Annotated in this window: 53 protein-coding genes and 1 tRNA gene (1 of these 54 cut by a window edge); 39 read left to right on the top strand and 15 right to left on the bottom strand. The window is 36.5% G+C overall.

What is annotated here, in order from left to right:
- The 5 genes from LB465_RS06550 to LB465_RS06570 all read left to right on the top strand — a co-directional run.
- Positions 1–421, top strand: partial view of a histone H3/H4 domain-containing protein gene (locus LB465_RS06550; protein ID WP_224468418.1) — the 3' end only. 461 nt of this gene lie to the left of the window's left edge; 421 of the gene's 882 nt are visible here — the last part of the coding sequence; the start codon falls outside the window, past its left edge; it ends in the stop codon at positions 419–421.
- Positions 411–833: a hypothetical protein gene (locus LB465_RS06555; protein ID WP_224468420.1), complete on the top strand. Its 423-nt coding sequence runs from the start codon at positions 411–413 to the stop codon at positions 831–833. Before LB465_RS06550 ends, LB465_RS06555 begins: the two co-directional genes overlap by 11 nt.
- Positions 799–1143: a hypothetical protein gene (locus tag LB465_RS06560; protein ID WP_224468422.1), complete on the top strand. Its 345-nt coding sequence runs from the start codon at positions 799–801 to the stop codon at positions 1141–1143. The genes LB465_RS06555 and LB465_RS06560 overlap by 35 nt, the downstream gene beginning before the upstream one ends.
- A gap of 750 nt (positions 1144–1893) precedes the next feature.
- Positions 1894–2766 (top strand): AraC family transcriptional regulator, encoded by an 873-nt coding sequence (locus LB465_RS06565; protein ID WP_224468424.1) that lies wholly within the window; start codon positions 1894–1896, stop codon positions 2764–2766.
- Positions 2767–2829: 63 nt separating this feature from the next.
- The gene (locus LB465_RS06570) at positions 2830–3375 is read left to right on the top strand and encodes a cysteine hydrolase family protein (protein ID WP_224468426.1); all 546 of its coding nucleotides are present in this window, start codon (positions 2830–2832) and stop codon (positions 3373–3375) included.
- Between the two features lie 104 nt (positions 3376–3479).
- Here LB465_RS06570 and LB465_RS06575 read toward each other — a convergent pair whose 3' ends face one another.
- Positions 3480–4850: an MATE family efflux transporter gene (locus LB465_RS06575; RefSeq protein WP_224468429.1), complete on the bottom strand. Its 1371-nt coding sequence runs from the start codon at positions 4848–4850 to the stop codon at positions 3480–3482.
- Positions 4851–5763: 913 nt separating this feature from the next.
- Here LB465_RS06575 and LB465_RS06580 point away from each other — a divergent pair.
- The 14 genes from LB465_RS06580 to LB465_RS06645 all read left to right on the top strand — a co-directional run bounded on the left by LB465_RS06580 (position 5764) and on the right by LB465_RS06645 (position 15280).
- Entirely contained in the window at positions 5764–5997 is a 234-nt protein-coding gene (locus LB465_RS06580) for a thioredoxin domain-containing protein (RefSeq protein WP_224468431.1), read from the top strand.
- Positions 5998–6069: 72 nt separating this feature from the next.
- Positions 6070–6777 carry a hypothetical protein gene (locus LB465_RS06585; RefSeq protein WP_224468433.1) on the top strand — a complete coding sequence of 236 codons (708 nt, stop codon included), beginning with the start codon at positions 6070–6072 and terminating at the stop codon, positions 6775–6777.
- A gap of 101 nt (positions 6778–6878) precedes the next feature.
- Positions 6879–7478, top strand: coding sequence for a MarR family winged helix-turn-helix transcriptional regulator (locus LB465_RS06590; protein ID WP_224468435.1), 600 nt, complete (start codon positions 6879–6881; stop codon positions 7476–7478).
- Complete coding sequence (locus LB465_RS06595; RefSeq protein ID WP_224468437.1) at positions 7475–8191, top strand: YggS family pyridoxal phosphate-dependent enzyme; 717 nt, start codon at positions 7475–7477, stop codon at positions 8189–8191. Before LB465_RS06590 ends, LB465_RS06595 begins: the two co-directional genes overlap by 4 nt.
- A 4-nt stretch (positions 8192–8195) precedes the next feature.
- On the top strand, positions 8196–8900 hold the full coding sequence (locus LB465_RS06600) for a type 1 glutamine amidotransferase (protein WP_224468439.1): 705 nt from the start codon (positions 8196–8198) through the stop codon (positions 8898–8900).
- A 118-nt stretch (positions 8901–9018) separates the two neighbouring features.
- A complete protein-coding gene (locus LB465_RS06605; RefSeq protein ID WP_224468442.1) occupies positions 9019–9876 on the top strand; it encodes a bifunctional helix-turn-helix domain-containing protein/methylated-DNA--[protein]-cysteine S-methyltransferase in 858 nt (285 codons plus the stop codon).
- A 2-nt stretch (positions 9877–9878) separates the two neighbouring features.
- The gene (locus LB465_RS06610) at positions 9879–10592 is read left to right on the top strand and encodes a 2OG-Fe(II) oxygenase (RefSeq protein WP_224468444.1); all 714 of its coding nucleotides are present in this window, start codon (positions 9879–9881) and stop codon (positions 10590–10592) included.
- A gap of 4 nt (positions 10593–10596) precedes the next feature.
- A complete protein-coding gene (locus tag LB465_RS06615; protein WP_224468447.1) occupies positions 10597–10842 on the top strand; it encodes an Ada metal-binding domain-containing protein in 246 nt (81 codons plus the stop codon).
- Positions 10829–11431, top strand: a complete 603-nt coding sequence (locus LB465_RS06620; RefSeq protein ID WP_224468450.1) for an alpha-ketoglutarate-dependent dioxygenase AlkB family protein — start codon at positions 10829–10831, stop codon at positions 11429–11431. Before LB465_RS06615 ends, LB465_RS06620 begins: the two co-directional genes overlap by 14 nt.
- A gap of 72 nt (positions 11432–11503) precedes the next feature.
- Positions 11504–12235 carry an SDR family NAD(P)-dependent oxidoreductase gene (locus tag LB465_RS06625; RefSeq protein WP_224468453.1) on the top strand — a complete coding sequence of 244 codons (732 nt, stop codon included), beginning with the start codon at positions 11504–11506 and terminating at the stop codon, positions 12233–12235.
- Positions 12236–12411: 176 nt separating this feature from the next.
- Positions 12412–12993 (top strand): Crp/Fnr family transcriptional regulator, encoded by a 582-nt coding sequence (locus LB465_RS06630; protein WP_224468455.1) that lies wholly within the window; start codon positions 12412–12414, stop codon positions 12991–12993.
- A 64-nt stretch (positions 12994–13057) separates the two neighbouring features.
- Positions 13058–13684, top strand: a complete 627-nt coding sequence (locus LB465_RS06635; RefSeq protein WP_224468457.1) for an FMN-dependent NADH-azoreductase — start codon at positions 13058–13060, stop codon at positions 13682–13684.
- Between the two features lie 175 nt (positions 13685–13859).
- A complete protein-coding gene (locus tag LB465_RS06640; RefSeq protein ID WP_224468460.1) occupies positions 13860–14708 on the top strand; it encodes an AraC family transcriptional regulator in 849 nt (282 codons plus the stop codon).
- Between the two features lie 80 nt (positions 14709–14788).
- Positions 14789–15280 carry a DUF2938 domain-containing protein gene (locus LB465_RS06645; protein ID WP_224468462.1) on the top strand — a complete coding sequence of 164 codons (492 nt, stop codon included), beginning with the start codon at positions 14789–14791 and terminating at the stop codon, positions 15278–15280.
- A 381-nt stretch (positions 15281–15661) separates the two neighbouring features.
- On the opposite strand, the gene LB465_RS18480 is transcribed toward LB465_RS06645, so the two are convergent.
- The 3 genes from LB465_RS18480 to LB465_RS06660 form a co-directional block, all read right to left on the bottom strand.
- Positions 15662–15871, bottom strand: coding sequence for a hypothetical protein (locus LB465_RS18480; protein ID WP_449619097.1), 210 nt, complete (start codon positions 15869–15871; stop codon positions 15662–15664).
- 285 nt (positions 15872–16156) lie between these two features.
- On the bottom strand, positions 16157–17428 hold the full coding sequence (locus tag LB465_RS06655) for a site-specific integrase (RefSeq protein WP_224468465.1): 1272 nt from the start codon (positions 17426–17428) through the stop codon (positions 16157–16159).
- Positions 17429–17643: 215 nt separating this feature from the next.
- Positions 17644–17718, bottom strand: a tRNA-Pro gene (locus tag LB465_RS06660).
- A 182-nt stretch (positions 17719–17900) separates the two neighbouring features.
- Between LB465_RS06660 and LB465_RS06665 the strand changes: the two genes are divergently transcribed.
- From LB465_RS06665 to LB465_RS06720, 12 genes are all read left to right on the top strand, one after another.
- Positions 17901–19100: a PQQ-dependent sugar dehydrogenase gene (locus LB465_RS06665; protein WP_224468467.1), complete on the top strand. Its 1200-nt coding sequence runs from the start codon at positions 17901–17903 to the stop codon at positions 19098–19100.
- Positions 19101–19192: 92 nt separating this feature from the next.
- A complete protein-coding gene (gene udk, locus LB465_RS06670; protein ID WP_224468469.1) occupies positions 19193–19801 on the top strand; it encodes a uridine kinase in 609 nt (202 codons plus the stop codon).
- A gap of 89 nt (positions 19802–19890) precedes the next feature.
- Positions 19891–20208 carry an FtsB family cell division protein gene (locus LB465_RS06675; protein ID WP_224468471.1) on the top strand — a complete coding sequence of 106 codons (318 nt, stop codon included), beginning with the start codon at positions 19891–19893 and terminating at the stop codon, positions 20206–20208.
- Between the two features lie 24 nt (positions 20209–20232).
- The gene (locus LB465_RS06680; RefSeq protein WP_224468473.1) at positions 20233–21615 is read left to right on the top strand and encodes a methylmalonyl-CoA mutase subunit beta; all 1383 of its coding nucleotides are present in this window, start codon (positions 20233–20235) and stop codon (positions 21613–21615) included.
- Between the two features lie 14 nt (positions 21616–21629).
- Positions 21630–23765 carry a methylmalonyl-CoA mutase gene (gene scpA, locus LB465_RS06685; RefSeq protein WP_224468476.1) on the top strand — a complete coding sequence of 712 codons (2136 nt, stop codon included), beginning with the start codon at positions 21630–21632 and terminating at the stop codon, positions 23763–23765.
- 88 nt (positions 23766–23853) lie between these two features.
- Positions 23854–24735 carry an SDR family oxidoreductase gene (locus LB465_RS06690; RefSeq protein ID WP_224468478.1) on the top strand — a complete coding sequence of 294 codons (882 nt, stop codon included), beginning with the start codon at positions 23854–23856 and terminating at the stop codon, positions 24733–24735.
- A 164-nt stretch (positions 24736–24899) separates the two neighbouring features.
- A complete protein-coding gene (locus LB465_RS06695; RefSeq protein WP_224468480.1) occupies positions 24900–25664 on the top strand; it encodes a ParA family protein in 765 nt (254 codons plus the stop codon).
- Between the two features lie 3 nt (positions 25665–25667).
- The gene (locus LB465_RS06700) at positions 25668–26573 is read left to right on the top strand and encodes a ParB/RepB/Spo0J family partition protein (protein ID WP_224468483.1); all 906 of its coding nucleotides are present in this window, start codon (positions 25668–25670) and stop codon (positions 26571–26573) included.
- Entirely contained in the window at positions 26563–27159 is a 597-nt protein-coding gene (locus tag LB465_RS06705) for a DUF5683 domain-containing protein (RefSeq protein WP_224468485.1), read from the top strand. Before LB465_RS06700 ends, LB465_RS06705 begins: the two co-directional genes overlap by 11 nt.
- Before the next feature lie 78 nt (positions 27160–27237).
- On the top strand, positions 27238–27951 hold the full coding sequence (gene dapB / locus LB465_RS06710; protein WP_224468487.1) for a 4-hydroxy-tetrahydrodipicolinate reductase: 714 nt from the start codon (positions 27238–27240) through the stop codon (positions 27949–27951).
- 55 nt (positions 27952–28006) lie between these two features.
- Positions 28007–29581, top strand: a complete 1575-nt coding sequence (lepB, locus tag LB465_RS06715) for a signal peptidase I (RefSeq protein ID WP_224468489.1) — start codon at positions 28007–28009, stop codon at positions 29579–29581.
- Positions 29582–30232 (top strand): WbqC family protein, encoded by a 651-nt coding sequence (locus LB465_RS06720; protein ID WP_224468492.1) that lies wholly within the window; start codon positions 29582–29584, stop codon positions 30230–30232.
- Here the strand turns inward: LB465_RS06720 and LB465_RS06725 are convergent.
- From LB465_RS06725 to LB465_RS06755, 7 genes are all read right to left on the bottom strand, one after another.
- The gene (locus LB465_RS06725) at positions 30222–31247 is read right to left on the bottom strand and encodes an endonuclease/exonuclease/phosphatase family protein (RefSeq protein WP_224468494.1); all 1026 of its coding nucleotides are present in this window, start codon (positions 31245–31247) and stop codon (positions 30222–30224) included. The two genes, LB465_RS06720 and LB465_RS06725, sit on opposite strands and share 11 nt — an antisense overlap.
- On the bottom strand, positions 31248–32162 hold the full coding sequence (locus LB465_RS06730; protein WP_224468496.1) for a rhomboid family intramembrane serine protease: 915 nt from the start codon (positions 32160–32162) through the stop codon (positions 31248–31250).
- A complete protein-coding gene (locus LB465_RS06735) occupies positions 32162–32905 on the bottom strand; it encodes a rhomboid family intramembrane serine protease (RefSeq protein WP_224468498.1) in 744 nt (247 codons plus the stop codon). The genes LB465_RS06730 and LB465_RS06735 overlap by 1 nt, the downstream gene beginning before the upstream one ends.
- Positions 32906–34774 (bottom strand): DNA mismatch repair endonuclease MutL, encoded by a 1869-nt coding sequence (gene mutL, locus LB465_RS06740; RefSeq protein WP_224468500.1) that lies wholly within the window; start codon positions 34772–34774, stop codon positions 32906–32908.
- Positions 34775–35068 carry a hypothetical protein gene (locus LB465_RS06745; protein ID WP_224468503.1) on the bottom strand — a complete coding sequence of 98 codons (294 nt, stop codon included), beginning with the start codon at positions 35066–35068 and terminating at the stop codon, positions 34775–34777.
- A gap of 110 nt (positions 35069–35178) precedes the next feature.
- A complete protein-coding gene (gene ribH / locus LB465_RS06750) occupies positions 35179–35676 on the bottom strand; it encodes a 6,7-dimethyl-8-ribityllumazine synthase (protein ID WP_224468505.1) in 498 nt (165 codons plus the stop codon).
- Positions 35677–35678: 2 nt separating this feature from the next.
- Positions 35679–36452 (bottom strand): tetratricopeptide repeat protein, encoded by a 774-nt coding sequence (locus LB465_RS06755; RefSeq protein WP_224468507.1) that lies wholly within the window; start codon positions 36450–36452, stop codon positions 35679–35681.
- A gap of 146 nt (positions 36453–36598) precedes the next feature.
- Here LB465_RS06755 and recF point away from each other — a divergent pair, with 146 nt between their 5' ends.
- The 6 genes from recF to LB465_RS06785 all read left to right on the top strand — a co-directional run bounded on the left by recF (position 36599) and on the right by LB465_RS06785 (position 40272).
- The gene (gene recF / locus LB465_RS06760) at positions 36599–37678 is read left to right on the top strand and encodes a DNA replication/repair protein RecF (protein ID WP_224468509.1); all 1080 of its coding nucleotides are present in this window, start codon (positions 36599–36601) and stop codon (positions 37676–37678) included.
- Entirely contained in the window at positions 37675–38109 is a 435-nt protein-coding gene (locus LB465_RS06765; RefSeq protein WP_224468511.1) for a lipocalin family protein, read from the top strand. Before recF ends, LB465_RS06765 begins: the two co-directional genes overlap by 4 nt.
- On the top strand, positions 38093–38389 hold the full coding sequence (locus LB465_RS06770; RefSeq protein ID WP_075327954.1) for a DUF721 domain-containing protein: 297 nt from the start codon (positions 38093–38095) through the stop codon (positions 38387–38389). Before LB465_RS06765 ends, LB465_RS06770 begins: the two co-directional genes overlap by 17 nt.
- Positions 38390–38399: 10 nt before the next feature.
- The gene (locus tag LB465_RS06775) at positions 38400–38972 is read left to right on the top strand and encodes a pseudouridine synthase (RefSeq protein ID WP_224468514.1); all 573 of its coding nucleotides are present in this window, start codon (positions 38400–38402) and stop codon (positions 38970–38972) included.
- Between the two features lie 147 nt (positions 38973–39119).
- On the top strand, positions 39120–39911 hold the full coding sequence (locus tag LB465_RS06780) for a HipA family kinase (RefSeq protein WP_224468517.1): 792 nt from the start codon (positions 39120–39122) through the stop codon (positions 39909–39911).
- Complete coding sequence (locus LB465_RS06785; RefSeq protein ID WP_224468519.1) at positions 39889–40272, top strand: DUF3037 domain-containing protein; 384 nt, start codon at positions 39889–39891, stop codon at positions 40270–40272. The genes LB465_RS06780 and LB465_RS06785 overlap by 23 nt, the downstream gene beginning before the upstream one ends.
- A 145-nt stretch (positions 40273–40417) precedes the next feature.
- On the opposite strand, the gene wrbA is transcribed toward LB465_RS06785, so the two are convergent.
- The 4 genes from wrbA to LB465_RS06805 form a co-directional block, all read right to left on the bottom strand.
- On the bottom strand, positions 40418–41020 hold the full coding sequence (wrbA, locus tag LB465_RS06790; RefSeq protein WP_224468521.1) for an NAD(P)H:quinone oxidoreductase: 603 nt from the start codon (positions 41018–41020) through the stop codon (positions 40418–40420).
- A gap of 85 nt (positions 41021–41105) precedes the next feature.
- A complete protein-coding gene (gene ggt / locus LB465_RS06795) occupies positions 41106–42824 on the bottom strand; it encodes a gamma-glutamyltransferase (RefSeq protein ID WP_224468524.1) in 1719 nt (572 codons plus the stop codon).
- A 145-nt stretch (positions 42825–42969) separates the two neighbouring features.
- Positions 42970–43536, bottom strand: coding sequence for a biliverdin-producing heme oxygenase (locus tag LB465_RS06800; protein ID WP_224468526.1), 567 nt, complete (start codon positions 43534–43536; stop codon positions 42970–42972).
- 143 nt (positions 43537–43679) lie between these two features.
- The gene (locus tag LB465_RS06805) at positions 43680–47321 is read right to left on the bottom strand and encodes a chemotaxis protein CheB (RefSeq protein WP_224468529.1); all 3642 of its coding nucleotides are present in this window, start codon (positions 47319–47321) and stop codon (positions 43680–43682) included.
- Positions 47322–47713: 392 nt separating this feature from the next.
- Here LB465_RS06805 and LB465_RS06810 point away from each other — a divergent pair, with 392 nt between their 5' ends.
- Positions 47714–48493, top strand: coding sequence for an MlaE family ABC transporter permease (locus tag LB465_RS06810; RefSeq protein ID WP_224468531.1), 780 nt, complete (start codon positions 47714–47716; stop codon positions 48491–48493).
- A gap of 2 nt (positions 48494–48495) precedes the next feature.
- Positions 48496–49227 (top strand): ABC transporter ATP-binding protein, encoded by a 732-nt coding sequence (locus tag LB465_RS06815; RefSeq protein WP_224468534.1) that lies wholly within the window; start codon positions 48496–48498, stop codon positions 49225–49227.
- The last annotated feature ends 220 nt before the right edge of the window (positions 49228–49447 follow it).

Raw genomic sequence — 49447 nt, forward strand, 5'->3', positions numbered from 1 at the left:
CACTTACTCCGAAAACCGCCTTAACATTGCCGGGAGTTTATTAAAACAAATGCCTTTATTTTTCGATCAGCCGCTTGTGGCTGCTTATATGCTCCGTTCGGTTGTAGAGCAATTGTGTTTAGGAATATTATATGCATTTATTCATTACCACCCGAAGCAATTTCATATTCAATACCTGTTGAAGTTGTGCAAGAGTTGTGGCGGACTTGAAGATAAAATTCCAGTCAGTTTATTTGAGCGGGAGCGATTTAAAAAACTACTAAAAACCAATGCCAGCGATCTGCGCTTTCGAAGTATGAATATTTTTACCTCCCAAGAAATCAAAGCTGCTTACGCTTATTGTGCAGAATTTTTAGATCAACTCACTCCGGATATTCATAATCAATTACAAACTTTAAAATTAAAGGAGGATGAAAAGTAATGATCTAAATAGAATAAAACTTGAGACACTACAGGATATTGGAGCATCCAAAGATGGTCTTCAAAAAGAAAAAAATAATCGTCATACGCTAAGGCTTGCTAATATTCCTTTCGATGACCATACTAGCTACCTTCTGAAGGTAACAGCTTTGCTTGAAGTCTGTGTTTTAGCCTTAGACGGGCAGGGAGATTTTCATTCTAAAATGCTCAGTCATCACGATCTGGATACCAGTGTCAAAATGGTATTGGAGGTGGTCATTGAAATGATGCCTCACGATGATATGTTCAAATTGAAGAAATTACTGACTGTATTAGAAGAAGATATAGACAACCGCTATTATCCAGAAAAACTGAAAGAACTAATTATAAATTCTAACCATGAAAAAGAAAAAGATATTGAAAAAGCTAAATGAATTTAGAGAAAAAAACCTGGTTCACTTAACTCCAAAAACCGGGAGAAATGGTAAATATTACGAAGGTACATATAGGGTAGAAAGTCATATGGAACTTATGTTTCTGGTTATTAACTTGATTAAAGTTTCTGCTGTGGCACTGGAAGAGAATGAACGTCTATCAGATCAAGAAATCCCAAACCCGAAATACAATGTAATGGAAGTGCTCCGACACGTTTTACAACTCATTCCCTTAGAAGAAATTGAAATGATAGATAAGCTTAGTGAGCTTATGGAAGAGGTAAACGTGGAAGAAAACACACTGGTTTGAAAAATTAGAAACTCCAAATATGCTATTAGTTTTAAAAAGATACTTTTTTATAAAGAATAGTAATGCAATGCAAGATGTGTGCCTGTGGGCACAATCTTGATTGCTCCCGATGGTCGCAATAAAAAAAGAGATGTTTAAGAGGTAAGTCCAGAAGAAAAAACCATCTACTTTTTTCATCTTGAGCATTTTCCTTTTGGCGACGAAAAGAAAAAATATTATAGATCAGGATGAACTGGTTTATTCCGCTATTTCTTTCTACTTCTTCCAGTGCCATCGCATTACCTTTTGATGCTTCTACATCATCTTCAAGCTATAAAATTATAGAGGAGCTATAAATAGCAAAGCGGTTTATGGGCTCCGGTTAATTTTAAAGCTTGTTTTTTTTGCATCGAAAGGTAAGGTGATGTAAGAAGTATTTAAAAGAAACTCTGAAATCCTGATCGGTAAATTTTAGTCACCGCCTAGCGGACTTGAGTCAAAAAGCTTTTTCGATATTATTCTTTCAGCCTTTAATATTCTAAGCTTTTTGGCTCGTGTCCAGGACAATTAGTAATGAGCCTTTTTTGCTGAAAATGGAGCCTTTGCAAAGTGGAAGTAAAAGTGGTGAGTGACATTTGAACTAATTAATTTGTTGTTGGAGTATAAGCGCCACCTAATTTTTGAAAAGAGATGGTGACAATTTAAGTATCTTTACAGGTGGATTTGATTAAATTTTGTGCCGGTTTATTTACTCTAAAGAAACAAAACATATTGAAAACAATAAAATTCCATAAAACTGAATGCGGCGTTGATTTTCTGTTAAATGTACTCTCGTTTGAAGAAATCGGAGAAGATTACTTCACCGATGAAACATTCAACACGGATTTTTTTGAAATTATGTTTTTCAAATCCGGAAGTGGTTCTATCATATTAAATCAGCAAAAAATCCCCATTAAAAAAAATACCCTGGTTTTTATTTCCCCGTTTCAAAAAAGGAAATGGAATTTGGATAAAAATGATCTGGATTGCACGATGCTCGCATTTCAGGAAGATTTTCTCAACGACTTTTTTGCAGATAAACTTTTTACATTTAAGTTGTTATATTTCTATCAATTGGAATTTCCGTTGATTATGGAAATTGATAATAATCAATTTGAAAAGTACTGTGAGCAACTCAATGAAATTAAATTAGAATTACTAGCCACTAGAGCAGATAGCGTTCATATTATTCGCTCATTATTGTACTATTTGTTGCAAAAAATAAATCGCCAATATGCTGATAAAAACAATTTGTCCATTGAAAATTCAGCCAATAATTATGCTTTCGATTTTAAGAGACTGCTTGAAATTCATATCAAAGAAAAGCAACGCATAAATGATTATACAGATATTCTTCAAATAAGTAGAATTACGCTAAATAAAGCGGTAAAAGAAAAATTTAATGTAACGGCTACCGAATTATTAAAGCAACGTTTGCTGTTTGAAATTAAAAATTTGCTCATACATTCCAATAAAAGCATTCAGGGAATTGCCTACGAACTGAACTTTTCAGAACCAAACCATTTGATGCGTTTCTTTAAACAACAAACACAAAAAACCACGACCGAATTCTTATCTAATTATCAAAATGGTATCATTTCATAAAGGGTTGGTAGGCCAATGCCTTTTGTTTTTCGTGACTTTTGTATCAAATAAAAATTTAATATTATGAGCAAAGCATTAATTATTATCGATATTCAAAATGATTATTTTGACGGTGGAGCAATGGAACTTCATAATCCGGTTGAAGCTAGTGAAAATGCAAAACAGGTACTGAATAAATTCAGAAATGAGAATGAACCGGTTATCCACGTTCAGCATATTGCAGCAGCTCCGGAAATGGGATTTTTTTTACCCAATACAAAAGGAGTTGAAATTCATAACAATGTGAAACCCCAAGATTACGAAAAGTTAATTACAAAGCATACTCCCAATTCATTTATAGGAACGGATCTTTTAGACTATTTGAAGTCAAAAGGCATTACAGAATTGGTATTTACAGGAATGATGACCAATATGTGTATAGATGCAACTGTTCGAGCCGCTAAAGATTGCGGTTTTAACTGTACTGTCATTGGAGACGCTTGTGCCTCAAAAGACCTTGAAATAAATGGAAGCAAAGTAAAAGCAAGTGATGTTCAAAATGCATTCTTAGCTGGATTGAATTTTTATTATGCGGAGGTTGTAAACACAAAAGAATATCTATCGGCATAAAAAAGTCAGTAGTTAAAAAATAGTAAAATAGCGGTTTAAGTTTAGGCTTGAACCGCTATTTTTTTATCTATCCATTAATTTTTTCTTGGGACCAACTAACTGATTTATAATTTATTAAACAGCTGATTTTCGTTTTTCGAGACGGTAAACCAAATAAATATCATACAGAATGTTAGAAATTCCGATACTGGAATGGCAAACCAGAGCCCATTGTCCCCGAAAAATAAAGGAAGAATTAGAAAAGCTGGTATCACAAAAATATAGCTTCGTAAAAAAGTAAAAACCGTTGCAGGTTTAAAGCATTCTAAACTCTGTAAATATCCGATTAACGTAAGGTTTACCAAAAGAAAGAAAAAACTGAAAGAATAATAAGAAAATCCACTGGCTGCAATAGCAAACGCCTTATCACCATGTTTAATAAAAATACTAATCACTTCCACTTTAGCAAATATTCCGATTAAAGTAGCCGCAACTCCAATTGCAACTGCAATTTTTATTGAAATATGAAATGTTTGTTTAATCCGGTTTACACTTCCAAGCCCATGATTGTAGCTTATTATAGGTAAAGACGATTGAGCAATGGCATTACCAAACATAAAAATTAGGGGCAATAAATAGCAGGCAACGCTAAACGCCGCTACGCCATCTTCCTGCAGACGACTCATAAACATAATATTCCCTACAATCATTGTACATGCCATCGCTGTTTCTCCAATAAATGCGGAGCCACCTAATTTTATCATATAACTAGTATTTCTAATAGTAAGTCGTAAACTAGTTTTAGAAAATTTCAGTTTATAAATATGTAATGTCTTTGAAAACCAAAACATATAAATGATAATCATAAAACCTCCAATCCATTGAGAAATTGACGTGGCTATGGCCGCACCTTTTACACCCATGTCTAAATGGAAAATAAAGATGTAACTGATTATAATATTAAGAATAGAAGGGATGACATTAGCAGCCATTGCAAATTTGGGAGCACCATCAATTCGAATAATAAACATTCCCAATACAATAATCATACTCCCCATAAATGCCGGGGACACATAAACTAAATATTCAATAACATAAGGCATCAGTTTATCCGAGCTACCAAACCAAGAAGCAATGATCTCTGGAAAAAGAACCACGGGAATAGTAATAAGCACCATTAAAATAATGGAAATAACGGACGCCTGTGTAATGTTGATATTGGCCGCCTTATAATTACCACGCGATAGATGAATTGCCACAACGATTGAAACACCACTTCCGAACATTAATGCCAGACCGGTAGTAATCAAAAAAAGTGGGGAAGCTATGTTTACAGCTGCAAGTGCATCACTACCAACACCGTGCCCTAGAAATATTCCGTCTGCCAGATAAATTAATGCTCCAGACAGCAATCCTAATAAGGTTGGAATAAATATTTTAGGAAACAGTTTTGATATGTCCGTTTTTCCAAAATCTATAGCATCTCTCTGTTTCAATGAGTACTAAATTTGCGGCAAAAGCCGATGTTATTAATAAATAGTGGCAAAATTAGCTTTAACCGGAATCAATAAAATACCAACTGAATATAGTATCCTACCATTTTGATAAGAATGGAAACTCTCTCTTTAGTAGAAAACAAACTTGTATCTAAAAAGTCATAATCTGAAATTCCTCCAAGGGGTGAATACCACTTGATAAAAATGGGGGTAAAGACTCTGCCAATTGGGGATAAATTAGCTCAATTTGGATGGGAAAAGTTGTAATAAGCCCTACCGACAACTAATATATAAAAACAAAGATGCTCAAACCTGTCTTGAATCGTAAGTCCGTGTGTAAGCTTTCCCTGATTAGAACTGCTTGATTGTATAATTTGTCGCAAATTCGCGCCTGTTTATGCGGCTTTCCAAGCCATTTGACGCAAATTCGTACAAAACCCAAACTTTAAAAAATTATAACTAACTAAAAATGAGTGTTTTATAAAAATGTAACGTGGCTTTGCCCGTTACCCTCTTGCTACTCAATTTTAATTCGTTTCACTTCATAAAATGGTAGCCTTTTATTACATCCAACCAAATAATTGGTTATTAGAATCGGAAAATTGGTGTGTCAACAAACTACCTAAAGTAGCGGTTCAATGGTTAAATCAGGCTTTGTGCTGGGCTGATATTGAAATGCTTTCTTGCCACCGGGTAGTAGCAAATAGTTGTAAGTAAGCCAAATAACGACCGTCAATTAATTAAAGATATCCGATAAACTGAAGTAAACCTACTCTTTCAGAATACTTTTTCTGACTGATTTACCAATGCTTTTCCTTAAATCAGGAAAAAAATCATCAATATATTTTTTTAGTTAGGACTCCTTACTATATTTGTAATGGCGATATTGCCAACCAATTAAAATCATTTAAACATGTCTAAATCAGTATTCTATCACGCAGGTTGTCCCGTTTGTCAAAGTGCAGAGCAGGACATAATCGCACTCATCGGTAAAGAAAAAGTAGAAATTATTCACTTAGGCGAAGAGAAAAACAAAATCCAGGAAGCAGAAAAACACGGAGTAAAATCTGTCCCTGCATTGTTAACTCCGAACGGAAATGTGCTGCATCTTAATTTTGGCGCATCTATGGCTGACGTAAAGGGCTAAAAAATTTCATGCAATTAGTTAGAAATCTAATAAAATGGATTTCTAACTAATTAACCTTAAAACCTTTAAGAAATGAAAAAAATAAATTTATTATTAAGTGTATTGCTATTTAGTTTCTACACCCACGCACAAAACTATAGCAATGAAGACTTCAAAATTAAAAAGGTGAGCGTAAAACACGAAGCAGCAATTGCAGTCTCAATTTGGGAAATTACTGTAAAAGGTACAGCAGGAAAAACTACACCAACCCCAGCAGGACAACTCAATGGCGCACCTGTGTTAGGTTATGTATTTCCTACTTCGTTAGAGCCAACAGACGTAGGTTTTGGCAAAACAGAAGGAATAGTTGCTCTTGCACTAACATCTCATCCGGATTTTGATGATACGCCTCTTTGGGATGAAAATGCAGACAGAAACTATGAAAATGATGGCATTATATGGCATCCGCATTGGGTTATACTAACAGAAGATAAACGAGTTGAAGGTGGACTCTCAGTCAAAGAATTTGATCAAGGAGACGCCAGCATCGTTTTGCCTCCGACCAACCCAGGAATGCCTATGTACATGGACTCCCCGGGATTTCAGGTCATCGCAAAGGGAAATTCAATAAAAGTTGTTGTTCCCGATTATAGAATGAATAACCAAACTAATTTTTCCTATGATGGTGTGACAGCCTACATGCAGGTTAATACCGAAAATAAGAAAAAACCCATGCTTGGCGTTTACAAGGTATATTCCGTAGCAAGTGGCGATTTGTCTTTGCCTTACAAAGCAAAATAATATATTTTGCCTCACAAAGATAGGATTCCTTTCTTTGTGAGGCTTTATAATAAGAAAAGCGCTATTTAGAATTAGTAATATACCTAGAAAATTGTAATAAAATGAATTCACCCTTTGATTTAAACAAACAAAATCAAAAAGTAGAAAGCAAAATCGTAGTGGCGTTGGAGCGTATTTCTGAAGCCTTCCGGGTGTTGCTATGGAATGAGAGTAGAGAAAATGCTTTAAGTCCTATTCAGATTCAAATCCTGATTTTCTTGCTGTTTCATTCCCAAGAAAAATGTAAGGTGAGCTATTTAGCGCAAGAATTTAACATGACCAAAGCTACCGTAAGTGACAGTGTAAGAATTCTTCTGAAAAAAGGTTTAATTGAAAAGTTTGATGACCCTGCAGATACACGCAGTTACATAATTGGCTTAACCTACACTGGCAAAGAAATAGCTGAAAAATCCTCAAACTTTGCTTTTGCTATTGAAAAACCTTTAAGTTCATTATCAAAGGAACAAAAAGCAGCTATGCTTTCTGGATTACTCAAGCTTATTCACGAACTCAATCGTGCAGGTGTTATTACTATTCAAAGAATGTGTTTTTCGTGCATACACTATCAAAATAATAATGAAGAGCATTACTGTAAACTACTTCAGTCAAAGTTAGCAACAAAAGAGCTAAGAGTGGATTGTCCTGAACACGAGATATTATGAAAGACATTCTTTCGAACCTATCAACTGTAAAACGAAGAATTACGAATACCTGTGAAAAAACAGGTAGAAACTCATCTGATGTAAAACTTTTATTGGCAACTAAAACTGTTGCAGCAGATAAAATAGAAATTGCGCTAGCACAAGGTGAAACACTAATTGGTGAAAATAAAGTACAAGAACTCAAAGAAAAGTTTGAAACACTTCAAACTATACCTCATCAAACACACTTCATCGGTCACTTGCAATCCAATAAAATTAAAGAAGTATTGAAATACGTGGACTGTATTCAATCAGTAGATAGAATTTCTTTAGTGAATAAACTGCAAAAGCGGTTGGATTTTGAAGATAAAACGATTGATGTTTTTATTCAAGTCAATACTTCTTATGAAAACAGCAAATTCGGAATCGAACCTAAAAAAGCATTGGACTTTGCCTTAAAATTAAAAGCCTATGAAAGGATTAATATAAAAGGCTTAATGACGATTGGTTTGTTTTCAGCAGATAATGAGAAAGTTCGCAATTGTTTTCGTATGCTGAAAAATATTCAATATCAAATGTTAGACAAAGGTATTCCATCTCAGGAGCTTTCTATGGGTATGAGTGGTGATCTGGAAACAGCCATAGAAGAAGGCTCTACCATGATAAGAGTTGGCACAGCTATTTTCGGAAAAAGGCATTACCCAGATAGTTATTATTGGAATGAAACTAAATAAAAAAATGAAACCTCTACGAATACAATATTTTCAACATGTCCCATTTGAAGGTTTGGGTTACATTGAAAAATGGGCTAATAAGAATAATCACCAATTATTTGCTACTAAATTCTACGAAGATTTCACCCTACCAAAAATTACAAGTTTTGATTGGCTGATTGTAATGGGTGGCCCTATGGGCGTTTATGACTATGAGAAATTTCCCTGGCTTAATGCTGAAATTGAATTCATTCAACAAGCTATTCAAGCCGATAAAACTGTGATAGGTATTTGTTTAGGTTCACAACTTGTTGCAGCAGCATTAGGCGCAAAGGTATATTCCAACACTATAAAGGAAATCGGTTGGTTTCCGTTGACTAAAACAAAAGCAGGAAAACAGCATAGATTACTGAGTGAATTGCCAGACAGCTTTACCTCCTTCCACTGGCATGGTGATACTTTTGACTTACCAAACGGCTCAGCACGTTTATTACATACGAAGGCCTGTTCCAATCAAGCATTTCTTTACAATGACAAAATACTTGGACTGCAATTTCATTTTGAAGTTACTCCAGAGACTTTAAAAGAAATAACAACAAATTGTCGCCATGAACTTATTCCACAATATTACATCCAATCCGAGCAGGAAATATTAACTAAAACTGATTTCTGCAAAAAATCAAACGATTATTTAGATAGTATTTTGACTAAATTAACCTTGGGGAAATAAAAGACGAGCTTATACTGACTGTTGTTCGTCATACAAAAAACAACTGTACATTCAGCAAGTTTCGGGTTTTATAGGAGTAAAGTCAATTCTATTTTTGCTATTATAAATTTTGAATTAAATGAACGAGCAAGAATACATCAATTATACTCGAATAGCAGAAGCTATTGAATATATACAACAAAACTACACGAAGCAGCCGAAGCTTGATGAAATTGCGGAGAAAGTGCATTTAAGTCCTTTTCATTTCCAAAGACTTTTTACCGATTGGGCAGGTGTTAGCCCTAAAAAATTCCTGCAATTCATAAGCGTTCAACACGCAAAAAAAATTCTGACAAGTTCACAGTCGTCCTTATTTGAAACCGCTTATAAAACAGGACTTTCGGGAACAGGTAGGTTACACGATTTATTTGTGAAAATAGAAGGAATGACACCAGGAGAATATAAAAACAAAGGAGAAAACCTTACCATAAACTATAGCTTTTCAGAAAGCAAATTTGGGGACATTTTAGTTGCTTCTACACACAAAGGTATATGTTATATGGGTTTTTCGGATGACAAAGGAAATGCTTTTTCAGAATTAAAAATACGTTTTCCAAGAGCCAGTTTCATTCAACAAACGGATGAGATTCAAAAAAACGCCTTACAAATTTATACCCAAGATTGGAGCAAAATCAATAAAATAAAACTGCATCTAAAAGGAACAGAGTTTCAATTAAAAGTTTGGGAGGCACTTTTAAAAATTCCAACAGGAAATTTAGCCACCTATGGAAATATTGCCAACGCAATTCAAAAACCAAACGCATCAAGACCAGTGGGAACTGCAATCGGAAACAATCCCGTTGCCTTTTTAATTCCTTGTCACAGGGTAATTCAATCCACAGGAGTATTTGGTGGTTATAAGTGGGGAAAAACTCGAAAAACCGCAATTATTGGCTGGGAGGTATCGAAAACTGACGTTTCAAAAATTACTGTTTAGCAATGGAAAACCTTAAAACAAGAATCACTACAACCGATTGGCAAAGTGTAGCTGAATCAATGAACGAAAAAGGCTACGCCTATATTCCTGAAATATTGACAGACGACCAATGTGAAAAACTAATTCAAGCATACGATAACGAATACGCATATCGAAAAACCGTTATAATGGAACGCTATCGCTTTGGTTTGGGCGAATATAAATATTTTGATTATCCACTTCCTAAAATTATTCAAACATTAAGAGAATCTATTTACCCTAAACTTTCACCTATTGCAAATCTTTGGATGAAAGTGCTGAAAATTGAAAAATCGTTTCCCGATACTTTAGAAGAATTGCAATTGCTTTGCCATCAAAGTAACCAGTTGAAACCGACCCCTTTGATTTTAAAATATGGGAAAGGCGGTTTCAATACTTTGCATCAGGATTTATATGGTGAGGTATATTTTCCAATGCAAGCCGTACTATTTTTAAATGACCCTGAAAGAGATTTTACAGGTGGGGAATTCGTTTTAACACAACAAGTCCCACGAGCACAATCCAAAGCCATCGTTCTAAAACCAAAAAAAGGCGATGTGCTCATTTTTACAACCAATTTTCGACCAGTTAAAGGAACAAGAGGATATTACAGAGCAAATATGAGGCACGGAGTTAGTGAAGTAACCAAAGGGGATCGCCATACTTTAGGAATCATTTTTCACGATGCAACAAGTTGACATAATGATAAAACATATTAAAATAGACGATAGTAAGCTGCATCAAAAAATAAAGCAAAAAGAAATCGCTTATGGCGGAAATCACAACCTGAAAATTTACGGGACATTGAATTGCAAATCGGGAAAAAGAATGAAAAAGAAAAACCGAGTATTTTTTACTTCAATCGAACAAGCAAAAAAGCTAGGTTATAGACCTTGCGGACAATGTATGAAAGCAGAATATAAATTATGGAAAAATGGATTTATTTAATGACAATCCTATATCGAATATATTACCAAATGATGGAGAAGTAAATTATTATGGAAAAATCCTTAACAATGAAGACGCTCAACATTATTTCGACCATTTATTAAGAAATATTCAATGGGACAATGACAAAGCCATCATTTTCGGAAAATTAATTGTAACAAAAAGAAAAGCAGCCTGGTATGGCGACAAACCATTTGACTACACCTATTCAAAAACCACCAAATCCGCCTTACCTTGGACAAGGGAACTTTTAGAAATAAAAGAAATAATTGAAAAAAAGACAGGAGAAACTTTTAATTCCTGTTTACTCAACCTTTATCATAGTGGGGAAGAAGGTATGGCTTGGCATAGTGATGGCGAAAAGGACTTAAAAAAGAATGGTGCAATTGGTTCGTTAAGTCTTGGGGCTGACCGCAAATTTTCCTTCAAACACAAAGTAACAAAACATACCGTTTCGGTGATTTTGGAAAAAGGTAGTTTGTTGGTAATGCAAGGAAGGACACAAACAAATTGGTTACATCGTTTGCCACCGACCAAAAAAGTTAAAAGCCCAAGAATTAATTTAACATTTAGAACAATCGAAGTTTAAAATAGCAAGTATTGGGTTTTACAAGCTTAATCACCAAGGTAGTTTTGCATTATAATTTTAAAACAAATAAAAATGCAAACACTAAAAAACAAGGTTATTTTGATCACAGGAGCGAATAGAGGAATCGGAAAATCGCTCCTTAAAGCATCGTTGGAGAAAGGTGCAAAAAAGATTTATGCGACTTGCAGAAATGTTAGTAAAATGCCTGATTTTGGAGATGAAAGAGTTGTGTCTTTAGAGTTGGACATTACCGATAACCTTCAAATTTCAAAAGTTGCTGAAAAGGCAACGGACGTTGAAGTACTTATTAATAACGCAGGTATTTTAAGCCAAGGTAACATATTGGAAGGAGAAATTAGTGCCGTTGAAAAAGATATGAAAGTCAATTATTATGGCACAGTAAATATGATGAGAGCATTTGCCCCAATTTTAGGGAAAAATGCACCAGCCAAAATCGTTAATCTCGTTTCCATAGTAGCTTATTCTCCACTTCCATCAATTGCCGCATACGCAGTTTCAAAAGCTGCATTATATTCAGCAACGCTATCGGCAAGAATTGAATTAGCCAAAAAGCAGATAGCTGTACACGTTATAAACCCGGGTGCAATTGATACAGATATGAATAAAGGAAGCGATTGGGATATGCCAGCACCAGACGGAGTTGCCAAAATAATATTAGATAAAGTTGAAGCAGGAGAATTGGATATTGTTCCTGATGAAATGGGACTTGGAATGTACAATGCCTGGAAAGAAGAACCTTCGAAGTTAGCCGAAATGTATTCTAATATGTACCACGGGGAATAGAAAAGGACATTAAATGTGTGAAAAAAATACTAACGCACAAAAATGTATAAAAGCAAAAGCGGTTCAGGTGCAAGCTCGAACTGCTTTTGCCTTTAATTAAGTATATTGTCAGTTGAAAAGTAAGGGCGTTTTAATCGGCTACTGCTCTAATACTATAAAGTTAGTAAAATGAAGTAATGTACCCACAATTATTAATAAACATATCAAAGCATATTACCCTATCCTCAGAAGAAAATAAGCTGTTTGAATCTTTTTGGACAGAAAAAACTTTGAGCAAGGGTGATTATCTGTTGAGAAATGGAAATATCTGTCGATCCGATAATTTTGTTGTGCAAGGTGCATTGAAAGCCTTCTACATAAACTCTGAAAATGGTAAAGAGGAAATAATATATTTTGCTATTGATGAATGGTGGGCAACTGACATTGAAAGTTTTCGAGAACAAAAACCCTCTATATATAGCATAAAAGCCTTAAAAGACACTAAATTGCTACAAATCAGCTATGATTCATTTCAAAAAATGTTAAATGAAATTCCCAAACTTGAACGGTTTTTCAGAATTATCCTTGAAAATTATTTGGGAAGCCTACAAAGAAGAATCATTTTGAATAACATACTGGATGCAGAACAGCGGTATTCCGATTTTCTGAAAAAATATCCTGAAATTGCCGAAAAAGTGCCACAATATTCAATTGCTTCGTATCTAGGTGTTTCTGCAGAATTTTTAAGTAGAATTCGCAAAAAGAATAAATTAAATTGAACTAGGTCAATTTTCTGCATTTTCTTTTTGATAAGCTTTGCCTCATAATTTAAAATTTAAAGAAATGAACAAAGTACTAATCATTAATGCAAGTGTAAGAAATGAAAAATCTTACAGCAGAAAACTAACACAACTATTTGTTGAGAACTGGAAAAATAAAAACCCGATAGACTCTTTTACCTTTAGGGAAATTGGATTAGTTCAAATTCCTTCTATTGATGAAAATTGGATTGCTAGTGCATTTATTAAACCCCAGGATAGAACCCAAGAAAATCAATCAGGTGTTAGCTACAGCAATTTGTTGGTCAAGGAGTTAAAGGAACATAACATTTATGTTATAGGAACACCCATGTACAATTGGTCCATTCCTAGCAATTTAAAATCATATATCGACCAAATAATGCGAATTAATGAAACTTGGAAGTTTCGCTCAGGTGAACCTGACGGAGTTTATGTAGGACTGCTTAAAAATAAAAAATTATTTATCTTATCAAGTAGGGGTGATACTGGTTATGGAGAGAATCAAAAAAATGAACATATGAATTTCCAAACTACTTACTTAAAATTTGTATTTGAGATTATGGGCATAGAGGACATTACGGTTATTTCATTGGACAATGAAGAATTTGGGGGTGAAGTCTTTGAAAAATCTAAACAAATCATTTATTCAAAAATTGAAATGATTGAATAAAAACCTTTTACTAAAATTATATAAGTAAGAAAGAGCAGCAGCTTCTGGAGTAGCTTAAGCGACTGCTCTTTTCTGTAAATGCGGTGGTTTTGGTATATACTTAACTGACATTAAATCCATTGTACTTACCGTTAATTATACTTTAAACATACTAAAGACTACCGAAATACTCAAAGTGAAAAATATCCAAATAAGAAACATACGAGAACCCAGTTTATCAGGAAGTTTTACGATAAGTAATCTAAATTCTTTACTCGCTGAAAATGATATGGTCGAAAAAATTCACCGTCATAATTTCTTTTATATACTTACTATTAAGAAAGGAAATGGTGAGCATCAAATTGATTTCACAAACTATCCGGTCAATAATTGCTCAGTTTTTATCCTACGTCCAGGTCAAGTGCACCAACTTTTATTAAAAAAAGGAAGCAAAGGCTACTTAATGGGTTTTGACGCAAGTTTTTATTCTCCCAAAGAGCAACAAAAAAGAAAAGCATTTCGGGAAGCAAGCTTTAATAACTTCTATAGCTTCGAAACTCAATATTTTAGTAGTTTAATTTCTGTTTTAGAATGCATTTTTCAAGAGTATTCCAATAGAGAGATAATGTACAAGGAATATATTAAAGCTAATCTGGATATTTTTTTTATAGAATTATTTAGGCAAAGCAACAAAAGCAACATTTTAACTCATAACAATCTTCACTTCCAAGAACTCTTTGATGAGTTGATGGAAATGCTTGAAATACATGTCCATGACCATAAACAAGTGACTTATTATGCAGAAAAACTAAACCTCACTTCCTATCAACTCAATGCAATTACTAAAAATAATTCAGGAAAAAACTGTTCTCAGTTAATCAATGAGCGAATTATACTTGAAGCTAAGAGACATTTACTGGCAACTTCAAACCAAGTAAAAGAAATTGCATACCATTTAGGCTACGATGACCCATCTTATTTCATTAGGTTTTTTAAAAAACACACTGAATTTACACCTGAAGATTTTAGACAAAACTTTAAATAATTTCTATTGCTTTTGATTTTTGTCCTATCTCTGTACCTCTTTTCCCATCTATCTTTGTTGGAAATTAAAAGGCATAAATTATGAGTTCAATAACGCAAACAATTCTAATTGGTATAGGAGCTACGCTATCTATGGATATGTATGCTTTAATACTAAAATTATTTGGTATAAAATCTCTTGACTATAGATTTGTAGGTCGGTGGATAGGAAACTTTCCCAAAGGTAAGTTTTTTCATAATAAAATAATGGATTCACCTCCTATTGCCTATGAACAGGCTTTGGGTTGGATTGCTCATTTTTTCATTGGTATCGCTTTTGCATTTTTGTTGGTGTTGATTTTTGGTAAGGAATGGCTAGAGACCCCAACTATTTTTCCAGCATTAATTATCGGCATAATCACCATTCTAGCCCCTTTTTTTCTTATGCAACCTGCTTTTGGTTTTGGAATTGCAGGTTCAAATTTACCTGACCCGAACAAAGCCAGACTTATGAGTCTTATAACTCACTGTGTTTTTGGAATCGGTTTGTATCTAAGTGCCATAATAATAAGCCAAATATTAAAGAATGTTTAGAAACAACCGTTGACAATAAAAACTACCGCCAACATTGGTAACCGTTGCACAAGTCCCTAATTTTTCAAAATTGATCCAAAATAAGCCGCTTTGAGCGGTTTTATTTTTTAGGTCGATTAGGAAATGTTCAACGCTTGGAAAGAGGAACCATCGAAGTTAGCCAAAATGTATTCAAATATGTATCACGGGGAATAGAAAAGGAGTGCGAACGCACAACAAAGAGCTGAGTTAAAAAACAAGTTCGCTAAGCTAATTTCGAAATAAAATTTTCCTCATAGGGCAATTCTGATTTAGCGATAGGGGTCGGTAAATTAGACTCTGTCTGATCTTTCAATTCCCCCTGGGGCTAGCCCCCAGAGGAATTTGCGTATATGACCAGCGCTATCCTGCCCCCATATTTAATATAAAATTGCTGGATCGTAAGGCTTCAATTATGTAGTGGGGCAGTCGATTTCCTCGATGTTTCTTGTAGCCAGTAGACAGATTGAGTAGTGACATATCATTAGTGAAAGCACCTTTGGTTTTGGTAACTTTCTGGATTTGACGATGGAAGCCTTCTGCGGCATTGGTGGTATAAATAATCTTTCTAATGGTTTCTGTATACTCAAAATACTGGGAGAGCTGTTCCCATTACGCTTATTCCCTTTAGAGTGTTCAACACTATTCAGGTGGTAGTCCATCTCTGTATCAAGGGTTCTCTCAATATCGTTCTTTAACAGCACCATTTGCACCAAAAGGCTCTTGCTAGACATGACACCTTCTTCTCGAATTCTTGGTGTTCTTTTTTATCATATAATTCTATCTAAATGAAATTAATAAATAATCCTATGCAGACAGAGTTTATTTTACACCCTTGCGAAGCTCCGTGGTCGTTTGCTACGGCTGATTATTTCCTACTTTTAGAACTTCGGCATTTTTTCTATCCTTCTTCGCCATCCTTTTTTCCAAGGCGGTTATATCATTGCTGACTTTATGCTCCATAACTCTTGCATAAATCTGGGTAGTAGATAATTTTGAATGCCCTAAAAGTTTGGACACCGTCTCAATAGGCACCCCATTAGAAAGAGTAACTGTGGTAGCAAAGGTATGCCTCGCGGAATGAAAGGTTATATGTTTTCTCACTTTTGAAGCTTTCATTACTTTTTTTACATATTCATTCATCTTTTGATTGGATCTCACAGGAAATAAATACTCACTAACTAGGTCAATCCGTTTATCCTGATATTTTTTTAAAATAATATCCGCTTTATGGAGTAGTGGAGCTTTTACCGGTTCATTAGTTTTTTCGCGTTTGGTAGATATCCAGTTTTTACCGTCCATTCCTTTAACGATATGATCTTTGGTGAGTACTTTAAGCTCACCATAAGTAAGCCCGGTATAACAGGAGAAAAGGAACATATCTTTCACTCGTTCCAGTGATCCATTTTTAAAATAGGTTTCTTCGACCATTTTTAATTCCCGCTCCGATAAGAATTGACGCTCGTTCTTTTCAAACTTCATTTTATAATTCTGAAAAGGGTTCTTATCTAACCATTCTAACTTAATGGCGAGGTTAATCATTTTTTTAAAGCGTTCCAAGTGTTTCATAGTCCCGTTGGTGCCACAGGTCTTTCTTGCTTTTTTAGCACGGTAATTCCTGAGGAACATTTCAAATTCGGTAATGAATTGGTAATCAATCTGCTTTAGGTACACATCTCTGGTTTTCTTTTTCTTTTTTAGAAATTCGTCTAGGTATTTGGCTGTGGTATTATAGTTCTTAAGCGTGCCCCGCTTAAGGACGTCTTGCATTGTGCTATTATGGTAATCTATAATCTCCAGGAGGGTTTTGTGCTCTTCATCCAATCCCAGGTAGGAAGATTTCACTTTTTCAGCAGTGACTAAGGAATCTTTATCTAAAATTTTCTTCTGGGTGTCCAGCAATTTGGAATAGACCTGGTCTAAATAACTGTTCAGTATTTTGATCCTGGGAGAAGTTCCTTTAAGTCGTCCTTTAGAACTATCCCATTCATTCACTAAAGTTTTCCTTTTCAAGCTCATTTCAGAGCATTTTCCATTGACCGTTATACGGGCGTAAATGGATAATTCTTTTTTGTTCCGGTTGAGCTTCCTTGTAAAGAAAAGCACGGAGAATGTAGTAAAATCAGGCATTTCGAATGTCTTTAAGTTAAACAATAGGTGTTAAAGACGAAAGTCAAATCAATCTAATGATCATTCTAAGATAGTGAAATGCTGGAAAGAAAGTATTCACCGAATCATTCACTGAATAGGGTGATATTAATCCATATCAAATGATATCGTAAAAACAAAAAACACTGAAAATCAATAGATTAACAGTGTTTTTATATTCTTTTAAAGAAGGTTCGTCGGGGTGGCAGGATTCGAACCTGCGGCCTCCTGCTCCCAAAGCAGGCGCGATAACCGGGCTACGCTACACCCCGTAGCTTACAATAGCTCACGCTATCTTTATAATTTCAAAATTTCAACTTGTGAGAACTAATATCCTCCAAAGCGGGTGCAAATATAAGAAAACTTATCAGTCTACAAGAAAAACTTTAGATTTTTTATATCTTAGTTGAATCTTGCTTATAATGCAGGGTAAGCTAATCACAAAAAAATAATTATGAAACGAATTTTATTATTACTGGGCTTAATTTTTACATTCTCGGCCTGTGGAGAAAACCAGAAATCCGAAGAAAAAGCTGAAGCTGAGGAACAAACAGCAACCAACGAACAAGACAACGAAAATCCATTACCCGAAGAACAGCCTGAAGCCGTTTCACCAGATAGGGAGTATGAGCACGAAGTAGTCGTAGAGAATATGTCAATCCCGTGGGGATTTGACTTCCTTCCTGATGGCAGTATACTCGTTACCGAAAAAGGCGGAGATATTTACCATTTTAAAGATGGAAACAAAGTAGCTGTATCTGGTGGGCCTGAGATTTACAATCAGGGACAGGGAGGCTTATTAGATATCGCTCTTCACCCAGATTTTGAAAATAACAATTGGGTTTATATAACCTATTCCTCTGATGAAGGTGAGGGCGAAGGTGGAAATACTGCCTTAATGCGAGCTAAATTGGAAAATAACCAATTAACAAACCGTGAAGATCTTTACAAAGGAGAACCAAATTCTACCAGAGGTCAGCATTTTGGTTCCAGAATTGTATTTGATGGTGAAGGCCATTTATTTTTCAGCATTGGAGATCGCGGAAACAGAGATGTTAACCCACAGGATATCACAAGAGACGGTGGTAAGATCTACCGACTTAACTTAGACGGAAGTATTCCTTCAGACAATCCTTTTGTAGGAGAAGAAAACGCTAAGGAAGCAATTTATTCTTACGGACATAGAAATCCGCAGGGAATGATCTATAATGAAGAAACCGGCGAAGTTTGGGTTAACGAACACGGCCCAAAAGGTGGCGATGAAATAAATGTTATTAAAGCCGGAAAAAACTACGGTTGGCCTGTGGTAACTTATGGTGAAAACTATGACGGTACTACAATTACGGAAGATAGAACCGGACCAGAATTTTATAACCCACTAACTTACTGGGTACCTTCCATAGCTCCCAGTGGATTTGAAAAGGTAACCTCAGATAAATATCCTGAACTAGAAGGAAATCTATTAGTTGGTTCTCTTAAATTCCAATATTTAGAACATTTAGCTATGGAAAATGGTGAAGTAATCAAAAGAGAAAAATTATTAGAAGGTCTGGGAAGAATGAGAGATGTTCAACAGGGACCAGACGGGTTTATTTACGCCGCTGTAGAAGGAACAGGAATAGTAAAACTATTACCACTTGATGAAACTGAATAATTGACTATTCAAAACTCACTTAGTGAGTAATAAAACATCATATTTATTTCTAATTTGGGGCAAATGTTTAAATTTGCCCCAAATTTTTTTAGATGCTCATTATAGGAATTACAGGTGGAACCGGAAGTGGAAAGACTACGGTAGTAAGACAAATTATAGACGAATTAAAAAATGAAGAGGTAGATGTTATTTCCCAGGATTCCTACTACAAAGATCTAAGTCATTTATCTAAAGAAGAGCGGGTTAAAACCAATTTTGACCATCCAAAATCCATAGATTTCGACCTACTGGTAGAACATCTAAAAGAACTTAAAGCAGGTAATACTATTCAGCAGCCTGTCTACTCTTTCACAGAACATAACCGCACCAAACAAACCCTGGAAACCCAACCCAGAAAAGTGGTGATCGTAGAAGGTATTTTAATTTTTGCCCATCCCGACATAAGAGAAATGTTTGATATTAAAATATTTGTCCACGCCGATAGTGATGAACGCCTAATTCGTCGACTTAAAAGAGATATTTCTGAACGTGGCCGCGATTTAGATGAAGTTTTATGGCGCTATCAAACTACGCTGAAGCCTATGCACCAACAGTTCATAGAACCTACAAAGGAATTTGCAGATATCATTATTCCTACCAACCGTTACAACACCGTAGCTGTTGATATTGTCCAAACCATAATCAAAGACCGCTTGACCTAATTTTGTATCTTTAAGCCAAATAGCAGCCAAAAATTCAAGATTTTCGGCTTAACCAACATAATCTTAATTAATTACTGAAGTTAGAAGGTGTGAAATTAAAGGAATTAAGAAACAAAAAGTGGTTTAAAATTATCAGCAACAAATACGTGTTGCTCATAATTATTTTTGGGGGTTGGATGTTTTTTTTAGATAGCAATTCGTGGTTAGTTCACAATGAACTGAATCAGGAAATAGACGAGCTTGAAGAAAACAGGCAGTATTATGAGAATGAAATTTCTAAAGATAAGGCTACCATAGATCAGCTTCAGGATTCAGTAGAAATGGAAAAATTCGCCCGACAGCAATATTATATGAAACGACCGAATGAAGAAATTTTTATAATAGAATACGATACGATTGAGGATTAATTTTCTTCAAAAAAACCACATAAAATGACAGAATCATTATTTCAGGAATTTGAAGAAGTTTCTGCAAAGCAATGGAAACAAAAAATACAATTCGACCTAAAAGGGGCCGATTATAACGAGAAGCTCGTTTATAAATCCCTGGACGGAATCAATATAAAACCTTTTTATAATGCTGAAGATGTTGTAGACAGCATAAAAACACCTTCTCCTAAGAACTGGAACATTTGCGAGCGCTTATATGTCGCTTCTGCGGAAAAAACCAATATACGAGCCCTTGAAGTTTTGGGAAAAGGAACTGAAAGCCTTTGGTTTATTATTCCAAATGAAGAGATTTCTATTGAAGGCTTACTGAAAGGTATAGACCTTAAAAAAACTATTATTTACTTCAGTTTCAACTTTTTTTCTGAAAGTTATTTCAAACGTTTGCGGGAGTTTTTTAATGAAAAAAAACACCAGGTTTTTCTTCAGTTTGATATTATAGGAAACCTTGCCCGCTCCGGAAACTGGTATCACAATCTTAAGAAAGACCACGAAATCCTTGATGTCATTTTCACTAATTCCAACGCATTTAATTCGGTAATAAGTGTGGACGCTACTTTATATCAAAATGCCGGTGCTACTATTCCGCAGCAGTTGGCTTATGCCCTGGCACACGTTAATGAATATCTAAATCACTTTCAGGAAAAGCCGAATTTCGAGAAATTTCAGCCTCATTTTTTAATCTCATCCGGGCCAAATTATTTCTTCGAAATTGCAAAAATTAAAGCCTTGAGATGGCTTTACGCCACCTTGGCTTCTAAATATAAAATTTCTGAATCTTGCCATATTCTCGCGCAACCCACAAAAAGAAACAAAACGCTTTACGATTTTAATGTGAACCTGCTAAGAACTACCACCGAAAGTATGAGTGCGGTTCTGGGCGGCGTCGATACGGTTTATAATATGCCTTACGACACGATTTACCATAAAAACAACGAATTTGGAGATCGTATCGCGCGCAATCAATTGCTGGTAATGAAACACGAAGCCTATCTCGATAAGGTGGCGAACGCGGCAGAGGGTGCTTATTATATTGAAAGTCTTACCCAACAATTTGCTGAAATGGCCTTAGATATTTTTAAAGAAATTGAAAAAGGTGATGGTTTTTTAAAGCAATTAAAAGAAGGAGTAATTCAGCGAAAAATAAAAGAAAGCGCTAAAAAGGAACAGGAACAGTTTGATAAGGGTGAACTGGTTTTAATCGGGACCAACAAGTTTGAAAATCCGCAGGATAAAATGAAAGATGAACTGGAATTGTACCCGTTTTTAAAACAAAATCCGCGTAAAACTTTAATTGAGCCTATCCTGGAAAGACGTTTAAGCGAACAACTGGAACAGGAACGTTTGAAGCAGGAAAAGGCAGATTAATTTAAAATTAAGCAATGCAAAGAAAAGAACTTCAACATATAAAATTAAAGCAGCCGGAACTCGGAAAAAGGCAAAAAGAAGGAGAAAACAACACTTTTGAAACTCCCGAAGAAATAGATTTGCAGCCTTCCTATTCCAAAGCCGATATTCAGGATTTACAGCACTTAAATTTTGCGGCGGGAATTCCTCCTTATTTGCGTGGGCCATATAGCACGATGTATGTTAGCCGTCCTTGGACGATTCGCCAATATGCAGGATTTTCTACTGCCGAAGAAAGCAATGCTTTTTACCGAAGAAATCTTGCTGCCGGGCAGAAAGGACTTTCGGTAGCTTTTGACCTTCCTACCCATCGCGGTTATGACAGTGACCATGAACGCGTGATTGGCGATGTGGGAAAAGCGGGAGTTGCGATTGATTCGGTTGAGGACATGAAGATCCTTTTTGATCAAATTCCACTCGATAAAATGTCGGTTTCTATGACGATGAACGGTGCGGTTTTACCGGTTTTAGCATTCTATATCGTTGCTGCCGAAGAACAGGGCGTTAAAACGGAACAACTTTCAGGAACCATTCAAAATGATATTTTAAAGGAGTTTATGGTGCGAAATACCTACATCTACCCTCCTACTCCTTCAATGAAGATTATTTCTGATATTTTTGAATATTCTTCTCAAAATATGCCCAAATTCAACAGCATAAGTATTTCGGGTTATCATATGCAGGAAGCCGGTGCCACCTGTGATATTGAGCTTGCTTACACCCTTGCCGACGGATTAGAATATATCAGAAAAGGTTTAGACGCCGGGATGGATATTGATAGCTTTGCACCCCGACTTTCATTTTTCTGGGGAATTGGGATGAACCATTTTATGGAAATCGCTAAAATGAGGGCTGCCCGTATGCTTTGGGCAAAGCTTGTAAAACAATTCAACCCAAAAGATCCAAAATCGCTTTCGCTTAGGACCCATTCACAAACCAGTGGTTGGAGTTTAACCGAGCAGGATCCTTTCAATAATGTAGCACGAACCTGCATTGAAGCAGCTGCGGCAGCATTTGGAGGAACGCAAAGTTTACACACCAATGCCCTGGATGAAGCCATTGCCCTACCTACAGATTTTTCAGCGAGAATTGCCCGAAATACGCAATTGCACCTTCAACAGGAAACAAAAATCACCAAAACGGTAGATCCCTGGGCTGGAAGTTACTACGTTGAAAAACTTACCGATGAAATTGCAGAAAAAGCCTGGAAACTCATCGAGGAAGTTGAAGAACTTGGCGGAATGACCAAAGCTATTGAAGAAGGAATTCCGAAGATGCGAATTGAACAAGCTGCTGCAAAAAAACAAGCCAGAATTGATAGTGAAACTGATATTATAGTAGGCACAAACAAATACCGTCTCGAAAAAGAGGACGAACTGGTTACTTTAGAAGTAGATAACCAAACCGTTAGAAAACAACAGGTAGAACGTCTGGAAAAGATAAAAGCTGAAAGAAATTCCGAAAAAGTTCAAAAAGCACTTAAAGATCTCACCGAATGTGCTAAAAAAGAAAATGGAAATTTGCTTAGCTTAGCTGTTGAAGCCTCACGACATCGCGCTACTTTAGGTGAAATTAGCGATGCGCTTGAAGAAGTTTACGGTAGGCATAAAGCTAAAGTTCAAACCTTTAGCGGTGTATATTCCAAAGAAATGAAAGATAATACTTCGTTTAAAAAAGCCCGGGAACTGGCAGATCAATTTGCCGAACAAGACGGGCGAAGACCCCGAATTATGATCGCAAAAATGGGTCAGGATGGTCATGATCGCGGTGCAAAAGTGGTAGCCACCGGTTATGCAGATCTTGGTTTTGACGTAGATATTGGTCCGCTTTTCCAAACTCCAAAAGAAGCTGCAAAACAAGCCGTAGAAAACGATGTGCATATTCTTGGAGTTTCCTCTTTGGCGGCAGGACATAAAACCTTAGTTCCACAGGTTTTAGAAGAATTAAAAAAATTAGGACGCGAAGATATTATGGTTATTGTGGGCGGGGTAATTCCTTCGCAAGACTACCAATATTTATTTGATACGGGCGCTGTTGCAGTTTTTGGTCCTGGAACTAAAATAAGTGATGCCGCTATTCAGCTTTTAGAAATTTTGATAGAAGAAGATTAAACTCAAAAAAATAACCTTGAAGGTTTATAATTTATAAAGAGACTTAAATTTCACCTAGTGATTAAACCAACCAACTAAAAAATAAAATATGGATTATACTAAAAAAATGCTTCGGGACGATGCTTTAAAAGGCAAAACGATTGTCGTGACCGGTGGCGGTAGCGGGCTTGGAAAAGCAATGACTAAATATTTTATGGAGCTTGGAGCCAATGTTGCCATTACTTCGAGAAACCTGGAGAAACTTCAAAATACCGCCAAAGAACTTGAAGATGAAACCGGAGGAAAATGTTTTGCCGTGCAATGTGATGTTCGGCATTATGAGCAGGTAGAAAATATGCGTGACGAAGTTCTTAAAGAATTTGGAAGCGTTGACGTTTTACTGAACAACGCCGCCGGAAATTTCATCTCTCCAACCGAAAGATTAAGCGCCAATGCTTTTGATACTATTATTGACATTGTATTAAAAGGAAGTAAAAACTGTACCATGGCGCTTGGAAAGCATTGGATAGACGAAAAGCAAAAAGACAAAACCGTACTAAATATTGTTACCACTTATGCCTGGACGGGTTCGGCTTATGTAGTACCCAGTGCTACAGCAAAAGCCGGGGTTTTGGCAATGACGCGATCATTGGCCGTGGAATGGGCAAAATACGGGATTAGATTTAACGCCATCGCACCCGGTCCCTTCCCTACAAAAGGCGCCTGGGATAGATTATTGCCGGGAGATCTAAAAGATAAATTCGATCTTGCTAAGAAAGTACCGCTGAAACGGGTTGGCGAACACCAGGAACTGGCAAATCTTGCCGCTTATCTGGTTTCAGACTTTTCAGCTTATGTAAATGGTGAAGTAATTACCATAGACGGTGGTGAATGGCTTAAAGGTGCAGGGCAATTTAATCTACTCGAGGCTATTCCAGAGGAAATGTGGGACCAGTTAGAAGCGATGATCAAGTCGAAGAAAGGCAGCTAAAACGAGTTAATTCTAATGTTAGAAATATTCAAATTTTAGAGAATCAAACCGATTGTTAACCATTTAGGGCAACAACCGGTTTTTTATGTATAAGCTGTTAACAAAATCATTTTATAAACCTGTAATAAATTGTATTTTTACCCTTCAAAAATCAAAGAGACTTAATGGGTAAAATCATTGCTATTGCAAACCAAAAAGGAGGAGTGGGCAAAACCACTACCTCGGTAAACCTGGCCGCTTCGCTTGGAGTACTTGAAAAGAAAGTATTGTTAATAGATGCAGACCCACAGGCTAACGCCACTTCCGGACTCGGAATTGATGTGGAAGAGGTTGAGTTAGGCACTTACCAGCTTTTTGAAGAATCAATAGCTGCAGAGGATTGCATTCAAAAAACAAGTTCTCCAAATCTGGATATCATCCCGGCGCACATAGACCTTGTTGCCATAGAAATCGAATTGGTAGATCAGGATCAAAGGGAATCTATGCTGAAAAAAGCAATCACGCCCTTAAAAGAACTGTATGATTTTATTCTAATAGATTGCGCTCCTTCCCTTGGTTTATTAACATTAAATGCCTTAACAGCATCAGATTCTGTGGTAATTCCAATTCAGTGTGAATATTTTGCGCTGGAAGGTTTAGGCAAACTGCTGAATACCATAAAAAGCGTTCAAAAAATTCATAATAATAAATTAGACATAGAAGGTTTATTGCTAACTATGTACGATTCCCGTCTAAGGCTTTCTAACCAGGTTGTAGAAGAAGTTCAGAAGCATTTTGGCGAGATGGTTTTTGATACAATCATTCAAAGAAATGTGCGTTTAAGTGAAGCCCCTAGTTATGGTGAAAGTATTATTAACTATGACGCGGGTAGTAAAGGAGCCAGCAATTATTTGAGCCTGGCGAATGAAATTATAAAGAAAAACCCTTAGAAGATGGCGAAGGCGACTAAAAAACAAGCTTTAGGACGCGGACTTTCGGCTTTATTGAAAGACCCTCAAAACGACATACAATCTGCTGAAGATAAAAATGCCGATAAGCTGGTTGGGCATATTGTAGAACTGGATTTAGATTCAGTAGAAGTAAATCCTTTTCAGCCAAGAACCAGTTTTAATGAAGATAATCTTAAAGAACTGGCCTCTTCAATTAGGGAGCTCGGAGTAATCCAGCCAATTACCGTTAGAAAACTGGATTTCGATAAATATCAGCTGGTTTCAGGAGAAAGACGTTATCGTGCTTCAAAACTGGTTGGGTTAAAAACGATTCCGGCATATATCAGGATTGCCAACGACCAGGAATCACTGGAAATGGCTTTAGTTGAAAACATTCAACGTCAGGACTTAGATCCAATTGAGATCTCACTTTCTTATCAGCGTTTAATAGATGAAATAAACCTTACTCAGGAGCAACTTAGCGAGCGTATTGGTAAAAACCGATCTACAATTGCCAATTATTTACGTCTTCTAAAATTGGATCCTATTATTCAAACCGGAATGCGGGATGGTTTTATGAGTATGGGACACGGCCGTGCACTTATAAACGTTAGTGATCCACAAAAACAACTGGAGATTTACGAGAAAATACTTCAGAAATCTTTATCGGTTAGAGAAACCGAACAATTGGTACGCGAGATTAACGAAGGTAGTAAGGCTTCTAAAACTCCTAAAAAATCAGCTGCAGTCCCTACTTCTTATAAAAAAGGAATTAAAGAATTTTCAGAATATCTTGGCACCAAAGTAGATGTGAAAGTCACTAAAAAAGGTGCTGGAAAACTCAGTATTCCTTTTTCTTCCGAAGAAGATTTTATTCGACTCAAAAAACTTATCCAGGGTGAAGAATAATCGGGTTTTATCAGTTCTTTTTTTTCTGTTGTTCGTTTTAACGCTTACGGCTCAGGAAGATTCTTTGATGGTTGATACACCTGCAGTGCAGGAGACAATTTCCGAAGAAAAAGAGGAAGAAGAAGAAAAAGATTATAAACCCTATAATGCCCTCGCACCGGCTAAGGCCGCCTTCTATTCGGCTGTTTTGCCAGGTTTGGGCCAGGCCTACAATGGTCGCTACTGGAAAATTCCGCTCGTTTATGCCGGCATTGGTACCGGGGTTTATTTTTATATAAACAACAATAAACAATGGAATAGATATAGAGACGCTTACAAAGACCGGTTGGCTGGAAGAAAAGATGAGTTTGGAGACCGAATTACAACCGACGCACTAATCAGAGCCCAAGAATTTTACCGCCGAAATAAAGAAATTTCAATTTTAGTAACTGCCGGTTTTTATGTTTTAAACATTATTGATGCAAACGTAGATGCACATTTACAACAATTTAACGTGAGTGAAGACTTGACAGTAAAACCAAATATGGATTTCAATAATTTTACCGGTAAGTCCCAATACGGCTTGTCTTTAAATTATAGATTTTAGAAGTGGCCTACATAGACTATTGATTATATCATTCAATTGTTAATACTACCAATTAAATAAAAAACAATATTTATAGAGATGAAAATAGCACTTTTAGGATACGGAAAAATGGGGAAGACCATCGAGGAGATAGCAAAAAACCGTGGCCATGAAATTGTTCTTAAGCTCGAAGAAGATATTGATTCATTCGAGATAGATAAAATGGAAATTGATGTTGCTATAGATTTTAGTGTCCCTAAAGCAGCCTTCAAAAATATTACTACCTGTTTTAAAAATAATATTCCGGTGGTTTGTGGTACTACTGGCTGGCTTGACGATTATGAGAAAGCAGTCGAAATCTGTAAAAAGGAAGATAGTGCTTTTATTTACGCTTCAAACTTTAGTGTAGGAGTAAACCTTTTCTTTGAGCTTAATAAAAAACTGGCCAAAATTATGAACGGTATGGATGATTATGCCGTTGAAATTGAAGAAATTCATCATACCCAAAAACAAGATGCCCCAAGTGGCACAGCTATAAGTCTTGCTCAGCAAATAGTTTCAGAAAACGATAAGAAAAACAGCTGGCAACTTGATCACGCAGCAGCCGATGAAATCCCGATTAAGGCAAAAAGAATCGAGGATGTTCCCGGAACTCATACCGTTTCTTACAAATCTAATATAGATTCTATAGAAATTATGCATACCGCAAAATCCCGAGAGGGATTTGCGCTGGGCGCAGTAATTGCTGCTGAATGGCTTAAGGATAAGAAAGGGATATTTACTATGAAAGATGTACTTTCCAGCCAATTTTAAACAAAATATAGTAACAAACAATACATTTTGTTACTAATAAGCAAAGAATAAAAATATGACGTTTACACAATGGTTTCTATTTTTTCTGCTAATTCAGGTTATTCACTTTGCAGGTACCTGGGAACTTTATAAAAAAGCAGGAAGACAAGCCTGGGAGGCCGCTATTCCTATTTATAATGCAGTAATTTTAATGAAGATTATAAACCGCCCGTGGTGGTGGGTGATCCTTCTTTTTATCCCAATTGTAAACCTGATAATGTTCCCGGTAATTTGGGTAGAAACCATTAGGAGCTATGGCCGACATAGCACCACAGATACCTTTCTGGCTATTATTACACTCGGATTTTACATCTACTACATTAACTATGCAACCGATGTAAAATATATTGAAGACCGCAGCCTAAAACCAAGAACTGCCGCCGGGGAATGGGTAAGTTCAATCCTTTTTGCCGTGATTGCCGCAACCATCGTGCATACCTATGTCATGCAACCTTTTACTATCCCGACCTCCTCTTTAGAAAAAACTCTTTTAGTTGGAGATTTTCTTTTTGTAAGTAAGTTTCATTATGGTGCACGCTTACCAAGAACGGCAGTTGCATTTCCTATGGTTCACGATACCATTCCTGTTTTGGGCGTAAAATCTTATTTAACTGAACCTCAAATTCCATATTTGAGATTACCGGGATTCGAAGATATTGAACGTAACGATATTGTGGTTTTTAACTGGCCGGTAGATACGGTAAACGCATTTCAACAATATGGCGATGGTAAATATTATTACAAACCCATAGACAAAAAATCTAATTATGTAAAACGTGCGGTAGGAGTTCCCGGGGATTCGCTGGAGGTTCGCGCAGGAAAAGTAGTGGTGAATAACGAGCCACTTCAACTTCCCGGAAGGGCAAAAACTCAGTTCACCTATATTGGTACTACCAACGGGCAGGGTTTCAACCCTCGATATTTATATGAAGAATATGATATTACCGATGGTTATTACCACGATTCTAATACCAATCAATTCTATATAAAAGCTTTAACTGAGGCTGCATATAATCGAATTAAAAATCATCCTAATGTTACCAGTATCGAAAGATATTCTGATTCTTTAGGTTCAAAAGACCGAAGTATCTTCCCGAATAATGGAAAGCTAAATTGGAATAACGATTATATGGGACCAATCTACATTCCAGAGGAAGGTGTAACGGTAGATCTTACTGCAGAATCAATGCCTTTTTACAAGCGAATTATAGAGACTTACGAGGGCAGCGAAATGGGCATTAATAATAAGCTAAGCCTTAATGGAACCCAGGTTCTATTAAACGGACAACCCACAAGCTCTTATACCTTTAAGCAGAACTATTACTGGATGATGGGTGATAACCGTCATAATAGTGAGGACAGCCGTACCTGGGGATTTGTTCCTGAAAACCACGTGGTAGGAAAACCTGTTTTTATCTGGATGAGCTGGGATACCAATGCCCAGGGCTTCTTTAATAAAATTAGATGGGATCGCGTTTTCACTACCGTAAAGGGCGATGCAACACCTACCTCTTACCTACCCTATTTCCTGATATTAGTAGTTATACTTATCGCTTTCAATTACTTTAAAAAACGCAGGAAAAACGATTAAATGGAAGAAATTTTAATACATCCGGCCTATTTTGGGCCGGTTTCTCAATTTGTTGCGCTGGTACAAGCAGATAAAGTCTTTTTTGAAAATGAAGACAATTACCAGAAGCAAACCTATAGAAACCGCATGTATATATATGATTCCAACGGAAAATTATTGCTGAATATTCCTATTAGACATCGTTCTGCTTTAACCGGAGAACCTAAAGAAGCCGGTAAGCATCAGCTGTACAAAGAAGTGAAAATTGAAAACGATTTTGAATGGCAAAAGCAACACTGGCGTGCTTTAAAAGCTTCTTACCAAACTTCTCCTTTTTTTGAATTCTACGAAGATGAAATTTATCCGCTCTATCATAAAAAATATGATTATCTAATGGATTTTAATTATGCCTGCCTTGAATTTATTACAGATTCCCTTCAGCTGGATTTAGATTTCAAGAAAACTTCAGAATACATGCTTAATCCGGAAGATAAAAAAGATCTACGAAATTTGATTAATGCCAAAGCCAAATTCAATTTTGAGCAAGAAGAATACACCCAGGTTTTTAAAGAAAAACAAGGTTTTTTAGCTAATTTAAGCATCTTGGACCTTCTTTTTAATGAAGGGCCAAATACTACCAATTATCTTGAATCGCAGAAGCTTAAATTTTAATCTTAGCTAAAATTGGATAGTGGTCTGAATATTCATTTTTAAAACGCTCATAGTCGTTTATTTGAATGCTGTTATCTACCCATATAAAATCTATTCTTAAAGGGAAGTAATTCAATTTAAAGGTTTGCCCAAAACCTTCTCCTGAATGTAAAAAAGCATCGGCAAACCTATCTTCCTTATTTATCATTTCATAAACGTAGGAGAAAGCGGTATTGTTAAAATCTCCCGCGATAATTGTTTTATAAGGAGTTTCATTTACTTTCGTCATCATCATTTCGGCCTGTTCTTGCTGCAAACTAAAGCCCTGCCCTATTCTACCCAATAATTTTTTAGAATCTGCTTTCCGCAAATCGTTAATTTCAGGTTTAATGTTTAGAGATTGGAAATGAACATTAAAAATACGTAAAGTATCTTTTTTCACTACCACATCGGTATAAATAGAATTATTATTCCCATCGTGCGGGAAGTCAATCGAAGATTGTTCGATTATTGGATACTTAGAAAATATTGCCATACCAAATTCAGAATTTCTTCCTTTTTTATGTATAAACTTATAAGGGTAGATTTCTTTAAATCCAGTTTCATCTACGGTATGTTCCTGTGTAAGTAAAATATCAGGATTTTTCTCTTTTACGAAGTTTGTGATTTTTTCAGGAATGTTTTTTTCATCTGTCCAATTGTACGAATTAAACATCCTAACATTATAGCTCATAATGCTCAATTCGTCTTCTGTAGTTTGCGTATCTCCGGTAAACTGGTAGAGGTTTTTCACGTAACTGTAACCCACTAGTAAAATGATAAATGATAACAAAAACTGCTTTTTAAACCTCACGATCCAGTAAACCATAAAAACCAGGTTTATAAGAATTAAAACCGGAACACCAAGGCTCAATACCGAAAGTAATGGAAATGATTTGGGAGGAATAAAAGCAAGTAGATACGATAGCAAAAGTGCCGTAGCGGCAAGGGAATTAAAGATAAAGGTAATTTTATCTAAGAGTCCGAGTTTCTTCATTTAATCTTCTTTACCGGCTTTAAATAGAAAATCTTTTTCGCTTTTGCTCAAACTATCATAACCGCTCTTGCTTATTTTATCTAAAATAGCATCAATTTGTTTTTGCTTTTCATCCTTATCCAATTTTCTGGAAAAAGTAGATTTACGCTGAGTAGTAGCTTGTTTTTTAGCAGAAGTTTTGCGGTAAACAGTTTTCATTTTGGCTTTGCGCTCGGTAGGTTTAAACAAAGCCGCAAAGCTGTCCATTATTTTTTCAAACCAGGCACCAATATCATTCCCTTTCTGTAATTGTTTGGTGTACGCATAACCTAAAGCCGCACCACCAAGATGTGCCAAATGACCACCGGCATTCCCCATTGGAATTTGAATGATATCCAGTGCCACCAAAAAAGCAGCGATATACCAGAATTTAATGCTTCCAATTAAAAGAAGCCTAACACGCATATTTGGAATATAGGTTGCAATACCCACTAAAACAGCCATTACCCCGGCAGAGGCCCCTATTAGATAAGACCTCCCGGTGGCCTCGAATGCAGGAAACAGATTATAACTCAGCATATACACCAAAGCGCCCATAATCACTCCTAAAAAGAAGTAATTAAGCAATCGCTTGGGTGAAAAGTAGTTTAAAAAGTAAATTCCGGAGAAATATAAGATTAGCATATTTGAGAGAATGTGCCAAATCCCGCCGTGTAAAAAAGAGTAAGTAATAATAGACCAGGGCTTAAAAATAAACTCTCCCAATTCCTTTGGAAAAACAAACCATTCCAGTAAAAAATCTGATGGTAACTGAAATAAATAAGCAATAGTCCTGAACAAAAAGAACAGGAAGAAAACCAGCACGTTTATAGCGATTAGCTTTTCAACTACCGTGGCGGTCTGTAGTTTATATTTTAATTTATCAGATCCTTTCATTAATCCCAGCGGTTTTGGTTAAACTGGTTTTTCTTCCAGTACCACATCATTATAAAACCAAATAAAGCACCACCAACGTGAGCAAAGTGCGCTATGCCTCCTCCAAATAAAGAGTATCCTGTAAATCCTGAAAACAAATCGAGTAAAATAAGCGCAGGAATAAAGAATTTAGCCTTAATAGGAACCGGTACAAATAAAAGGAATAATTCTACATTGGGAAACATCATCCCAAAAGCAACAAGAATCCCATAAATAGCTCCAGATGCTCCTACAGCCGGGGTATTTACACTTTGATATAAACCCTGTAATGTTTCCTTGGGTACCGAATCAAGAATAGCTGTAGAGTATTCTCCCGTTTTAAGGAGTTGCTCTATATTTCCCATACTCATCCCCGCGTCTAGCAAAGCATTATAACCGGTTTTAAATTCTATATAATTTACCAGGGTATGTAAAAAAGCGGCTCCAAGTCCGGCAGAAAAGTAAAAGAAAATAAAGCGTTTTTGACCAAGCATTTGCTCTATAGGACCTCCAAAAGCCCAGAGGGCATACATATTAAAAAAAATATGCATAAGGCTACCGTGCATAAACATATGGGTCACAAACTGCCACACCATAAAATTTTCGTTCTCAAAAAACCAAAGTGCAAATAATTGATAGGCATAATCGCCCAGAAACTGGCTACCAACAAAAAAGATGATGTTGATGATTAAAAGTACTTTTACAGTTTCGGTAATTCTTCCCATTTACATAAATTTTTTATCCAGTTCGTCTACCGTTAAAGTAACGAAAACCGATCTGTTAGACGGGCTTAACCCGGGTTCTTTACAAGCAAACAACCTGTTAACGATATGTTGCTGCTCGGTATTGTTTAATAAGGTTCCAGATTTTACTGCCATTCCTTTTGCAAGCGATTTTGCCAGTAAATCAGTTTGTGAAAAACCATTATCTGGTACATCGTTTTCAAAATCGGAAATAAGCTGTTCCAGTAATATTTCTACTTCGCTTTCTGAAATTAGCGTTGGTATTCCCACAATTTCTACGGAATCCCCTTTTACTTCGGAAAATACAAATCCCGTTTGTTCCAGTGAATCCTGTAGTTGTTTTATTATTTCAATTTCGTGCGTATTAAACTGAAGATTTAAAGGAAACAACAACTGCTGGCTCACCGCTGCTGAAACTGTAATATTTTTCAGCATTTCCTCATATAAAATTCGAGTGTGCGCACGATGCTGATCTATCACTAATATCCCGCTTTTTAACGTACTTACAATATATTTTTTATGAAGCTGAAAGGTAGATTTTTCTTGTGAATCTTCTGAAGATTGGAATAGATTTCCGGTTACTTCCTCACTTTCAAATTCTATTTCCCTAAAATCACTATCTGGTTTGGGTGAGTCTTCGGTTTGCAAACCGGCATATAAACTCTCCCAGTTTTCTCCACGCTCTCTTTTAAAGTTGGAAGAAAAAGAATGCGAACTGCTTTTATGAGTTCTTGCATTTTCTTCCTGAAAAGGATTAAAATTCCGGTCCACTTCAACCTGAGGAACTTCAGCCGATCTGTTTTTATAATCATAAGGTGTATCCAGGTTAGAATCCCTGTCAAAATCTAAAACCGGAGCTACATTAAATTGCCCTAAACTATGTTTTATTGCACTTCGCAATATCGCATAAAGCGCATGTTCATCATCAAACTTTATTTCAGTTTTCGTGGGATGAATATTGATATCTATACTTTTGGGGTCTACTTTTAAGAAAAGAAAGTAGCTTGGATAGGATTTATCTTTTAGCAATCCTTCAAAAGCAGCTACTACCGCATGGTTCAAATAGGGACTTTTTATAAAGCGATTATTTACAAAAAAGAACTGTTCTCCCCGGGATTTCTTGGCGAATTCCGGTTTCCCAACAAAACCGGAAATTTCTACAATCTCGGTTTCTTCAGTTACGGGAACCAGTTTTTCATTGGTTTTTCCCCCAAAAATATTGGTGATTCGTTGCCTGTGGTTGGTTTCCGGCAATTGAAAAAGTTCACTGCCATTATGGAATAAGGAAAAAGCGATTTGCGGATGCGCTAAAGCCACCCTTTGAAATTCATCTATAATATGACGTGTTTCCACCGCATCAGATTTCAAAAAATTTCTTCTGGCAGGAATATTATAAAAGAGGTTTTTAACACTTACCGAAGTTCCTTTGGGGCAAACACAAACATCCTGGTTGGCGACTTTACTGCCTTCAACTTTAATTTGCGTACCTACTTCCTCATCTTCCTGTTTAGTTTTTAATTCTACGTGGGCAATCGCAGCGATAGAAGCAAGTGCCTCACCGCGAAAACCTTTGGTTTGCAAACTAAAAAGATCTTCCGCAGTCTTTATTTTTGAAGTAGCGTGACGTTCAAAACACATTCGGGCATCGGTAAGACTCATTCCTTTTCCGTCATCAACAACCTGAATAAGGGTTTTGCCTGCGTCTTTTATCACAACCTGGATATTCCCTGAACCTGCATCAATAGCATTTTCAACCAGTTCCTTTACCACCGAAGCAGGGCGTTGCACCACTTCCCCGGCAGCAATCTGGTTCGCTACATGGTCTGGTAAAAGTTGAATTATATCCGTCATTTAAGGCTGATTGGAAAAGATGGACAGATCAAAATCAATTATCCATAGAAAAATAAGAACCAGCACCATTATAATTATAAGGAGTCGCTTATTAATCTCCCGGTTACCGCGCGTTCTACTCGATTTACGCACCTCGGCCCACTGGGAGCCAAAATCTATGGCATTGGTCGTTTCCTTATATTTATTGAATTTTGAATCAAAACTATATATATTACCAGCATCTTTCCCCTTATAATAACGTGGGGTGTAATTATAACGGGCGTTTTTTCTAGGTTTATAAACTTTGAGTTTCAAAATATGCTGATTTTTCGTGGTAGGTCAAATTTACTCAAATTGCTTCTAAAAAACGAAGCCAAAGAGCTTAAAAAGAAATCAACAAGAATAATGCCGATGTATAAGCAGATTTAATATCTGGCGTCATGGCGTAGTTTTGCCATTTTAATAGCAGCTATGGCAGCTTCAGTACCTTTATTACCGTGCTTACCTCCGCTTCTATCAATAGCCTGTTGCATATTTTGATCGGTTAATACACAAAAGATAATTGGAGTATCGTTTTCCACATTAAGATCTTTTATGCCCTGGGTAACTCCCTGGCAAACAAAATCGAAATGCTTGGTTTCGCCCTCTATTACACTTCCTATTGCAATAATAGCATCGAGCATATCAAAACTTTCCTGCATCTTCTTACAGCCATAAACAAGTTCAAAACTGCCGGGAACATTCCAACGAACAATTCTCTTTTCCTGAACCTTATTTTCTATGAGCGCATTATAAGCACCCTCATATAGGCCTTCGGTAATTTTATCGTTCCATTCTGAAACAACAATCCCGATGCGAAAATCACTCGCATCGGGAAGTTTGTCTTTATCGTAATCTGAAAGGTTATTTCCTTCTGTTGCCATAATTATTGTTTTGCAGCTCGAGCCTGCCCCATATAAATTGGTACCTGCTCAGCTTCTGGAGTTTCTGGGTACTCATCTTCTATTTTCTGAAGGTGTTCTTCAGCTTCAGCCGGTTGCCCTACTTCTAAAGCTGTTATTGCTGCTTTAAGTAAGAATTTTGGTGTTGTAAACTCATTGGATCGCATAGAAGCGGCTTTTTCATAATAATCTAAAGCTTCTTCCGGTTGTTCCAATTGCATAAAAGCATCTCCAATTCCTCCGGTAGCTAAAGCTGCCAGAACTTCGTCGTCACTATTAAAATCTTCAAGGTAATTGATTGCTTCCTGGTAATTCCCGGTATTTAAATAAGCAAAACCAGCATTGTAAGTTGCAAGATTTGCTGCATCTGTACTTCCGTAGTTATCTATAATATCAAGAAAACCGTATTTTCCTTCCCCACCATTTAAAGACATGGTAAAAAGTGAATCGCGCTCAGCGCCCGATGCGTTTAAAGCTGATGCAAAATAATTTTGCGCCTGTGCCATTTCATTGGCTGCTTCTTCTTGTTTTGGTTCGCTTATAAAGCGATTATACCCAAGATAGCCTAAAACGGCTACGATAGCTACTCCAACAATGATATAAATATACTTCTGATTCTCCGCGACCCAGGTTTCGGTCCTGCCAGCACCTTCGTCAAGAGTGTTAAATACTTCAGCAGTTGTAGATTCGTCTTCTACTTGTTTCTGCTGTTCTTCCTTATTAGATGGTTTATATCCTTTTTTCTTGTAAGTTGCCATAAAAACTGTTTAATGCGTGGCAAAAATATGATTTTTATTCAAAATTAAAAGGGAAATTATTTGTATTTTTTTAATATTTTCGGGTCATTCGCTTTACTTTCATAATTCTTTTATATAAATATCAAAAAGCTGAATAACAGCATTTTATGTTTTTAAAACACCTCTCTTTAGTTAATTATAAAAACCTGGATTCGGCTTCTTTCGAGTTTGATACAAAAATAAACTGTTTTGTTGGCAATAATGGCGTTGGTAAAACGAACGTTTTAGACAGTATTTATCATTTGGCTTTTGGGAAAAGTTATTTTAACCCAATTACCAGTCAAAACATTAATCACGAAGCCGATTTTTTTGTTGTTGAAGGGCATTTTGAAAAATCTGAAAAGGACGAACACATCTTAGTCAGTGCGAAACGCGGACAAAAAAAAGTAATTAAAAGAAATAACAAAGCCTACGAGAAATTCAGTGACCATATTGGGTTTATTCCTACCGTAATTATATCACCCGCCGATCGTGACCTTATAATAGAAGGCAGTGAGACCAGACGAAAATTTATGGACGGGGTGATATCCCAAAGTGATAATGTTTATCTAAATAAACTAATTCAATATGGTAAGATAAATGCACAGCGTAATTCCCTGTTGAAATACTTCGCAGCCAATCATAGTTTCGACCGCGATACTTTAGAAGTTTACAACCTACAACTTAGCGAACTCGGCCAGTATATTTTCGAAAAGCGAAAAGACTTTTTAGAAGAATTTATTCCTATTTTTAATAAACGCTATGCCGATATCACGAAAAATAAAGAGCAGGTAGATATTAGCTACAAAAGTCAACTGTTTGATAGTGACTTAGCATATTTACTTGAAGCAAATCTTCAAAAGGATATGGCTCTACAATACACCAGTGTCGGCACGCATAAAGACGATTTAAGTTTTGAAATTGAAGGTCACCCTATTAAGAAATTCGGCTCCCAGGGACAACAAAAATCTTTTTTGGTGGCTTTAAAACTCGCACAATTCGATTTTATAAAAGCTATAAGTAAAGTCAACCCAATTTTACTCCTCGATGATATTTTTGACAAATTAGACGAGCAACGTGTGGCACATATTGTAGCTTTGGTAGCTACAGATCAACTTGGACAAATATTTATCAGCGATACGCATGCAGACCGTACAGAAGCCGTAGTAAAAAGCAGTAATCAATCTTACAAACTCTTTAAATTGTGAATAAAAAAATTCTTTTTTTCCTATTCGGAATCGTATTTTTAGGATGCCAGAAAAATAATCCTGAAGAACAATTAGAACACCTTACAGGCTACTGGGAAATTGACCGTGTAGAAGTTTCTGAAGATTCAGTAATTAACTACAAGGTGAATGCCACGGTAGATTATATTGAATTTGATGGCGAAGAAGGCTTTCGCAAAAAGGTTAAGCCGCAATTTGATGGCAGTTATAAGACTAGTGAAGATATAGAAGAAATTTCAGCACAAATAGAAAACGACAGTTTGCGTTTACATTACAAAACCCCATTTGACGAATGGACAGAGACCGTAATTTCTGCTGAAGAAGATAAGTTTAGTGTACTAAACCGGGATGGGAAAATTTACCATTATACAAAATTCACCTCCTTATTAGATGAAAATGAAGAAGAGAAATAGTGAAAATCAAAGTTTAAGCGAAGTTTTAAAAGAATTTGTAGACCATAACAAACTTCAGGGTGGTCTTGATAAAGTTAGCGTTAAAGATGTCTGGTACCGGGAAATGGGACCTGCTATCGAAAAATATACTACAGCCATCAAACTTCAAAACGAAACACTTTTCGTACAATTAAGTTCTTCGGTTTTAAGGGAAGAACTTAGTTACGGAAAGGAAAAAATCATTAACATGCTTAATCGGGAATTAGGAAAAGACCTGATTAAAAAACTGGTTTTACGTTAAAAATATTTCAGTGCACCGTCATTTCAAAATCTATAAACCCTACGGGTATTTAAGTCAGTTTATCACCAATGAACGTCCCAGAAAGAAAAAGAAACTATTGGGAGATTTAGGCAATTTTCCAGAGGAAACGATGTCTGTTGGAAGGTTGGACCAGGATTCTGAAGGCTTGCTTTTTCTTACTACAAATGGCAAAATTAGCGCTGAAGTTAACAGGAATAAAATTGAAAAGGAATACTACGTTCAGGTTGATGGGAAAATTACTTCTGAGGCTATTGAACAACTAAGAAATGGCGTAGAAATAGGCATCCACGGAAAAACCTATGACACCCTGCCCTGCGAAGCTTTTGTGTTAGATGAAAGACCTGAATTTCCTAAAAGAGCAAAGAAAATTCGCGATGAACGTCATGGCCCAACCAGCTGGATTTCGGTAACACTAATTGAAGGTAAATTCCGGCAGGTGAAGAAGATGACTGCTGCCGTGGGATTCCCTACTTTAAGATTGGTTCGTGTAAGAATTGGCAACGAAAAACTGAACGGAATGGATGCCGGCGAGGTTATTGAACTTGCAGAATTCTCATATTGATTTGTATTCTTTTGCATTAAGACATTTTTATCCTCAAATATCGTTTTTCTAAATTCATCTTTTCAGCTTTTAAATTAGTTACAGCATTATTTAAGTTTATTTCCGAATAAGCTCATAAACCTTAACTTTGAATCTTTATTAAGATCTATGCAAAAAGTAGAATTAAGAACGGTTACGGTAACCCGGTATATCACTCCGCTTAGAGAAGGTGGCTCCTTACCGGCGCTCACCGAAGCCGATGATGACTTTAAATATGTATTGAAATTTAAAGGTGCAGGCCACGGCGTAAAAGCTTTAATCGCCGAGCTTTTGGGAAGTGAAATTGCCCGTGCTTTAGGTTTTAAAGTACCAGAACTTGTTTTCGCACATTTAGATGAAGCTTTTGGAAGAACTGAAGGTGACGAGGAAATTCAGGATCTATTGCAGGCCAGTCAGGGTTTAAACCTGGCCTTACATTTTCTATCGGCGGCAATTAACTTTGATCCTGTAGTGACTGAGGTTGATCAGTTTGAAGCTTCCAAAATTGTATGGCTTGATGCTTTTATCACCAACGTAGACCGTACATACCGAAATACCAATATGCTTATCTGGCATAAAGAATTATGGCTTATAGATCACGGTGCTTCCTTTTATTTTCATCATTCCTGGACTAATGTAGAGGAAAAGGCCAAAACACCTTTTAGTTTTATAAAAGACCACGTTTTACTACCTCGAGCAACTAAATTAAAAGAAGCTGATGATTTTTGTCGAAAAGTGATTACTTCGGAAAAAATTAAAGAAATTGTGTCGTTAATTCCATCTGAATGGCTACAATGGGAGGACACAGATGAAACTGAAGAAGAAATTAAAAAAGTATACGCGCAGTTTTTGACAATACGACTATTACATTCAGAAATTTTTATAAAAGAAGCAGAAAATGCAAGAAAAGCACTTATATGAATATGCTGTAATTAGGCTGGTGCCTAAGGTTGAACGCGAAGAATTTCTTAACGTAGGGATTATTTTGTTCAGCAAGCAGGGAAAATATTTAAAGGCTTTATTTGAAGTTGATGAAACCCGTTTGCGTGTTTTCTGTAAAGACCTGGACAAAAAAGAAATTTGCTCCAATTTGGATTCCTTTAAAAAGATATCTGAAGGAAATAAAAATGGCGGCCCAATTGCCCAACTCGATTTAGCTTCCCGTTTCAGGTGGCTCACAGCGGTTCGCAGTTCTATAATTCAAACTTCACGACCACACCCTGGAATGACCAGTGATCTCGACAAAACCCTGAACCGGCTTTTTACTGAACTTGTATTATAAAAAAGAGATTATTTGAAGACTTGAAATTGTCATCCTGAACTTGTTTCGGGATCTAATTAGTTATAAAACTAGAAGCTGAAACAAGTCCAGCTTGACGACTCAACATTCTCAAATAATCCCTTAATCCCTATTTAAGATCTATTTTCTAACTCTTAAACTTTTCCGCCATTTCAACTGTTCTTTTAACCTGGTGTGTTACCGCTTTTTTAATATTATCACCCGGTGTATTTCCGTCGGCAGTTACACTTATTCCATAAGGATTTCCTCCGGCTTCAAACAGGCACGGATCGGTATAACCCGGAGCTACAATTATAGAACCCCAATGCATCACTGTCTTATAAAGCGAAAGCAAGGTGGCTTCCTGCCCGCCGTGTGGATTGGCTGCGCTGGTCATTCCGCTCACAATTTTATTAGCTAATTTTCCATTAGACCAAAGTCCGCCGGTAGTATCAAAAAATGCCTGTAATTGTGACGGTAAGTTTCCATATCGGGTTGGTGTACTAAAAATTATGGCATCTGCCCATTCAAGATCGTCAAGTTCTGCGGTTGGAAAATCTTTATTTTCAGCTACATATTTTTTCCAGGCTTCATTCTGGTCTATAGCCTGTTGTGGGGCGGTTTCCTGAATTTTTTTAACTCTTACTTCTGCCGCTCCTGCTTTTTTGGCCGCTTCTCCGGCCCATTGCGCTAGTTGGTGATTTGTACCTGTGGCACTATAAAATATCACTGCTACTTTTGGTTGACTCATAATTTATCTTTTAAATCGATTAAGCTATTCAGATAAATATAAAACAAAATAAAGCTAATAGTTTTAAGGTTATTATAAAATTGAATTAAAATCCGGAGGCCTTCCCATCATAACTACGGGAATCTGCAGCGCCGTAAATTAAGTTACTCTCCCTATCTATATAAATTCCCATCGCCTGTCCCTGGTTACCGCCTTCATAAACTTCGTGTCCCATTTCTTCATAAATACGTTTAGTATCGGGAGAAATACCCCAGTCTTCAAATCGAGTGCGATCGGGAAGCCATTGATGATGTATTCTAGGCGATTCAATAGCTTCAGCAACATTCATTTTGTAATCTATAGTATTTACAATTACCTGTAGAACGGTGTTAATAATGGTTCTCCCGCCAGGGCTGCCAATTACCAAAAGTGGTTTTCCATCTTTTGCTACGATTGTTGGCGTCATACTGGAGAGCATCCTTTTTTCCGGAGCTACTAAATTCGGTTCTGTACCAATTAGGCCCCGTGTATCGGTATATCCGGGAATGGGGTTAAAATCGCCCATTTCATTATTAAGCAGAAAACCTGCACCCTCTACTACGATTTTAGAACCATAACTTCTTTCTAAGGTATAGGTTAGAGAAACCGCATTTCCTTCCTTGTCTACAACTGAAATATGCGTGGTTTGCGGACTTTCATATTGTAAATGTGCATTATTAAAATTAGCAGAATCACTTATAGAAGCTCTTTTAATCTCAATACCTTCCTGAAGTTCCGCAGCATATTCTTTAGAAATAATTTTTTCAATAGGCATTTCGGAATTAAAATTAGGATCTCCCAGATATAATGCCCTATCGGCATAAGCTCTTCTCATTGCTTCGGTGAGCAAATGTAGGGAAGCCGCCGAGTTATGGCCTGCTTCTTCAATATCAAAACCTTCAAGAATATTTAGCATTTCTATAAGCGCTACTCCCCCGGAACTTGGCGGTGGCATTGCCACAATTTCGTGCCCGCGATAAGTGCCGGTAACGGGCTCCAATTCTTCAGCTTCATATTTAGCAAGATCTTCTTTGGTTATTAGTCCGCCGTGTTCTTCCATAAAATTGGCTATCAGCGCTGCGGTTCTTCCTTTATAAAAACCATCTGCACCACTTTGTTGAATTCTTTTTAATGTTTCAACAAGATCGGGTTGTTTCCAGATTTCCCCGGGTTTATAAATCTCATCTCCGTTTTTAAGAAAAGCTTCAGCAGTAGCCGCATACAATTCGTCATCTTTTCGGTTTTTTATCCAATTTAAAAACCAATTCATATTATAGGTAGATTCAAAGCCGTTATCAGCCAGTTCTATGGCAGGTTGTAAAAGTTCTTTCCAGGGTAAACTTCCCATTTTTTGATGGGCCATATAAAGTCCCGCGACGGTACCGGGCACCCCAACGGAAAGTAAACCTTCGTGATTAGAATTATCTTTAATTTTTCCGTCTTCACCTAAAAACATATCCAAGGTTGATGCTAAGGGTGCTTTTTCTCGAAAATTGAATGAGGTTTTATGTCCATCGCTGCCGTAATAAACCAGGAAACCACCTCCACCAAGATTCCCGGCAGAAGGTAAAGTAACGGCAAGTGCAAAAGCTGTAGCAATGCTGGCATCTATGGCATTCCCTCCCCTGGCCAGAATATCACTTCCAACTTCTGAAGCCAGGTAATGACTGGTTACCACCATCCCATTTTCTGCCCTAACAGGGGTGCGACCAGATTGTGAGAAAGTTGGAAAATAAAGACTGAAAGCCAGAAATAGGCAGAGCAAAAATTTAAACTTTTGTTTCATATTTTAGGAGCTTGGATTAAAAACTTAGTAAGAAATAGGGAAGCATTAAATTACCCCGTAGGGTGCAATTCACAATCTAAAATCTTGAGTAAACCTAAATAAAAAGGCGTGAAGAAACAAGATCGAAAAATAAAATAAGAGGAAATTAACTATTCTCTGGAATTACGGAAGTTTCTCTGAATACAAGACCAAAAAATTCAAAAGTCTCTTGAGCTTTTTTTGAAGCAACAGCGATTTGAGTTTCGGTGAAATTTTCTGCTTTAAGTTCCTTTACAAATTTGTTCCAGGATTTTACGCCATCGCGATCGCCATTAAAGAAATGCGGAGCAGCAATATTCGCCAATTCAGGACAATTTGAAATTTCTTTAGAAATATACATTCCACCTAAGGCAGAACCCAAAACTACATAAGCTGCCCCCAAAGCTTCCTCGTAAGAAGTTATACTGAATTTACCCTGAAATGCTTCAGAAATTGAAGTATCAACACCTAAATTTTCAAGATCTATTGCCAGTTGATTGCTTTTATCTGATTGATAAGAAGGAATATATTTTGAAATTTCAGCTTCAGTAACATTATAAGCGATAAAATTTTGAAGCAATAGAAGTTTATAGTCTTCCAGACTTATTTCGTGAGAAATAATCTGGCCGGCAAGGTTTTCTTTCTCTAGCTCCTCGTGAAGCTTTTTGGTGGAATTTCTAAGGCTATTCAGCATCTTCTACATTAAATTTATCAAGGTTCTTCAGAATCTGCTGCAAGATAACTCAGTTAACTTGTTTTTCAATGAAATGAATTCTTTTTCGCAATTTCCAATTATAAAACTTTTCAAGAAACAAAAGTTGCTAAAAGCTATTCAGGCTATGCTTTCAATTTAAAGTAAAAAGTACTACCTACCCCAACCTGGCTTTCTACCCAAATAGTTCCTTCGTGTAGTTGCACAATTTTTTCTACGTGAGCAAGTCCCACTCCCGTACCTTCGTTTTCGTTGGTTTCTTTGACCCGGTTAAATATGGTGAAAATATTCTTTTTGTCTTCCTCTGAAATTCCATAGCCGTTGTCTGTAACCGAGAAAACCCAATGCTTTCCTTCTTTGTAAGAAGCAATGCGTACATCTGGATCTCTATCTTTTGGAGTATACTTAATAGCATTACTAATTAGGTTTTGAAAAAGAAGGCGTAATTCTACTTCGTGCCCCATAATCTTTGGGAGTGCGCTAGCGTTAACTTTTGCATTGGTATCCTTTATTCTTTTACCAAGATCATACTTTACTACTTCAACAATCTCCTTAACGTTTACCAAGGTTTTCTCACCATTTCGACCAATTCTGGAGTGCTCGAGCAATGCTTTAATTTGTTCTGAAAGTCTTGTAGAAGCATCTTTTATATACTTAATGTAATTTTTTCCTTTCTCGTCGATCTGACCTGCATAGATTTTACCAAGTACATCACTACCAAATTTAATGGTTGAAAGAGGTTCTTGAAGGTCATGCGAACAGATTGAAACAAATTGCTCCAGGTCTTTATTAGCTCGCTCTAAATCATCGTGTTGCTGCATCAGGCGTTGTTCGGCAAGTTTTAGATCTGAAATATCTACACAAGTATATCTTATGGTCACCATCCTACCATCTAAATCTTTTTCTGCAGTGGCATTTAGAATTACCGGAAGTAAATCTCCATTAGCAGTAAGCATATCCTGCTCCATATTGACTATGGCGCCGGTATCTTTAAATTCCTTATTCGATTTTAATGCTTTAAGTTGAGACTCCTCGTTGTAAAGATCATAGATAGGTTTATCTATAAGATCCTCTTTAGATTCATAGCCCAGCTTTGTAACCGCCATTTCATTGCATTGTACAATAAGTTGTGTTTGCGGATCTACACTAATATGAATTACCGGGTCTTCTTCATAGAAAGATTTAAAACGTTTTTCACTGGCTATTAATCTTTCTTTAGATCGTTGCAACAAACCAACGTCTATAAAAGTAATTACCACTCCGTTAATTTCATCGTTAGAATTCATATAAGGAGAAATTCTTCGCAGGTAATAAGAACCATCTTTAGTCATTACCTGCTTTTCCAGAATCTTGCCTGTCCTTAACACTCTCTTACATCGGGTTATGAGATTGCTTTTACCCATACTGGAAGTAAAGTGCTCTATTGGCCTGCCTTCATCTGAATCTATAAGATTAAAATGCCTCTGAATTGCCGGTGTAAATTTCCTGATTCTTAAATCCTCATCGAGAAAGATCACCCCAATTTCAGTGCTTTCAAGCATATTATTCATATCGGCATTTAATGCTGCCAGGTCTTCTACTTTTTGAAGGTTTTCAGCATTTACCGTATTAATTTCTTCATTTACACTTTGTAGCTCTTCATTCGTGCTTTGCAGTTCTTCGTTAGAAGCCAGTAATTCCTCATTAGCCGCCTGCAATTCTTCATTACTGGTTTCAACCTCCTCCATAGAAGTTAGCAATTCCTCCTTGGCCTCCTTTAGTTCCTCTTCGAGATCTGCTACATATTCTTTGGTACGATTGGTAAGGGTAAGTTTATCGAGGGTTTTAACCGTTTCCAGGTCTATTTCCTTCTCGATAAATGTAATTACAAAACTCTCGTCAGAATCCTCATTTTTTAAATGATAAGGTTTTACGATGATATCTACTGATCTTTGCTCATTATTATGCTCAAACGTAGCATCCTCGTATCTAAGTTTTTCATTATTTCTTTTAGCCTTTTTTAAGGTGCTCTGAATAATATATTTTAGATCGGCTCCCAGCATATCTAGCAGATTTACCGAAAACCCACTAACCGGTAAATTAGCATACCTCTTAAATTCTCCCACTGCCTGGAGAATATTAAAATCTTTATCTACAAACACAGTGGCACCACCAAAAGTCTCTAGAATGCTTTCGTTTAATTCTTCGGCAAGTTTATTTTTCACCGGGCTTGAAGATTTTCTATAAGATGGTCTTTGAACTTCCCGGGTTCCGGCAGGCAAATTACTTGTGGTAGTGGCCTGCGAGATATTTGAGTTTAAACGCTTATTGGTATTTTCGTTCTGATATATTTTTAATGCCCTATCTATAACTTTAAAGTTATTCTTCTGAGACGACACATTTTCACTGGTTCCTAAAACTAAAATACCACCAACTTTTAATGAGTATTGTAAAAAGTTTAAAGCTTTGTTCTGAATTCCGGGTTGGAAATATATCAGCAGGTTTCGGCAAGAAACCATATCCATATTATTAAAAGGCGGATTTTTAATAATATTATGCCTTGAAAACACCACCATTCGGCGCATTTTTTCAATCACCTTGTAACCGTCGGGTTTACTAATGAAGTATTTCAGCAATAATTCTGAATCAATATCGGCAACGATACTTTCAGGATAGAAAGCTTCACTTCCTATCTCCAGGTGCTTTTGCGATATATCGGTAGCGAAAATCTTTAGATCAACACTTTTTTTCTGGCGCTCAATTTCTTCATTTATAATCATCGCAAAAGAATAGGCCTCTTCACCACTACTGCAGGCAACATTCCATAATTTTATAACTTCTCCGTCCTTTTTCTTTTCTACCAGTTTTGGAATTACATCTTCCCTAAGTTTTTTCCAGACTTTATCGTCCCTGAAAAACTTGGTAACCCCAATTAGAAATTCCCGATGTAATATTTCTGCTTCTTCCTCATTATTCAATAAAAACTCATGATAATCTGAAAGGCTATTACATTTACAAACATTTACCCTCCTGGCAATTCGCCTGGCAAGTGTAGCATGTTTATATTCCCTGAAATCAATCCCGGTCTTTTCGTCTATAAAGCGAAGAATTTTCATTAATTCGCTTTCATTATAATTAATATCCCCATCCTTAAAATGAAAAACCGAAGGAGATTCTATAAAATTCTTAAGTTCATTGGCCATTTTAGCGACAGGCAACACATAGTCTACTAACCCGGTATTGATAGCGCTTTGTGGCATCCCATCAAATTTAGCCTCATCGGGATCCTGAACCATGATCATCCCATCACGCTCTTTTATAGCTCTAACACCTCGTGTACCATCACTTCCGGTGCCACTTAAAATCACACCAATAGCTTTTTCTTTGCGCTCCTTAGAAAGGGCTTCAAAAAACATATCTATGGGCAGGTTTAAGGTTTGATCTTTTGGTTTTTCTACAAGATTAAGTTTGTTGTCCGCAAAAGATAAATTATTGGCAGGAGGTATTAAATAAATATGCCCCTGCTTCATCTTCATTTTGTTCTTGATCTCACGTATGGGCAGGTTCGTACTTTTTTTAAGAAGCTCGGCCATCATACTCTTATAATCTGGAGATAGATGCTGAATAACTACATAAGCGTTCTTATCGGTTTCGTCTATGCTTTCAAAAAAAGCTTTCAAAGCTTCGAGTCCTCCGGCACTTGCACCAACGGCAATCACGCGGGGCTCATCAGTTTTATGCTGAGCTTCCAGCTCCGATTTAGAAAGGTAGTTATTTACTTTTGTCATTTAAAATGATTAAGTCGGTCTTAGAGAAAATTAAAAAGGCAAACAACAAAAATATATGTTAAATAGGACAAATGTGACCTCATTTGCCATTTAAATTAACAAAAAGGCACTAAAATCAGGAAAAAACCGCTTCCACAATTCCTAAAACAAATTTTTAAAGAGCCTGAATTAACACGTTTTTAAAAAATATCTTGTTAAAAATTTATATTAATTCTTACTTTCACTACAACTTCTTCCTTTTCTCACCGAGGCTTTAATAAAGCTGATTTATATCATTTCTATTAAAGACGGTTAAAGGTAAATTTACTGGTATAAGATTTCAAATACTTTGTTATTAATTGGGAAAAGGATCTCAGATTAATAGCAATTGTTATTTACGGAAATGTTTAAAGATGAAAATTTTGTCCTCATATAAATCTGGTTTAAGTGCTTTTTTCATTGAAATTGGAGAAATGGGAAATTTTACCGGGAGATATTTTCGGGAACTATTCAGCAGGCCATTTGAATTTAGAGAATTCCTGAAACAATGCTACCAGATGGGCAATAAGTCTTTGCTATTAGTTAGTGTGACGGGATTTATATTAGGTCTGGTATTTACCCTGCAATCCCGGCCAACTTTAATGGAATTTGGTGCGGTGTCCTGGATGCCTTCTATGATAAGTATTTCTATTGTTAGGGAAATTGGGCCGGTAATTATCGCCCTTATTTGTGCAGGAAGAATTGGCTCCAGTATCGGTGCAGAATTAGGCTCTATGCGGGTTACCGAACAAATAGATGCTATGGAGGTTTCAGGAACAAATCCGTTTAAATTTCTGGTAGTAACCAGGATTCTCGCGGCAACCTGTATGTTGCCTATTTTAGTAATTGTTGGCGATTTTGTAGCCTTAATTGGCTCAGCCATTATTGAGAATGTAAAAGGAGATGTCTCTTTCACCCTCTATTTTAACCAGGTTTTTGCCGCCCTGGAGTTTACCGATCTCATTCCGGCAACGGTTAAAACTTTTTTCTTTGGTTTTGCCATTGGTCTTGTAGGTTGTTTTAAAGGTTATAATAGCAAAAAAGGAACAGCCGGTGTTGGAAAAGCCTCAAATTCAGCGGTGGTGTTTACCTCAATGCTACTGTTCGTCTTAGATTTTATAGCGGTTTTTATCACGGACATTTTTTATAACTGAAGATGGAAAGTAAAGCTGTAATAGAGATAAAAGATTTATATAAAAGCTTTGGCGATGTTGATGTGCTAAAAGATTTCAATTTAAATCTGTTCGAAGGTGAAAATCTTGTTTTAATGGGGAAATCCGGTTCTGGGAAATCGGTAATGATTAAGTGCCTGGTAGGTTTAATGGATTTTGATAAGGGCAGCATTAAAGTTTTAGGGAAAGATATTTCTAAAATGAAGCAAAATGATTTGGATGAACTACGAACCGATATAGGTTTTTTATTTCAGGGTAGCGCTTTGTACGATTCTATGACGGTGCGGGAGAATTTAGAATTTCCGCTAAGAAGACATCGAAAAGATTCAGAAAGGAAAACTGAAGCCTTGGTAAAGGAAGCGCTGGAAAATGTAGGCCTACCCCAAACTATAGATCTTATGCCTGCAGAACTTTCAGGAGGAATGCAACGCAGAATTGCGCTGGCAAGAGCACTTATCCTAAAACCGAAAATTATTATATACGACGAACCTACAACGGGTTTAGACCCCATTACGGCAAAAGAGATCATTTTATTAATGATGAATATTCAGAAGAAATATGCAACCTCATCTTTAATAATCACACACGATGTAGATTGTGCGCGAGTAATTTCAAATAGAATGATTTTACTGCTTGACGGAAAAGATTATGCCGAAGGAACTTTTAATGAATTAGCGGCATCTGGTGACCCAAAAATTAAGGCATTTTTTAAATAAAATACCATTAGTGTCCGGTTAAAACACGATTTTTAATAAAAGTAGCCATTGGCCCCAATACAAACGTTATTTTTCTTTTAAACCCTATAGCAAGGGGGGTGTGCTTCAAAATAGGGTTAATTGTTTATCTGGTGGTTTCGTGGTCAGCTCCTTCCATTTTTTGTTTGGATCTTCAAGAAACTTAAAAAGGTCGATATAAGTCATCAGATGAAATCGTATC

This window comes from Salegentibacter lacus (assembly GCF_020164555.1).
GTDB lineage: Bacteria > Bacteroidota > Bacteroidia > Flavobacteriales > Flavobacteriaceae > Salegentibacter > Salegentibacter lacus.

Coding starts and splice junctions, on each gene's coding strand:
- LB465_RS06555 (WP_224468420.1), top strand. CDS start 411: ATGAAAAGTAATGATCTAAATAGAATAAAACTTGAGACACTACAGGAT.
- LB465_RS06560 (WP_224468422.1), top strand. CDS start 799: ATGAAAAAGAAAAAGATATTGAAAAAGCTAAATGAATTTAGAGAAAAA.
- LB465_RS06570 (WP_224468426.1), top strand. CDS start 2,830: ATGAGCAAAGCATTAATTATTATCGATATTCAAAATGATTATTTTGAC.
- LB465_RS06580 (WP_224468431.1), top strand. CDS start 5,764: ATGTCTAAATCAGTATTCTATCACGCAGGTTGTCCCGTTTGTCAAAGT.
- LB465_RS06585 (WP_224468433.1), top strand. CDS start 6,070: ATGAAAAAAATAAATTTATTATTAAGTGTATTGCTATTTAGTTTCTAC.
- LB465_RS06590 (WP_224468435.1), top strand. CDS start 6,879: ATGAATTCACCCTTTGATTTAAACAAACAAAATCAAAAAGTAGAAAGC.
- LB465_RS06595 (WP_224468437.1), top strand. CDS start 7,475: ATGAAAGACATTCTTTCGAACCTATCAACTGTAAAACGAAGAATTACG.
- LB465_RS06600 (WP_224468439.1), top strand. CDS start 8,196: ATGAAACCTCTACGAATACAATATTTTCAACATGTCCCATTTGAAGGT.
- LB465_RS06605 (WP_224468442.1), top strand. CDS start 9,019: ATGAACGAGCAAGAATACATCAATTATACTCGAATAGCAGAAGCTATT.
- LB465_RS06610 (WP_224468444.1), top strand. CDS start 9,879: ATGGAAAACCTTAAAACAAGAATCACTACAACCGATTGGCAAAGTGTA.
- LB465_RS06615 (WP_224468447.1), top strand. CDS start 10,597: ATGATAAAACATATTAAAATAGACGATAGTAAGCTGCATCAAAAAATA.
- LB465_RS06620 (WP_224468450.1), top strand. CDS start 10,829: ATGGATTTATTTAATGACAATCCTATATCGAATATATTACCAAATGAT.
- LB465_RS06625 (WP_224468453.1), top strand. CDS start 11,504: ATGCAAACACTAAAAAACAAGGTTATTTTGATCACAGGAGCGAATAGA.
- LB465_RS06630 (WP_224468455.1), top strand. CDS start 12,412: ATGTACCCACAATTATTAATAAACATATCAAAGCATATTACCCTATCC.
- LB465_RS06635 (WP_224468457.1), top strand. CDS start 13,058: ATGAACAAAGTACTAATCATTAATGCAAGTGTAAGAAATGAAAAATCT.
- LB465_RS06645 (WP_224468462.1), top strand. CDS start 14,789: ATGAGTTCAATAACGCAAACAATTCTAATTGGTATAGGAGCTACGCTA.
- LB465_RS06655 (WP_224468465.1), bottom strand. CDS start 17,428: ATGCCTGATTTTACTACATTCTCCGTGCTTTTCTTTACAAGGAAGCTC.
- LB465_RS06665 (WP_224468467.1), top strand. CDS start 17,901: ATGAAACGAATTTTATTATTACTGGGCTTAATTTTTACATTCTCGGCC.
- udk (WP_224468469.1), top strand. CDS start 19,193: ATGCTCATTATAGGAATTACAGGTGGAACCGGAAGTGGAAAGACTACG.
- LB465_RS06680 (WP_224468473.1), top strand. CDS start 20,233: ATGACAGAATCATTATTTCAGGAATTTGAAGAAGTTTCTGCAAAGCAA.
- scpA (WP_224468476.1), top strand. CDS start 21,630: ATGCAAAGAAAAGAACTTCAACATATAAAATTAAAGCAGCCGGAACTC.
- LB465_RS06690 (WP_224468478.1), top strand. CDS start 23,854: ATGGATTATACTAAAAAAATGCTTCGGGACGATGCTTTAAAAGGCAAA.
- LB465_RS06695 (WP_224468480.1), top strand. CDS start 24,900: ATGGGTAAAATCATTGCTATTGCAAACCAAAAAGGAGGAGTGGGCAAA.
- LB465_RS06700 (WP_224468483.1), top strand. CDS start 25,668: ATGGCGAAGGCGACTAAAAAACAAGCTTTAGGACGCGGACTTTCGGCT.
- dapB (WP_224468487.1), top strand. CDS start 27,238: ATGAAAATAGCACTTTTAGGATACGGAAAAATGGGGAAGACCATCGAG.
- lepB (WP_224468489.1), top strand. CDS start 28,007: ATGACGTTTACACAATGGTTTCTATTTTTTCTGCTAATTCAGGTTATT.
- LB465_RS06720 (WP_224468492.1), top strand. CDS start 29,582: ATGGAAGAAATTTTAATACATCCGGCCTATTTTGGGCCGGTTTCTCAA.
- LB465_RS06725 (WP_224468494.1), bottom strand. CDS start 31,247: ATGAAGAAACTCGGACTCTTAGATAAAATTACCTTTATCTTTAATTCC.
- LB465_RS06730 (WP_224468496.1), bottom strand. CDS start 32,162: ATGAAAGGATCTGATAAATTAAAATATAAACTACAGACCGCCACGGTA.
- LB465_RS06735 (WP_224468498.1), bottom strand. CDS start 32,905: ATGGGAAGAATTACCGAAACTGTAAAAGTACTTTTAATCATCAACATC.
- mutL (WP_224468500.1), bottom strand. CDS start 34,774: ATGACGGATATAATTCAACTTTTACCAGACCATGTAGCGAACCAGATT.
- ribH (WP_224468505.1), bottom strand. CDS start 35,676: ATGGCAACAGAAGGAAATAACCTTTCAGATTACGATAAAGACAAACTT.
- LB465_RS06755 (WP_224468507.1), bottom strand. CDS start 36,452: ATGGCAACTTACAAGAAAAAAGGATATAAACCATCTAATAAGGAAGAA.
- recF (WP_224468509.1), top strand. CDS start 36,599: ATGTTTTTAAAACACCTCTCTTTAGTTAATTATAAAAACCTGGATTCG.
- LB465_RS06770 (WP_075327954.1), top strand. CDS start 38,093: ATGAAGAAGAGAAATAGTGAAAATCAAAGTTTAAGCGAAGTTTTAAAA.
- LB465_RS06780 (WP_224468517.1), top strand. CDS start 39,120: ATGCAAAAAGTAGAATTAAGAACGGTTACGGTAACCCGGTATATCACT.
- LB465_RS06785 (WP_224468519.1), top strand. CDS start 39,889: ATGCAAGAAAAGCACTTATATGAATATGCTGTAATTAGGCTGGTGCCT.
- wrbA (WP_224468521.1), bottom strand. CDS start 41,020: ATGAGTCAACCAAAAGTAGCAGTGATATTTTATAGTGCCACAGGTACA.
- ggt (WP_224468524.1), bottom strand. CDS start 42,824: ATGAAACAAAAGTTTAAATTTTTGCTCTGCCTATTTCTGGCTTTCAGT.
- LB465_RS06800 (WP_224468526.1), bottom strand. CDS start 43,536: ATGCTGAATAGCCTTAGAAATTCCACCAAAAAGCTTCACGAGGAGCTA.
- LB465_RS06805 (WP_224468529.1), bottom strand. CDS start 47,321: ATGACAAAAGTAAATAACTACCTTTCTAAATCGGAGCTGGAAGCTCAG.
- LB465_RS06810 (WP_224468531.1), top strand. CDS start 47,714: ATGAAAATTTTGTCCTCATATAAATCTGGTTTAAGTGCTTTTTTCATT.
- LB465_RS06815 (WP_224468534.1), top strand. CDS start 48,496: ATGGAAAGTAAAGCTGTAATAGAGATAAAAGATTTATATAAAAGCTTT.